The sequence below is a fragment of the Sphingobium sp. YR768 genome (assembly GCF_900111125.1).
Classification (GTDB): Bacteria; Pseudomonadota; Alphaproteobacteria; order Sphingomonadales; family Sphingomonadaceae; genus Sphingobium.
In genome coordinates this window covers 1-55,708 of sequence record NZ_FOGE01000007.1, presented here as the reverse complement: position 1 = coordinate 55,708, position 55,708 = coordinate 1, and the positions used below count along the sequence as shown (strand labels likewise).

Annotated in this window: 59 protein-coding genes and 2 pseudogenes (1 of these 61 cut by a window edge); 21 read left to right on the top strand and 40 right to left on the bottom strand. The window is 60.9% G+C overall.

Features of this window, described 5'->3' with window-relative positions:
• A protein-coding gene (locus BMX92_RS10620; RefSeq protein WP_093016197.1) for a conjugal transfer protein TraG crosses the window boundary here: on the bottom strand, window positions 1–1,158 show its 5' portion. It extends 888 nt beyond the left edge of the window; the window shows 1,158 of its 2,046 coding nt (coding positions 1–1,158); the start codon lies at window positions 1,156–1,158; its stop codon lies beyond the left edge, outside the window.
• 308 nt (window positions 1,159–1,466) lie between these two features.
• Between BMX92_RS10620 and BMX92_RS26920 the strand changes: the two genes are divergently transcribed.
• Complete coding sequence (locus tag BMX92_RS26920; protein WP_143066764.1) at window positions 1,467–1,601, top strand: benenodin family lasso peptide; 135 nt, start codon at window positions 1,467–1,469, stop codon at window positions 1,599–1,601.
• Between the two features lie 36 nt (window positions 1,602–1,637).
• Here the strand turns inward: BMX92_RS26920 and BMX92_RS27330 are convergent, their stop codons facing one another.
• Entirely contained in the window at window positions 1,638–1,991 is a 354-nt protein-coding gene (locus BMX92_RS27330) for a hypothetical protein (RefSeq protein WP_177184987.1), read from the bottom strand.
• Here BMX92_RS27330 and BMX92_RS10610 point away from each other — a divergent pair.
• Both BMX92_RS10610 and BMX92_RS10605 read left to right on the top strand, forming a co-directional pair.
• The gene (locus tag BMX92_RS10610) at window positions 1,950–2,309 is read left to right on the top strand and encodes a lasso peptide biosynthesis B2 protein (RefSeq protein WP_093016193.1); all 360 of its coding nucleotides are present in this window, start codon (window positions 1,950–1,952) and stop codon (window positions 2,307–2,309) included. The two genes, BMX92_RS27330 and BMX92_RS10610, sit on opposite strands and share 42 nt — an antisense overlap.
• 146 nt (window positions 2,310–2,455) lie before the next feature.
• Window positions 2,456–4,060: an asparagine synthase-related protein gene (locus tag BMX92_RS10605; RefSeq protein WP_177184998.1), complete on the top strand. Its 1,605-nt coding sequence runs from the start codon at window positions 2,456–2,458 to the stop codon at window positions 4,058–4,060.
• Between the two features lie 15 nt (window positions 4,061–4,075).
• Here BMX92_RS10605 and BMX92_RS10600 read toward each other — a convergent pair whose 3' ends face one another.
• The 4 genes from BMX92_RS10600 to BMX92_RS10585 all read right to left on the bottom strand — a co-directional run bounded on the left by BMX92_RS10600 (window position 4,076) and on the right by BMX92_RS10585 (window position 10,369).
• On the bottom strand, window positions 4,076–6,163 hold the full coding sequence (locus tag BMX92_RS10600; RefSeq protein WP_177184997.1) for an Atxe2 family lasso peptide isopeptidase: 2,088 nt from the start codon (window positions 6,161–6,163) through the stop codon (window positions 4,076–4,078).
• A 4-nt stretch (window positions 6,164–6,167) separates the two neighbouring features.
• Window positions 6,168–8,759 carry a TonB-dependent receptor plug domain-containing protein gene (locus tag BMX92_RS10595; protein ID WP_093016187.1) on the bottom strand — a complete coding sequence of 864 codons (2,592 nt, stop codon included), beginning with the start codon at window positions 8,757–8,759 and terminating at the stop codon, window positions 6,168–6,170.
• 84 nt (window positions 8,760–8,843) lie between these two features.
• On the bottom strand, window positions 8,844–9,842 hold the full coding sequence (locus BMX92_RS10590) for a FecR family protein (protein ID WP_143066767.1): 999 nt from the start codon (window positions 9,840–9,842) through the stop codon (window positions 8,844–8,846).
• Between the two features lie 38 nt (window positions 9,843–9,880).
• Window positions 9,881–10,369: an RNA polymerase sigma factor gene (locus BMX92_RS10585; RefSeq protein ID WP_177184996.1), complete on the bottom strand. Its 489-nt coding sequence runs from the start codon at window positions 10,367–10,369 to the stop codon at window positions 9,881–9,883.
• Between the two features lie 189 nt (window positions 10,370–10,558).
• On the opposite strand from BMX92_RS10585, the gene BMX92_RS27325 reads away from it, so the two are divergent.
• On the top strand, window positions 10,559–10,735 hold the full coding sequence (locus tag BMX92_RS27325; RefSeq protein ID WP_177184995.1) for a hypothetical protein: 177 nt from the start codon (window positions 10,559–10,561) through the stop codon (window positions 10,733–10,735).
• Here BMX92_RS27325 and BMX92_RS10580 read toward each other — a convergent pair.
• The 5 genes from BMX92_RS10580 to BMX92_RS10555 all read right to left on the bottom strand — a co-directional run bounded on the left by BMX92_RS10580 (window position 10,722) and on the right by BMX92_RS10555 (window position 14,655).
• Window positions 10,722–11,648, bottom strand: a complete 927-nt coding sequence (locus BMX92_RS10580) for a HEPN domain-containing protein (RefSeq protein WP_093016422.1) — start codon at window positions 11,646–11,648, stop codon at window positions 10,722–10,724. The two genes, BMX92_RS27325 and BMX92_RS10580, sit on opposite strands and share 14 nt — an antisense overlap.
• 7 nt (window positions 11,649–11,655) lie before the next feature.
• Window positions 11,656–12,633 (bottom strand): nucleotidyltransferase and HEPN domain-containing protein, encoded by a 978-nt coding sequence (locus BMX92_RS10575; RefSeq protein WP_093016181.1) that lies wholly within the window; start codon window positions 12,631–12,633, stop codon window positions 11,656–11,658.
• Window positions 12,634–12,706: 73 nt separating this feature from the next.
• A complete protein-coding gene (locus BMX92_RS10570; protein WP_093016179.1) occupies window positions 12,707–13,123 on the bottom strand; it encodes a PIN domain-containing protein in 417 nt (138 codons plus the stop codon).
• Entirely contained in the window at window positions 13,113–13,346 is a 234-nt protein-coding gene (locus BMX92_RS10565; RefSeq protein WP_256213369.1) for an AbrB/MazE/SpoVT family DNA-binding domain-containing protein, read from the bottom strand. Before BMX92_RS10565 ends, BMX92_RS10570 begins: the two co-directional genes overlap by 11 nt.
• 1,102 nt (window positions 13,347–14,448) lie before the next feature.
• Window positions 14,449–14,655: a TOBE domain-containing protein gene (locus BMX92_RS10555; protein ID WP_093016177.1), complete on the bottom strand. Its 207-nt coding sequence runs from the start codon at window positions 14,653–14,655 to the stop codon at window positions 14,449–14,451.
• A gap of 504 nt (window positions 14,656–15,159) precedes the next feature.
• On the opposite strand from BMX92_RS10555, the gene BMX92_RS10550 reads away from it, so the two are divergent.
• The 13 genes and pseudogenes from BMX92_RS10550 (at window position 15,160) to BMX92_RS28305 (ending at window position 27,722) form a co-directional block, all read left to right on the top strand.
• On the top strand, window positions 15,160–15,741 hold the full coding sequence (locus BMX92_RS10550) for a class I SAM-dependent methyltransferase (protein WP_093016418.1): 582 nt from the start codon (window positions 15,160–15,162) through the stop codon (window positions 15,739–15,741).
• 188 nt (window positions 15,742–15,929) lie between these two features.
• Window positions 15,930–17,120, top strand: coding sequence for an MFS transporter (locus tag BMX92_RS10545; protein ID WP_093016175.1), 1,191 nt, complete (start codon window positions 15,930–15,932; stop codon window positions 17,118–17,120).
• 69 nt (window positions 17,121–17,189) lie between these two features.
• Window positions 17,190–18,125, top strand: a pseudogene (locus BMX92_RS10540) (transposase); the annotation flags it as partial.
• Window positions 18,122–18,253: a hypothetical protein gene (locus BMX92_RS27965; protein WP_256213368.1), complete on the top strand. Its 132-nt coding sequence runs from the start codon at window positions 18,122–18,124 to the stop codon at window positions 18,251–18,253. The pseudogene BMX92_RS10540 and the gene BMX92_RS27965, both read left to right, overlap by 4 nt.
• A 476-nt stretch (window positions 18,254–18,729) precedes the next feature.
• Window positions 18,730–20,100, top strand: coding sequence for an AAA family ATPase (locus BMX92_RS10535; protein WP_093016173.1), 1,371 nt, complete (start codon window positions 18,730–18,732; stop codon window positions 20,098–20,100).
• On the top strand, window positions 20,097–20,873 hold the full coding sequence (locus BMX92_RS10530; RefSeq protein ID WP_093016171.1) for a hypothetical protein: 777 nt from the start codon (window positions 20,097–20,099) through the stop codon (window positions 20,871–20,873). Before BMX92_RS10535 ends, BMX92_RS10530 begins: the two co-directional genes overlap by 4 nt.
• A 90-nt stretch (window positions 20,874–20,963) precedes the next feature.
• Window positions 20,964–21,128 (top strand): YhhA family cyclophane-containing RiPP, encoded by a 165-nt coding sequence (gene yhhA / locus BMX92_RS27320; protein ID WP_177184994.1) that lies wholly within the window; start codon window positions 20,964–20,966, stop codon window positions 21,126–21,128.
• A 14-nt stretch (window positions 21,129–21,142) separates the two neighbouring features.
• Window positions 21,143–23,248, top strand: a complete 2,106-nt coding sequence (gene yhhB / locus BMX92_RS10525) for a cyclophane-forming radical SAM/SPASM peptide maturase YhhB (RefSeq protein WP_093016168.1) — start codon at window positions 21,143–21,145, stop codon at window positions 23,246–23,248.
• Window positions 23,245–24,237: a hypothetical protein gene (locus BMX92_RS10520; RefSeq protein WP_093016165.1), complete on the top strand. Its 993-nt coding sequence runs from the start codon at window positions 23,245–23,247 to the stop codon at window positions 24,235–24,237. The genes yhhB and BMX92_RS10520 overlap by 4 nt, the downstream gene beginning before the upstream one ends.
• Window positions 24,230–24,706: a GNAT family N-acetyltransferase gene (locus tag BMX92_RS10515; RefSeq protein ID WP_093016162.1), complete on the top strand. Its 477-nt coding sequence runs from the start codon at window positions 24,230–24,232 to the stop codon at window positions 24,704–24,706. Before BMX92_RS10520 ends, BMX92_RS10515 begins: the two co-directional genes overlap by 8 nt.
• A complete protein-coding gene (locus BMX92_RS10510; protein ID WP_093016159.1) occupies window positions 24,706–25,182 on the top strand; it encodes a hypothetical protein in 477 nt (158 codons plus the stop codon). The genes BMX92_RS10515 and BMX92_RS10510 overlap by 1 nt, the downstream gene beginning before the upstream one ends.
• Complete coding sequence (locus BMX92_RS10505; protein ID WP_093016156.1) at window positions 25,176–26,249, top strand: glycosyltransferase family 2 protein; 1,074 nt, start codon at window positions 25,176–25,178, stop codon at window positions 26,247–26,249. Before BMX92_RS10510 ends, BMX92_RS10505 begins: the two co-directional genes overlap by 7 nt.
• A gap of 597 nt (window positions 26,250–26,846) precedes the next feature.
• A complete protein-coding gene (locus BMX92_RS28305; protein ID WP_305728180.1) occupies window positions 26,847–27,722 on the top strand; it encodes an ATP-binding protein in 876 nt (291 codons plus the stop codon).
• Here BMX92_RS28305 and BMX92_RS10495 read toward each other — a convergent pair.
• The 11 genes from BMX92_RS10495 to BMX92_RS10450 all read right to left on the bottom strand — a co-directional run bounded on the left by BMX92_RS10495 (window position 27,635) and on the right by BMX92_RS10450 (window position 37,786).
• On the bottom strand, window positions 27,635–28,846 hold the full coding sequence (locus BMX92_RS10495) for an IS256 family transposase (protein ID WP_017183365.1): 1,212 nt from the start codon (window positions 28,844–28,846) through the stop codon (window positions 27,635–27,637). The genes BMX92_RS28305 and BMX92_RS10495 overlap by 88 nt on opposite strands.
• A 153-nt stretch (window positions 28,847–28,999) precedes the next feature.
• A complete protein-coding gene (locus BMX92_RS10490; protein ID WP_093016153.1) occupies window positions 29,000–29,554 on the bottom strand; it encodes an IS110 family transposase in 555 nt (184 codons plus the stop codon).
• A gap of 124 nt (window positions 29,555–29,678) precedes the next feature.
• Window positions 29,679–31,658 carry a relaxase/mobilization nuclease RlxS gene (rlxS, locus tag BMX92_RS10485; protein WP_093016150.1) on the bottom strand — a complete coding sequence of 660 codons (1,980 nt, stop codon included), beginning with the start codon at window positions 31,656–31,658 and terminating at the stop codon, window positions 29,679–29,681.
• 315 nt (window positions 31,659–31,973) lie between these two features.
• Window positions 31,974–32,102, bottom strand: coding sequence for a hypothetical protein (locus tag BMX92_RS27960; RefSeq protein ID WP_256213367.1), 129 nt, complete (start codon window positions 32,100–32,102; stop codon window positions 31,974–31,976).
• Between the two features lie 169 nt (window positions 32,103–32,271).
• Complete coding sequence (locus tag BMX92_RS10475) at window positions 32,272–32,958, bottom strand: lytic transglycosylase domain-containing protein (RefSeq protein ID WP_093016145.1); 687 nt, start codon at window positions 32,956–32,958, stop codon at window positions 32,272–32,274.
• On the bottom strand, window positions 32,946–33,545 hold the full coding sequence (locus BMX92_RS10470) for a S26 family signal peptidase (protein ID WP_093016142.1): 600 nt from the start codon (window positions 33,543–33,545) through the stop codon (window positions 32,946–32,948). The genes BMX92_RS10475 and BMX92_RS10470 overlap by 13 nt, the downstream gene beginning before the upstream one ends.
• Entirely contained in the window at window positions 33,538–33,768 is a 231-nt protein-coding gene (locus BMX92_RS10465; protein ID WP_093016139.1) for a helix-turn-helix domain-containing protein, read from the bottom strand. The genes BMX92_RS10470 and BMX92_RS10465 overlap by 8 nt, the downstream gene beginning before the upstream one ends.
• A gap of 510 nt (window positions 33,769–34,278) precedes the next feature.
• Window positions 34,279–34,986, bottom strand: coding sequence for a hypothetical protein (locus BMX92_RS27955; RefSeq protein ID WP_256213366.1), 708 nt, complete (start codon window positions 34,984–34,986; stop codon window positions 34,279–34,281).
• Between the two features lie 3 nt (window positions 34,987–34,989).
• Window positions 34,990–36,132, bottom strand: a complete 1,143-nt coding sequence (locus tag BMX92_RS27950) for a ParB/RepB/Spo0J family partition protein (RefSeq protein ID WP_256213365.1) — start codon at window positions 36,130–36,132, stop codon at window positions 34,990–34,992.
• 199 nt (window positions 36,133–36,331) lie between these two features.
• Entirely contained in the window at window positions 36,332–37,312 is a 981-nt protein-coding gene (locus BMX92_RS10455; protein WP_093016137.1) for an ArdC family protein, read from the bottom strand.
• Between the two features lie 63 nt (window positions 37,313–37,375).
• Window positions 37,376–37,786: a DUF736 family protein gene (locus BMX92_RS10450; protein ID WP_177184993.1), complete on the bottom strand. Its 411-nt coding sequence runs from the start codon at window positions 37,784–37,786 to the stop codon at window positions 37,376–37,378.
• A 907-nt stretch (window positions 37,787–38,693) separates the two neighbouring features.
• Between BMX92_RS10450 and BMX92_RS10445 the strand changes: the two genes are divergently transcribed.
• Window positions 38,694–39,188 carry a MucR family transcriptional regulator gene (locus BMX92_RS10445; protein ID WP_093016131.1) on the top strand — a complete coding sequence of 165 codons (495 nt, stop codon included), beginning with the start codon at window positions 38,694–38,696 and terminating at the stop codon, window positions 39,186–39,188.
• Window positions 39,189–39,736: 548 nt separating this feature from the next.
• Here BMX92_RS10445 and BMX92_RS27945 read toward each other — a convergent pair.
• Window positions 39,737–40,189, bottom strand: a pseudogene (locus BMX92_RS27945) (recombinase family protein); the annotation flags it as partial.
• A gap of 48 nt (window positions 40,190–40,237) precedes the next feature.
• On the opposite strand from BMX92_RS27945, the gene BMX92_RS27690 reads away from it, so the two are divergent.
• Both BMX92_RS27690 and BMX92_RS27685 read left to right on the top strand, forming a co-directional pair.
• On the top strand, window positions 40,238–40,813 hold the full coding sequence (locus BMX92_RS27690) for a transposase (protein ID WP_093016128.1): 576 nt from the start codon (window positions 40,238–40,240) through the stop codon (window positions 40,811–40,813).
• Window positions 40,695–41,171: a transposase gene (locus tag BMX92_RS27685; protein WP_093016125.1), complete on the top strand. Its 477-nt coding sequence runs from the start codon at window positions 40,695–40,697 to the stop codon at window positions 41,169–41,171. Before BMX92_RS27690 ends, BMX92_RS27685 begins: the two co-directional genes overlap by 119 nt.
• 300 nt (window positions 41,172–41,471) lie before the next feature.
• Here BMX92_RS27685 and BMX92_RS10425 read toward each other — a convergent pair whose 3' ends face one another.
• The 8 genes from BMX92_RS10425 to BMX92_RS10390 all read right to left on the bottom strand — a co-directional run bounded on the left by BMX92_RS10425 (window position 41,472) and on the right by BMX92_RS10390 (window position 48,612).
• Window positions 41,472–42,251 (bottom strand): sulfite exporter TauE/SafE family protein, encoded by a 780-nt coding sequence (locus BMX92_RS10425; RefSeq protein ID WP_218145757.1) that lies wholly within the window; start codon window positions 42,249–42,251, stop codon window positions 41,472–41,474.
• Window positions 42,248–42,688 carry a YeeE/YedE family protein gene (locus BMX92_RS10420; protein ID WP_093016122.1) on the bottom strand — a complete coding sequence of 147 codons (441 nt, stop codon included), beginning with the start codon at window positions 42,686–42,688 and terminating at the stop codon, window positions 42,248–42,250. The genes BMX92_RS10425 and BMX92_RS10420 overlap by 4 nt, the downstream gene beginning before the upstream one ends.
• Window positions 42,685–43,092, bottom strand: a complete 408-nt coding sequence (locus tag BMX92_RS10415) for a YeeE/YedE family protein (protein WP_093016119.1) — start codon at window positions 43,090–43,092, stop codon at window positions 42,685–42,687. Before BMX92_RS10415 ends, BMX92_RS10420 begins: the two co-directional genes overlap by 4 nt.
• Window positions 43,089–43,430, bottom strand: coding sequence for a sulfite-sensing transcriptional repressor BigR (gene bigR / locus BMX92_RS10410; protein ID WP_093016116.1), 342 nt, complete (start codon window positions 43,428–43,430; stop codon window positions 43,089–43,091). Before bigR ends, BMX92_RS10415 begins: the two co-directional genes overlap by 4 nt.
• The gene (blh, locus tag BMX92_RS10405) at window positions 43,424–44,719 is read right to left on the bottom strand and encodes a bifunctional sulfur transferase/dioxygenase Blh (RefSeq protein ID WP_093016414.1); all 1,296 of its coding nucleotides are present in this window, start codon (window positions 44,717–44,719) and stop codon (window positions 43,424–43,426) included. Before blh ends, bigR begins: the two co-directional genes overlap by 7 nt.
• A 461-nt stretch (window positions 44,720–45,180) precedes the next feature.
• Window positions 45,181–46,080, bottom strand: coding sequence for a LysR family transcriptional regulator (locus tag BMX92_RS10400; RefSeq protein ID WP_177184992.1), 900 nt, complete (start codon window positions 46,078–46,080; stop codon window positions 45,181–45,183).
• A 342-nt stretch (window positions 46,081–46,422) separates the two neighbouring features.
• Entirely contained in the window at window positions 46,423–47,484 is a 1,062-nt protein-coding gene (locus BMX92_RS10395; protein WP_093016109.1) for a lipocalin-like domain-containing protein, read from the bottom strand.
• Window positions 47,485–47,535: 51 nt separating this feature from the next.
• Window positions 47,536–48,612 carry a lipocalin-like domain-containing protein gene (locus BMX92_RS10390; RefSeq protein ID WP_177184991.1) on the bottom strand — a complete coding sequence of 359 codons (1,077 nt, stop codon included), beginning with the start codon at window positions 48,610–48,612 and terminating at the stop codon, window positions 47,536–47,538.
• 214 nt (window positions 48,613–48,826) lie between these two features.
• Between BMX92_RS10390 and BMX92_RS10385 the strand changes: the two genes are divergently transcribed.
• Window positions 48,827–49,474 carry a TetR/AcrR family transcriptional regulator gene (locus tag BMX92_RS10385; protein WP_177184990.1) on the top strand — a complete coding sequence of 216 codons (648 nt, stop codon included), beginning with the start codon at window positions 48,827–48,829 and terminating at the stop codon, window positions 49,472–49,474.
• 316 nt (window positions 49,475–49,790) lie between these two features.
• Here BMX92_RS10385 and BMX92_RS27940 read toward each other — a convergent pair whose 3' ends face one another.
• From BMX92_RS27940 to BMX92_RS10340, 9 genes are all read right to left on the bottom strand, one after another.
• Window positions 49,791–50,249 (bottom strand): hypothetical protein, encoded by a 459-nt coding sequence (locus BMX92_RS27940; RefSeq protein ID WP_256213364.1) that lies wholly within the window; start codon window positions 50,247–50,249, stop codon window positions 49,791–49,793.
• A 168-nt stretch (window positions 50,250–50,417) separates the two neighbouring features.
• Window positions 50,418–50,909 (bottom strand): AAA family ATPase, encoded by a 492-nt coding sequence (locus BMX92_RS27935; protein ID WP_256213363.1) that lies wholly within the window; start codon window positions 50,907–50,909, stop codon window positions 50,418–50,420.
• 425 nt (window positions 50,910–51,334) lie between these two features.
• Entirely contained in the window at window positions 51,335–51,568 is a 234-nt protein-coding gene (locus BMX92_RS10375) for a hypothetical protein (RefSeq protein ID WP_093016100.1), read from the bottom strand.
• A gap of 195 nt (window positions 51,569–51,763) precedes the next feature.
• The gene (locus tag BMX92_RS10370; RefSeq protein ID WP_093016097.1) at window positions 51,764–52,354 is read right to left on the bottom strand and encodes a DNA -binding domain-containing protein; all 591 of its coding nucleotides are present in this window, start codon (window positions 52,352–52,354) and stop codon (window positions 51,764–51,766) included.
• Between the two features lie 395 nt (window positions 52,355–52,749).
• The gene (locus BMX92_RS10365) at window positions 52,750–53,073 is read right to left on the bottom strand and encodes a MarR family transcriptional regulator (protein ID WP_143066761.1); all 324 of its coding nucleotides are present in this window, start codon (window positions 53,071–53,073) and stop codon (window positions 52,750–52,752) included.
• A 62-nt stretch (window positions 53,074–53,135) separates the two neighbouring features.
• Complete coding sequence (locus BMX92_RS10360; protein ID WP_177184989.1) at window positions 53,136–53,657, bottom strand: hypothetical protein; 522 nt, start codon at window positions 53,655–53,657, stop codon at window positions 53,136–53,138.
• Between the two features lie 37 nt (window positions 53,658–53,694).
• Window positions 53,695–54,030, bottom strand: a complete 336-nt coding sequence (locus BMX92_RS10355; protein WP_093016412.1) for a hypothetical protein — start codon at window positions 54,028–54,030, stop codon at window positions 53,695–53,697.
• A 26-nt stretch (window positions 54,031–54,056) separates the two neighbouring features.
• Entirely contained in the window at window positions 54,057–54,488 is a 432-nt protein-coding gene (locus BMX92_RS10350; RefSeq protein WP_177184988.1) for a helix-turn-helix domain-containing protein, read from the bottom strand.
• Between the two features lie 881 nt (window positions 54,489–55,369).
• On the bottom strand, window positions 55,370–55,708 hold a 339-nt coding region (locus BMX92_RS10340), incomplete at its 5' end, for a transposase (RefSeq protein WP_143066759.1).

Sequence of the window (55,708 nt, the reverse complement as noted above, 5' to 3'; positions counted from 1 at the left end):
GTTGAGGACGAGCCGGACAAGCGGCTTGGTGCGCGATATGTCGCTGGGCGGAATGACCAGATAGAGCGAGACGGGAACCGGCCCATCGACAAGATCGGCGATGCGCCAGTCGCATGCACTGGTCGTCATCGCCACCGTGGGATCGCGATACAGCCCAAGGAATGACATGGCCGTGGAGAGGACGCCGGACCTTTCGTTTTCCGATTTGTTCAGCACCTCGCGCGCCGCGCTGGCGACGACGGGATGGACCTGCGGATGCTCCTTGGTGCCGAGATGGTTGGTGGCCATCATCCGGCGCAGCGTGTGCGCGAACGACCGCTGCGGATCGGACAAGAAGGTAGCGACACGCGCCAGCGTCTTTTCTTCCTCGGCGTACAGGACATGGAGGATCGCACCGACGAGCAGCGAATGGCTGGTTTTCTCCCAGTGCGATCGGCGCTCCAGCGCGCCTTCGGGATCGACAAGGATATCGGCGATATTCTGAACGTCGCGCACCTCGTCGGGACCTTTGCGGACCTCCAGCAAGGGATTGTAGCGGGCCGAACGCGGATCGGCTGGGTTGAACAGCAAGCAATGGGAGAAGCGTGATCGCCATCCGGCCGTCAGCGTCCAGTTCTCGCCCTTGATGTCGTGAACGACGGCGCTGCCGGTCCATGACAGCAGCGTGGGGACGACAAGGCCGACACCTTTGCCCGAGCGGGTCGGCGCAAAGGCCATGACATGCTCGGGTCCGTCATGCCGGAGGTAGTCGGCGCCCAGGCGGCCAAGAAACACGCCTGCACCGCGAAACAGCCCCACCCGCTTGATCTCACGGCGCGAGGCCCAGCGGGAAGAACCATAGGTCGTGACGTGGCGGTTCTGCCGTGCGCGCCAGAGCGCACCGGCGATGGCCGAAGCGCAGCCGAGAAAGCCGCTGGCGCCAGCCAACGCCCCGGCCTTGTCGAACACATGGGGGGCATAGGCTTCGTAATGATACCACCAGCCAAATAGCTGCCAGGGTCGATAGATCGGCGTGCCGAAAAGCATCGCCCAGGGCGGCCCGAGTTGCGCCTGATAGCCGAGCATGGCGGCCGCCCATTGGGTCGCGGCCCATACGCCCAGGATGACGATGGCGAATATGACGAAAATCTGCCCGACAAGCAGCTTGGTAGGGGTCATGACAGTGGCTCCGACTCGCGGGCCGCAACAGGCGGCGCGAACGAATCGAAGCTGCGTCACATCTGCAACAAACTGTTATACCCGTTATGTTCCCACAAGAACCCGGCACATCCCTTGGGAAAGGTGAACGGTTTCCGATAATGATCGCCGAACATTTTTCACAGCCTTAGCTACGTATAACCCGTCAATGCTCTCTTCATGTTTGGAGCGGACCTAACACGGACCAAATCTTCCGTGACCATAGGATGCGCCATAGGTAATTTTTGTCCTGCGGACTTACCCGCATCTCCATTTGACAGGAGTTCACCATGGAACGCGACTATGAACGGAATGACGAGGAACTGATCGATCTCGGCAGCGCCAGCGTCGAGACGAAGGGTAATGTCGGGGGCCAGGGCGATACAATCGGCCTCATGCGTAATTCGGGCATATCGGACGATTGATGAAAGCTGTCGACGTGCCCTAGCACGTCGGCAGTGTCACATTGCCTTGGAGGTTTCGTGCCACTCCAGCTTCGCCCTGCCGTCCATCACGCCATCGCCGATGGACGGAATATCTTTCTCGACATCGAACGGGATCGCTATTTTTGCCTGCCGCCCTCTCTGGACCACGCATTCCGCGCTTTTCTTCACACGGATTGCCGTGATCCACATGGTCTGTCGAAACTCATCGAATTGGGTGTTCTCGTTGATGATCCCGATCGTCACGATCCACCAGTTACGTTGAGGCCACCCTTTCGCAGTCTGCCAGAGACCGCTGCCGCCCCGGCAGTCCCATATATCGCAATCGCGATGGCAGCGATCAGGATCGAGGCCGCGAAATGGCGCCAGCACCGGCACTCATTATGGGCAAGGCTCGACGAGCTGCTCAATATCACCGTGTCAGATACCGACCATGCCCCGGTCGGCCAATTATCCCGATATGTTCATATATTCCGGAGGGCGGGGCTTTTGACATCGACGAGAGACTTCTGTCTCCCATACTCGATCATGTTGACGAAATTCCTTCGGCGGCGGGGATTTGCGGCACAGTTGGTCATCGGGGTATCGGGACGCCCCTTTGCCGCCCATAGCTGGGTACAGATCGACGATATGGTCATCAACGATACGATCGACAACATATCCCGGTTTACCCCGATAGTTGTCGCGTGATGAGCTTCCAGCGTTTCCTGTGCATCGCGACCGACCGCCCTGGCGACCCACGATATGAAAGGCTAGCCGCCTCGCCGGTCCTGAAGGTCAAGGGATATAGCCTTCTGGCCAAGAGGCCAAACTATGCTGTCTACGGAAACGCACACATGCATTCCATGGTGGAGCAGTCGCGGAATGTCATCCTTTTGGGAACATATTACTCGCGAAACGGCGATCATTTATCCTCCCTTGAGGGCATAGCGCTTCCCAGGCCGCTGCTAAGCTTCAGTGCAATGCTCGACAATATCTGGGGTAGCTATATTGCCGTTCAAGAAGATGAGGACGGGCAGATTTTTCTGTTCAGGGATCCGTCTGCCACCCTCCCCTGCTACATGCTGAGATGCGGAGATGGGTTGACGCTTGCGGGCAGTGATGTCCGCGATCTCTATGCACTCAGCAGCGTCCACCCAACGCTGTGCTGGCCTCATATCGCAAGGCGTTTACGAACGATCCAGTATCGCGATCATCAGACGGCCCTGCACGAGGTCACGGAACTGCTGCCCGGCCATGTCACATCCTTATCGAAAAGGCAGGAGGCGGTGCCATTATGGTCGCCATGGGCATTTGTGGAAACGAACCAGCGGATATTCGATCCAGTTCAAGCCGCCGAGCGTCTGCGCGACATTGCATTATCCACCGTTCAGGCCAACGGAAAGCGCTTCTCGCACGCACTCATCAGCCTTTCGGGCGGGCTGGATTCATCAATCGTATCTGCTGGCCTTGCAGGCGCGGACATTCCATGTTCAGCGGTCACCTTCCTCTCCGGTACAGCGTCAGGAGACGAACAACGCTACGCCTCCGCAGTGGCCGAATTTCTCGGCATACCGCTATTTGTTCGTCATCTTGACGACTATCCTATCGACATCACCCAATCGGATGCCGCTCATATCCCTTCGCCCACGGGCCGCCTCTTCTGGCAAAGTGCAGACCAGATCGTCCGTGAGGTCGTCAATGAAACAAAGGCGGATTGCCATTTTCATGGCGGCGGTGGCGACAATGTTTTCTGCTATCTTCAGTCGGTCGCGCCAATCCTTGACGCGCTCTACGTGAATGGAGCGGGCGCCAAAGCCGTTTCGGTTATGGGCGATATGGGCCGACTGACCAATAGTGACCTGTGGGAGGTCTTCGGCCGCACATGGCGGCGGCGCCTCACGGGCCGTCGCCACTATCGCTGGCCTATTGACGATAGCTTGCTGACGAATGCTGCGGCCGAAATCGGGAAGGTGGACTTCCGTCATCCCTGGCTTGAGGCACCAAAGACCGCACTGCCGGGATCTACCGCCCATATCGCGTTACTCCTTGCGATCCAAAATTATCTGGAAGGCTACAGGCACGAGCAGCTCATGCCGGTGATCGCGCCATTACTGTCACAGCCGCTGGTCGAACTGTGCCTGCGCATACCAAGCTGGATGTGGGCCGAAAATGGCGTCAATCGCGCAGTTGTTCGCAAGGCCTTCGAGGGCAGGTTACCCCAAAGCATTTTGTCGCGCAGGTCCAAAGGGACGCCAGACGGCTATTCAATGGCCCTTTACGAGCGGCATAGGCCGCAAATTCGGGCCATGCTCCACGATGGCGCGCTGGCGCGAGAGGGACTCATCGACCTGGTGGCTGTTGACGGCATACTCGCCGAACGCATGCCCATCCGCGGAGAAGCCTATGCGCGCATCCTGTCCTTTTGCGATTTCGAGGCCTGGATTCAGGCATGGGCCTGAGATGGCAACCACTGATCAGTCAATCCGTTTGCTCTTTCCGGATACCAACCAACGCTCGAACCAGTCGAGGTTCCGGCGATACATCGCCAATCGATGCGCCGGCTGCCAGATGGCATGATGTTCCTGCGGGAACACATAGAAATCAACGGGACGGTTCATTTCCCGATAGGTAGCGACGGTTTCGAGCGCCATCGCATATTCATCATCGGGAACCTGAATAAGCAGCGGTATAGTTATTCGATCGACATTTTCGGCAAGAGATATGCCTTCCCAAAAATTGTCATGTCTGTCCCGATAAGCCGGATATCCGCTTTCCTGAAGAACCTTGGCCCAGGCTTCTCCGCCAACGGCCATCAAGCTCTTGGGATCCATACAGCAGGATCCCATCGACGCGGCGGCAAAGATGCCTTCCGTATTGGCGAGGGCGAACCATATCCCCATCGCGCCCTCACTGGTTCCGGTAATGCCAACGCGCCCTGGGTCTACAACGCCCAGCTTCTCGACGGTCTGGAGCCCGGTTATCAGCGATGACAACACGTTGCGCCGATCCATCCAGTCACGGTTGTTTTCGCGTTCAAATTGCTCCCAGGTTCGGCGGTCCCCAACTCGTGCCTTCGCCTCTGCCCACCGGGCCGGACGATCAAGACTGAGGACCGCGAAACCGCGCGCGGCAAAGGGAAAGATGGGATATTGATCGCCCGTGGCGCCGCGCAAGAATCCGCGTGTCGTATATTGGGTGACGATCAAGGGATGCCGTTCGCCTTCCCGATGATCCGGCGGCAATATCAGATCGCCAAAACTCTCCGAACCATAGGCCGTCTTCCAATGTAAACGCTGCACTTTTCCCAGCCGTAGGGTCGCAAATTCCGGGTTGGGATCAACAATGGTCCGGCTGATGCCTGTTACTGGGTCAATGGCCACGAGACGAATGGGTTCACGCGAACTCTCCCGGCCGCACACAAGCAGGCCGTTTGCATCCTGGCAATTGGAGAGAACGGCGTCGGTACGCAATGCTATGGTTGGAGCCTTGCCGGGTATCCATCGATACAGGGCAAGCTGACTGTTCGCCCAACCTTCCCGACGGAGATAACGCACTTCCCGTCCATCCGGCGAAAGCCACGCACCCTCCAGATGATCGCGACATTGAGCCGATGGGCATCGGACAGGCGCACGATCGTTTCGTTCCTGGAACAAAAGAACGTTGGGAGACTGATAAAGGTCGGGAAATCTAGACACGATCCAGACCTTGTTCCCCCGCACTATCGACAAAGCCTGCGTACCGTTCTGCACGCCGGACGCGGACATCGGGTCCAACCGGATTCGTTCGTCGGCGGACGCCTCCCGGATCACGCCCGTGGCAGGATCGATCGAGCGATATTCGAACGCCACCGGGGCGGGCGGAAATGGCTTGGGCCCGGCCACGGGGATGACCCGCTTGTCCTGTCGATAGCCACCACGCCCCTCCTCGTCGATCTTGCGGTGCAAATCAGCCAATGCCGGGCGAATGGAAAAGATAAGGTGGCTTCCATCGCTCGACCAGGCAACCGCCTCCGCATCGACGTCGAGTGTGGTGACGGCATTGGCGGACGAACCGTCAGCCCGGACACGCCAAATCTGCGACACATTATCCATCCGCTTGAGATAGGCGATCCATCGTCCGTCGGGTGACCATGCCGGGGTTATGATCGCCGGCGTGCCGGACGGATTCACCAAGCCTCGCAAATTATTGATCGTGTAATAAATGATCTCGCCGCCTGCATCGATCTGCCGCGCACTGCCCGGCTTCGTTAGGTCGGCGACATACAGCCCCTGACAATAGGAATTGGCGAGCGGATCGGCCTGTCGGATGGTGAAAGCAACCATCTTGTGGTCGGGTGATATCGTGAACGGCGACTGATCCGGCACGGAATAACCAGGCATGCCGATGTCCCGCAGTCGTGCCAGATCTTCTGCCGAATTATCCCGCAATGGACGCTCCGGGACGAGCGCGATTGGCGGTGTCAGAGTCGAGCAGGATGTCGAGGCGCGGACGGGACCGCCGACGAGGAGGCCAAGCGCAAGCCAAAGCACGCCGATCGTGGTCGCATTATGTCTGGAAAACATGGGATCACCAGCTTTTGCTGATGGTGAGACTGACAAAGCGACCAACCGGAGAATAGTTGGTCGAGTCATACGGCGGGAAATAGCTTGCAGATGTCCGGATCAGGTCCGGTTTTTTGTTGCCGATGTTCTGGAGGGAGACGAGTATCTCCATATCCCGCAGCACCCCCGCCCCCGCCTCGACCTTATAGGCTGCACTGAGATCCAGCGTAGTCATGCCGGAAACGCGCGTCGCGGCGGCAGCGCGTTCGTCGCTAAGGCCGCCGACATAGTTGACATAGGCAGCAAGCGACATCGGACCTTTGTCCCAAAGCAGGCTGGCCCGACCGCGGACATGGGGCGGGTAGAATATAACGCCGGCTATGTCTTGGGCCTCCTCTCCAGGGACGAGGCGCTGTTTACTGTCCAAATAGGTTATGTTCCCCTGAACGGTGAACGCCCCTGACCTTGCGATTTCCATCTTGTAGCGTAGCAACAGGTCTACGCCCTGTATAATCTGGCGTGCGATGTTCCGGCTACGGTTGTCGACGATGGCAACGACGGCCGAGGGATCGAAGGCCGATCCCGTATAGTCGCTGAAGATATAGGCGGGATTCGCAACAATTCCTGTAACCGCATCGAGCGTCGGCGCATATGTCACGAGTTGACGATAGGCCTGATTCACGAGCGCGGATTGAATGCCGCTGATGGGCGCTGCGACGCGATCCCTGTAGTCGATATGGTAATAGCTCAGTTCGGCATGGAAGCCTGACCATGATGCCGGGGTGATTTCAGCCGTCACCGTCCAACTCGTCGCCCGTTCCGACTTGAGATCGGTGTTCGCACCATCGAGCAGGAGGGCGCTGCTGTTGGATGGAAACGACGAACCGCCGAGCGAAGCTGCCGGATAAAGAGAAGCATATTGCACAGCATATTGCTGATAGAGGGTCGGCGCGCGGAACGACTTCCCCCATGTCGCCTTGAAGCGAATATCGGCCACGGGCGCATAGACCAGACCGACTTTGGGCGTGACGATCTGATCAATCCCTGCGTAATTTTCGTACCGCAGTGCCCCGCTCAACGAAAAACTCGATATGCCTTCCAGATTTTGATCCTTGGAAACGATCGGCAGATAGAGTTCGCCAAAGGCGTAGTATACATTTTGCTGTTCGTTGACGCTCTGCGCACTGCCCTGCGTACGGAAGGCATGGAAGCCGATTTCTCGATAACCGCCGCCCACAGCCAACCGCGCCGCACCCCCTGGCAGTTGTGCGATCGGCCCCTCGACGGAGAGGTCGGCATTGATGAGGGTGTTGCAATAGCAGCCCCGCGTCGGACTGATATTCGTCCCGGCGACAAACAGGTCCGATCCGTACCGGCTTTTGTCTTCACCATAAACGCCGAGCAATGTCAGGCGCCAGTCCGGGGTAAATCGATAATTGAGTGAAGGAGCAATGGAATAGGATGTCGAGTTTCCAAATCCCGACAATCCGAAGTCGGATAGTGGACCGACGGGATTGAGCGGCGTCTTATAGTGCGATCGTCGAGCATTGAACGTCGCATCGACGCTGAAGTCGAGGTCCGAAAAAACCTCCTGGTGCGCGCTGACGATGGCGCTATGGCGGCGCATGAACGGCACGAGGGTCTGATCCGGGTTCAAGTCTGACCCATAGGATCGGTGATCTGCCTTGATCGCCGTATCCCGCCCAAAATCATAGGTCGCGATCAGGCCGCCGCCATTCCATGTCTTGCCGCCAACCACGCTATACTGCTGCTGGAAGCCGCCGCCGTCGGTCGAAGTGCCGAGCCTCGCGCTGGTCCAGACACCCTCAAAGTCCCGCCGCAGGATGATATTGACGACCCCGCCGACCGCATCCGAGCCGTACAGGGCCGACGATCCGTCGCTTACCACCTCCATGCGCTCAATGGCGGCAACGGAAATGGCGGAAACATCGACGCCTTGATTGGCCGCATTATAGGCGACCCGATGGCCATTGAGCAAAGTCAGGGTCGCGTCCTGGCCGATCCCGCGCAGATTGAAGGTCGCGCCCGAACTCACATTGATGTTGTCGGTTGATCCTCCGGTGCCCATGCCAACCCCCGGATTCTGCCCTCCGTTGAAGTTCTGCGGCAGCGAGCGCATCGCTTCGCCAAGATTGGACTGACCCGCCCTGCGGATATCGTCCCGGGTCATGACGGTGGTAGGGGACGCCACAGCCGCCCCCCGGATGCGTGAACCGGTGACAATGATTCCGCCCGTTCCCGGCACATCCTGGCCGGAATTTTCGGCTGCCGGGCGGCCTCCCCCCCGAATCACGATCGCGCTGGCTGATTTCTCCGCGACAAGCCCGGTGGTCGCAATCACATGCTCGACAGCCTGTATGGCGGTCATTTCGCCAGTCAGTCGAGGAGCCAGCACGCCTGCAACCTGATTGGGTGTGAACATAATCTCAGCGCCCGTCTGGCGAGCAACTTGCCGCAACGCCCGATCAAGGGGCTGTGACGGCATATCGAAACGCAGAACGATATCCGATTGTGCAAGCAGGGTGGCGGGAGAAAGGACCGCTACGCTCGCATAGACTACGGCTTCAAGACTGTTGAACGGCAGACGACTTCCCATTCCGATCCCCTTTGATGCACCCACGTGTCAAAGAGATCGACGGCCAAAAGACCCTTTCTCCTTAGTCGGCATTTTTCGGCACCGTTAAATTTTTTTTCTCAGGCTGATCCGATTGGCTCGGCTGCGATCCACCGCCAAGTCAAACAGATCGGCCAGATTTTGCGTCAACAGGTCGGGGCGATCGACACGAAATCGCCCGGAAACCTTAAGCGATTCGAGTTCAGGCGCACCGATCACTATCGGCACCGTGGCGTATCTGTTGGCTTCGCGCAGCAGGATGGGCAGCGGAAGTGCGTCAACGTCCAGAAGACCATCAGGCCAATCTGCGACGACCCGCGATATCGGCCAAGGCTCTGCAACGAAGCCAGTCGGCCCGAATGCGGTCTTCTCATTCGGCCGCAATCGACGCACCGGCAACGCCCGTGCGCCATCACGCACATTCACGTCGATCGCGCCGCGCAAAAGAACAACTTCCACCCTGCCCGGCGCGTTGAGATCGACGTCAAATACCGTGCCCCGGGCGGTGATCGCGCCGTTACCGGCGGTGACAACAAATGGGCGCACGTCGTGCGCGACTTCGAAACGCGCGCGCCCTCGTGCCAGCGATATCCGCCGCTCATGCCCATCAAAGGCGACAAAAAGGCGGGCTGCGCTATCCAGCGTGACCTTTGAACCATCCGCCAGCTTTATTGTGCGTATCTCCCCGACGTGGGTATCAACGCGGTAGGAACTGGCATCCTCAACGCTAGCCGGCAAGGCAGCAGGCCGTGGACCAACTCTGTGGGCGGCATCCGGCCCGAGAAGCACGGTTATTGCGCTCGACAACGCGAGTAGCATGACGGCGGCGGCGGCCAGCCCTCCCCCAACGCCCACCAGCCCCCAGCCCGTCGGCGCGATCCAACGGCGCCAGGATGGGGCGATGCCGGCGCTCTTGCTACCCGATTGCGCCACAATGCCCGAGGCCTGATATCTTCGCTCGATACGCCGATAGGCTTCGCCATGCATCTCATCGGCGTCCAGCCATGCCTCGAACGCATCCCGGTGCTGCGTGGCGTCCGGGCGCATCATCCGCGCGAACCACATCGCAGCTTCCTGGCGGAGTCGCTGCCTCTCCTTGTGGGTCACAGTTCCTCCAAAGCCTGATCGATATGAACGAGCGCGCGCATCATATGATACTCTACTGTCGAGACGCTGATGCCCAACCTGTGGCTGATCTCCTTATACGTCAGACCATGCACACGCTGAAACAGGAATATGACCCGCGTCTTTTCGCTCAAGCCGTCGATAGCCTGCCGGTAGCGCGAAATCTCCTCCTGAAGCGGCGGGACAGCGACGTCGCATTCGTCCAAAGGGATGGCGTCATTTTCGAAACGGCGTCGCTTCCGAAAGCAATCCACGAGCAGGTTTCGAGCAATCCTTTGGAGATATGCTGCCGGATTGATAATGCCCGCCGGGGACCGCGCGGCCATGTTGACGAACGTGTCCTGCACCAGATCGGCTGCTGCGTCATTATCACCCGTCTTTCGATGAAAATAGCGATGAAGGCGCGGTGCCTCCGACCGGAACAGCCGACCAAGCTCATCCTGCTCGCAGGAAGACGAAAAGGCCACCGGTCTTCCATCATCGATGCGTGACGGCGGACTCACGACGCAACGTCCCGCCACCGACGCGACGAAACAGATAATCGGAAATCCAGCAGAGACATGAGCGCGGCCAAGGCAGCAACACCAAACGCCCCGGCGTTACCGGGCGGTCAGCTTCGCAAGGATAGTCGCCTGATCCTGTGAACGGCGCGCGTCATGCTTGGCAAGGAAAACCCTACGGCGTGGTTGCCAGCTATTCCAGACCGCATTTCTATTGTGCCGATTAAACATCGGGATGCAATGTTCTTTATTCGGCGTGAAAATCTTCGCCTTATCTTTGGCATCCCGCCAGAACTGGCGCCGGACGCAGGCGGGGAGTTCAGAGGGGATTGATCGCCCGCTCGAGTTCAGTGAGGCGTTCCATACATGACGCCTCGACCAGGCGCGTCAGGATTTCGGTGCGGGCGCCCAGCCATTCCAGTTGCTCACGTTTGATGTGGAAGTCCTTGATGTAGCGCGCCTTCACATAGGCTTCCTGAAGTTTCTCATAGGCATCGACGTCTTCCCTGCGCCGACGGGGCCATGCTTCACTCACCCGGACATCAATCTGTTCCGCTTGCCCTCGGAGTTTTACCAGATCATGGCTGTAAGGGGTGTAGAACGTACGCACCAATAGCAGCCCATGGTACAGCCTCTCGACACACTGGTGTAGTTGAAAGGCTGCATTATTGTAGCGCCCCTTGCTCATGGCAAACCCGAATATGTCGAAAAATTCGGCTGCACTCGGAATCCATCGTTCGTGGTACTCCCGCGCCATATCGAAGGCCTGTAAAGGCGTTTTCGGTTGCGGGTCTACGAGTTCGGTATCATCCGATTCGTAAAGAGCGATGCCTTCACGCGCGATATCCATGAAGAAATAGCGCCCGTGAGCCAGCATGTCGTTTACCTGATCCAGCGAATGAACGAAGAACTGTACCGGCGACATGAACTTACGGGTAATGAGATATTCGAGACGGAGGCGCTTGCTGAGATTTGCCCAATAGGTTTCCCAATCGGTCAGCCGCTCGTCGTTGACGATGATAAGGATATCATAGTCGGAATGTTTGCCGATTTTGGTATGAGGCTCGTAGACCCAGTCGCCCCGCGCGTGGCTACCGAACAGGATGACCTTGACGATTCCTGCCCGTTTCTTCCAGTCATTCTCGGCATTGGCGAGGGCATCCTCGAATTCCTCGAAGATCATCCGCAAAGCCCGCTCCAGTTCATTCTGCTTCCAGCCCGGAAGATGATCGATGCCGCTCTTCATGATGCCGTTATCCAACCCCGCGGGCTGCATGGCGTTCGCCCGAGGTCAGGTTATCGCGCTCGCCCGCTTCCGCAACAATCTGTTCCAACTCCGCGATATACTCCTGACAGACGGCCTGGACCACGCGCGCCAGTTCCTGCGCTTGCTCCCCTAGCCAATGCAACTGACCGACACTGATAGCGTAGCGCTTGGAATAACGCGCCTTCACATAAGCTTCTTTTAAAAGGTTGAAAGCGGCCCGCTGCCAGTGGCTATCTTCAGGCCACACATGAACAAGTCGCCGATCGAGTTTCGCCGCTTCATCGCGCAGATAGCGGATATTATGCACGTGGGGTGAATACAACGTCTTTACTAACAGAACTGTGTGATAAAGATGTTCTACACTTTGGTGAAGCTGAAACGCAGCATTGTTTATTTTTTCCTTAGAGAAGCTAAATTCGAACGTCTCGTAAAAATCTGAAGAAGTGGCGAGCCACTCGGAAAAATACTCCCGCGCAAACCTCAGCCTGGATTCCGGCGTTTGCGGCCGCGGCTTTGGAAGCGGCCTGTCATCATCCTGATAAAGGAATATACCTTCACGTTCCACGTCGACGAAAAAGTAGCGCGCTTCCGCCAGCGATCGGTGAACTTCCTGTCGCGTATGAACAATGATGCCGACAGGTGTCTTGAGCCGCCGTGCGCGACGCATGCGGTCGAACTCTGTGCGAAGACCATTCCAGAAATCGCCATGTTCGGCGACCTGCTTGTGGTTGACGACGATCAGTAGATCGAAGTCGGAGCAATAGCCTTTGGCGGTATGCGGCTCATACACCCAGTCTTCCCGAGCATGGCTGCCATAGAGGATAATCTGGTGGATGCGCCCCTTCTTCTTCCATTGCGTCGCCTGTCGCGTGTGAGCATCCTCGAACCGCTCAAGAATCATCCTCCCGTCATCGCGCAATTCGCGCTGTTTCCAGGCGGGCAGGTGATCGAGACCGGTACGCATCAGTACGCTCCGGCGCGGTGATCAAAAGCATGGTCAACGGCGCTGCTCGCGACGCATCGTGTCAGCGCGCGCGTCATTGCGGCCCCGCGCCGGTCGCGAAGGGATTGCGGATGGTCAGCCGATCCTCGACCACCAATCCGTCCTGCATATCTTCCGACCAGAGCGTGTCGCATTCCGCCAGCAGCGCCGCGCTGACGATCATGGCGTCATAAATGGAGAAGCGATAGCGCTCGCTCAGGCGCAGACCGTCGTTATGCGTTTCGATTCCGATCGGCACGATGACCGTCAGGGCGCGGACGATCGCAAGGAAATCTCGAACCTCGCCCCAGCCGAAACTCATCTTGCGCCTTGCCACGTTGGCAAACTCATTGAGCACCTGCACACTCAGCGTGCATTCCCCGGCAAGCAGGGCTTCGACCCGCCCGGATTTGCTCTCGTCGCCGGAGGCAAGATAGACCAGCACATTGGTATCGAGGAAACTACCTGGCATTCACCTCTTCCCGATCGAATTTGAAGTCGGCGGGCAGGCGTCCACGGAAAGATCGCAAGCGTTGCAGCATTTCATCCCGGCGAGGCGACCGGACAATCCCCATATTGTGAGGGTCGGAGACGTGAAACACGATGTCGTCGCCCTCCTGCAATCCGAGCGCCTCCACGATTGCGGCGGGCAGTCGCACAGCCAGACTATTGCCCCATTTGGCTACCTGCATCATTCACCTCTCAAGATATCCTAACCATAATGTATATCAAAACCTTCTCGTTGAGCAAATTGATTTCGCAATGGCGTTGACGAAAAATGGATCGTTTCCCGATTTTGGGCTCTTTGCGCCACCAATGACCTACCACAGCTATCGGATAGGTATCCGACACGTCCACCCGCTACGCCGCGTATGGCAGCAAATTCGCGGCTGCCGCATTCCGATGTCGACCCAGGCCGTCGTCTAATAGCGACTCAGAATGCAAGCCCCTAAAAGCGATATAGAGATGAACTTGCCTGGAGCACGGTCGTCTTCGCGGTCAACATTTGCTGCCGCATGATGGGGCTTCGCGGGAGAACCTTCCAATGTGTGAAACGCACGTTCCAAAAAGACGGAAGTGCAACAGCCTCGGCGGAATGGTTCAGCCACGTCCTGGCAAGGACGCCTCTACACACCTAAGGGGTGTGTGAGCTGGGGAATGTTTAGATCGTAACGACTGCTTTCCTTTCGAAGAACTCGCCGGATAGCGCTCTCTTCGGCATAGGCCGGTGACTATGCCCTGTTCCTGGCTGATATGGGCGGTCGGCCTGCCGATATGACGCTGGCGAGGATTGACAACGCCAAGCCGTTCGGCCCCGGTAACTGCCGATGGCTCACAGTGGCTACCCGTTTGGCTCGGGCGATGACGGGATGGACGAAGCGCCGCGACTATTCGCCCGGGCATTTGAGAGCGCCGATCAGCCAGTCAAAGTCCGCTCCGCCGACTGCGGAAACCATGCGTGCCTCAATGTTGCGGTAGCTGGCGAGCACCCGCACGCCGAACGCAGTAAGCTGGCGCCACCCGCTTTCCCACGCCAACACGAGTTTGAACAACCGGCTCGGCCCAGGCGTGATTGAGGCTATCGACGAGCAGCCAGATACGCCGGTAGCTCATCTCGAGATCGCGGCCGGCGGCCGAGATTGCCCCGGTACTGGCAATGGCGTCCAGAACGAGTGCCTTGCCCGGCCTGATTGCCGGCTTCGCACCCCGCAATCTGGACGTTGACCCTCAGCAGTCCTTCAATGGCCAAACGCATCTCCCATGCCGGGTTGCAGCGTCAAAGCACCGACGCGCACGTCACTTGCCGATCAGCACGTCGCTTGCTTTGATGAGGACGGTCACCTCGTCGCCCTCGGCGAGGGAAAGGTCGGCGATTGCCTCCTCGGTGATGTTAGCGGTGATGACAACGCCATTGCCTATATCCACCTTGACCGACCCATTCACCGCGCCCGGCTGAATGGATGCCACCCGGCCTGTTATCTGGTTACGTGCGCTGATCTTCATTAGGCTGACCTTCAAAGGGACGTGAAAGGCGCAAATAGCACCAATACGGGCTGGCGGCGATGACTGATCCCGACCGCTCGCATCCCGTTTCGTGCTGATGATGAGGTCTCGAGAAACCAGAAGCTTTCCGAAACTCGATCCTTGTCGGAACGCTCGCGAACGGCAGCTCTCGGTCGAACCCGCCGTTGTCGAAATCGTCGCGGACGGCAAATTTGTCTCACAAGTCGGCGGTCGCTTTCGACGGCAGGCGACCAGACCCGGTCGTTCCGGCTTGGCCACGCCTATGTCGGCTTACCCTGAAACCCGTCATTTGGGTCTAGCATGCCGGCCGGTCTGCAGTGCGCCACAAGTCGGTCGCTCCGCAGTCACTGGCGCGCACCCGAAACCGGCCATGCCGGAAAACACCTGTTTGCCGGTTACCTTGGAAGATATTAGCGAAATATACGCTTCTCCGCCAGTTGAGCGGTTGTTACGCTGACCCTCACAATGAGCTGGAGGCATTTGGTGACGACCGACCATTCCCTGGGCTGGGAAGCTGTTGCCGACAGATTCATAGCGATCCGATCCGAGATCGGGGCAACGCTGGTGCGGTCATGGGCAAAGGAATGTCTGGCGCCAACGTCGCCTATCGTTGATGTGGGATGTGGTTCCGGCGTTCCGATCGCGAAGGCGCTCAACGATGATGGGTTTGTCGTATTCGGCATCGATGCGTCGCGCTCGCTTGTCAGCGCGTTCCATGACAACCTTCCTGCCGTGCCTGTCGCATGCGAAACGGCGCAGGATAGCTCCTTCTTCGGGCGCACTTTCGAAGGAGCTATATCGATCGGCCTTATTTTCCTGCTTGATGCAAACGACCAGCAGAGGGTGCTTAGCAAGATAGCTGACGCCCTCGATCCCGGTGGCCGGTTACTTTTCAGCGCGCCAGAGCAGGCTTGTGAATGGAACGACACGCTGACCGGGCGGGCCTCGCTTTCGCTTGGGGCCGATGCCTATGCAACTTGCCTGAATAAGGTCGGCCTTGATCTGGTTTGTTGTCTTACTGATGACGGCGGCAACAACTACTATGACGCGGCGAAACGCCAATGAGCGACGTCCCGCACCAATTTTTGAGCCGCTCTGCGGCAAAACGGGCTGTGACGGCGGGTATCGCCTGTTTTTCGCGAACTGATCGGAAAGGTCCAGCGCCTGTCACCGTAATCCGCTATTCCCTTTGCCATGATCCGGTTGCAGCGCGCAATTCAGCACAGAGCAGGCCAATACGGAAGGGTTGATGAGTGGGGGTTGAATTTCGGCAAGGCTGGGGGTGGCTGGTCCTTGCAGCGCTGACGGCTTCGACCATCGGTGACGAAATCACTCTGGTGACGCTGATGTTCCGCACGGCCGACAATGCGCCCGCCTACGCCGTGCCGGTACTACTGATCGCGGAACTACTGCCCGGTTTAATCGCGGCACCCTATGTGGGTCGCCTGATCGATAGCCGGGATGCGGCGCGGGTGCTGGTCGTGGTGTCGGCGCTGCAAGCCGTAGTGATCGCGTTCATCGCACTCTATCCCCCGTCCACCCTCGCCGGGGCGGCGCTCTTGAGTGTGCTGTTCACGATCAGCAGCGCCGCCACCTTTGCGCTGATCCCGGTGCTGGCGGGCGCGCTGGGCATGACGCTTGCGCGCGCGAATTCGTTTTTGGAAATGGTTCGCAGCCTTGGAATGCTCGTCGGCCCTGTCGCGGGCGGAGTGCTGGTAGGCTGGGTGGGATCGCGCACTGCGCTCCTGGCCGACGCCGCCAGTTTCGGATTGCTGCTACTCGTCGTCGCGACAAGTGGCCTTCGCCGCAGGCCGCAACGAAGTGAGAATGAGGGGCGGACGCTCTTTGCCGACTATCGACCGCTGCTCCGCAATCGACGGGCGATGGTGGCCACCGGGGCGCTCAGTCTGGAAGTGTTCGCGACCGCGATTGCCGATGTTGCCTTTGTGTTCCTCGTCACTGTGACGCTGGGGAGAGGCTCAACGATATTCGGCGTGCTGACGGCACTCTGGGCCGGTGGGATGCTGATCGGCGCGGCACTGGCTGAACGGGTAATAGGCCGTCGGATCGGTTTGGCCGCATTCGGTGCGGCTGCCTTCATGGGGGCGACCATGCTGCTGGTGGGCCTTGGTCCGATCGGTGTTACGGTTGTTGCCATTGCCTTCATTGCCGGAGGCGGCGCGAACAGCATCCACAATGTGGCGGTACGGACCTTGCTTCAATCGGAATGCTCGCCCGCTGATCATGGCAAGGTTGCTGCGATCTATGGCGCGGTGACGCGCACCGCCGCGATCGGCGGTTATGTCGCTGGCGGTTTCTTCGTGCCGAACGACGCGCCGAGCGCCTATGTGGTAGGTGGCGTTCTTGGCGTCGGCGCGGGAATAATTGGCTGGCGGATATTCAATGGCACATGGTCCGCCTCACCGGTCAGCAGACGAAATTGACCTGTTTGCCGGTTACCTTGGAGGATATTAGCGAAATATACGCTTCTCCGCCAGTTGAGCGGTTGTTACGCTGACCTTTTGCCGGTCGGATACTTTCACGTCGTCTTCACGCTACCGGCGGAGATCGCCAGCGTCGCTTTCCAGAACAAGGCGGTGGTCTATGATCTGCTGTTCAAGGCAGCGTCGGAGACTATGCTGACGATCGCGGCCGATCCCAGGCATCTAGGCGCCAGGATCGGGATCACCGCCGTGCTCCACACATGGGGCTCGGCCCTTACGCACCATCCCCACGTCCATATGGTGGTGCCGGGTGGCGGCATCGCACTCGACGGGACGCGATGGATATCGACGCGCCCCGCCTTCCTTTTGCCGGTGCGTGTCCTAGGCAAGCGGTTTCGCCGTCTGTTCCTGACCCGGCTGATCCAGCTTTATGACGCCGGCAAGCTCGCCTTCTTCGGATCGCTCGCATCACTTGCCGAACGGCGCGCCTTCCTGCGTCATCTGGCGCCGATCCGGAAGACGCGATGGGTGGTCTATGCAAAGGCGCCCTTTGCGGGCCCTGAAGCGGTGCTCGCCTATCTGTCCCGCTATACTCACCGGATCGCCATCTCGAACCGCCGGTTGATCAGTTTCGACGAGAAGGGCGTCACGCTGTGCTACAAAGATTACCGTCGCGATGGACCCGAACGCCAAAGCGTTATGACACTCGCGACCGACGAGTTTATCCGGCGGTTCATGTCGCACGTCCTGCCTCGTGGCTTCCATCGTATCCGGCATTACGGTCTGCTGGCCAGCTCATCGCGCAAAGCCAACCTCGCGCGTGCTCGCGCGTTGCTCGAGGTTTCTGCGCCGCCTGACGAGGCGATCCTGGAAGAACCCGTCGATCTGCGACCACCATGCCCTTGCTGCGGCGGGCATATGATCATCATCGAGACCTTCGAACGGTGGCGACAGCCGCGAGCACCGCCGGACATCCTGATGCCGATCCCGGAGATTACGTCATGAACCGGCATGAACTGCTCCATATCCATCCTGTCAAAGCGTCGTGGCAGGAAATCACGGCGCTTGCGCTGGAAGCGATCCATGCCGCCGCTCACAACCAGAATGATGGCAGCACGCACCGATTATGCTGACCGCCCCGGACAAAATGCCTACCGCCTGGTTCCCGTCCATCGCACCCTACCGGCGATTGTGCCAGTCCGCGAAACGGCGCCGACCCGAAATGCCCATAGCCTATCGCCTGAGGCCCCCGCGGGTCGTACATGTGAGACTTTCGTACGCCTGCCGGCGCCCGAAACCCTTCGACTTTCCCGTCGTTCGCTGCGATTGAAGCCAATGTCCGCTGTCGTCAGACGCGGACCTTCGTTCAGCAAGTCTCCGACGAGCATAAATCCCACATGCGATCGTTTGTGGTTCCGAACGTGCGTCCCATCTTCGGGCTCTTGTTCATGTCGGCTGCGTGCAATATAGCTTTACCGGCGACGAAGCGCACACGCCGCTTGCTGAACCTTCACGTCGTATGGCAGCATCTTGCCCGGCGCCCACAATCTGGACCGAAACGGACGCAAAACTTTGCCAAAGCTCTCAGGGCTGCAGCTAGGATACATTGATGCCCACCAGCTTCGGCGATCACCTCTATTTCACCCGCCTCGAGCTCGAGAACGTCAAGTCGTTCGGCGAGCCGCAGCACCTTGACCTTACGACGGACGGCACGCGACCTGCTCGCTGGACGCTGATCCTGGGCGAGAACAACGTCGGCAAGACGACCCTTCTCGAATGCCTCACGCGGATGCGTCCCGACCTCGGCAACCGCTACGAAGGCGACCCAACCGGCGAGCGCGGCTTCCTGCCCGAGCTCGCGGCCGAGGGGGACAATAGCTACCTCGACGGCCTAGTCCGCAACGGCGTTGACATGGACACGCGGATCACCCTCAGCATGGTCGGCGGCCTGACGCTGGACGGCCGGGGTGGACGCCCCAATCCGATCAGTTGCGACGCGACCATCCAGCGGCGGGCCGGAAAGTTCCAGGCGGCCGACTGGAACGGCGGCATGAAGCGGACTTTCAACCAGCCTGTGGTGTTCGCGTACGGAGCAGGTCGTCACGTCCGCGCGACGGGAACCGACGAGACCATCCCGGACCCGGTCGCTTCACTTTTCGATCCGGCCGTCGAACTGATCGACGCCGAGAACGTTCTCCAGCGGCTGGACTACCACGTGGCGAAGTTCAGGCAGCGCGGACAGCGCATGCGCCTCAAGGCGCTCACGGACATGCTCGCCGAGATCTTGCCGGACGTCGAAAACGCATCGGACATTCACATCAACCCGCCCGCGACGGCCGGTCTCGGGGACATGCCCTATGGTGTCCGGGTTAAGACCACTCACGGCGAGGTGCCGTTGAGACAGCTGAGCCTGGGTTACCAGACCGTGACGGCCTGGACGGTCGACATAGCCTGGCGCCTGTTCAACCACTACGATAAGAGCGACCGCCCGATGCGCGAGCCGGCCGTCGTCATCGTCGACGAGATCGACCTCCACCTTCACCCACGCTGGCAGCGCGAGCTTCGCGCGAAGCTGACCACGCACTTCCCCAACGTCCAGTTCATCGCGACCGCCCACAGCCCGCTCATGGCGCAGGACTATCTTGATCAAAATCTGGTGCTGCTCCAGATGGACGAGACAGAGGGGCAGGTCGAGATCATCAACGAGCCTTCAGTCGTGAAGGACTGGAGCGTCGACCAACTCTTGACCAGCGAGTTATTCGGATTGCCCTCCGCGCGGAGCCGAGAAACCAGCGCGGCCGTTCAGCGGCGGCTGGAGCTCTTGGATAAGATCAATCTCACAGAGGAAGACGAGCGCGAGCTGACGGCGCTCGAGACACGTGTCTCCGCGCTCGCCCCGGGGTGGAACGAGGACGACGAAGTCGTGAAGCGCGTGGTCGAGCGCACACTGGCTGTGGTCCGGGGCGACCGGCGGAAATGATACGGATCGACCGACCGACCGACACGCCCCCACAACTCGGCGGCGGCGCGGGCTTGGTCCAGACCAAGATCGCCGCGCATGACGCGGACCCGGCACTATATACCACGCTGAAGGGGAAGTTCTCGTTCGACGTCGGCGTCTACGGCCACGAGGACGTCAGACAGATACTCAAGTCAGCGCAGCGATGGAAGTGCTGCTTCTGCGAAAGCAAGATCGAGGACGTTAGCTACGGCGAGGTCGAGCATTTCAGACCCAAAGCGGCGTGGCGGCAGTCAAAGGACGCTAAGTTGAAGCGTCCTGGCTATTACTGGCTGGCCTATACCTGGGACAACCTGCTTTGGAGCTGCAAGATGTGCAACGGCAGCTACAAGAAGAACCTGTTCCCGCTAGAGGATCCCGCCGTCAGGAACTGCGTCGGCAGGACGGTCGCGAACGAGACGCCGCTCTTGATCGATCCGTCCGCCTGCAATCCGCGCGATCACATCCGCTTCAAGCTCGACAAGGCGGTCGGAATCACCGGCGTCGGACGCGTTACGATCGACTCTCTGGGACTGAACCGCGAGAAGCTTGTCGAAAGCCGACGGGAGCGGCTTCAGTATCTGGTCGCTGTCTGGGAGAACATTGAAATGGCGCGGGATCTCGGGCGGGAGAACAACGTGACGAGCGGCCTACGCACGCTCGAGCGCGCGGTCCTGCCGCAAGCGCCGTACAGCTCGATGGCTATCGACCTGATCGCGGGACTGCGCGAGGCAGAAAATGCCGAAGCAGCGTAGCCGTCCGCATATTTCGCATCGAGATCGCATAGCGAAGTCGTTGCACCTCTGGGCCTATTCGATTATGACCGGCAAGTAAGGAGAACACTGATGCAGACTGTCGAAGACACTAACACCGTCCGTGAACGCGTTCTGAAATCATCGACGACGAACCCGGCTCTCCAGCGCCTGCAGGGGCGCGTGCTTGCCGGCGCCCAGGCAAGCGAGGTCATCACCAGCTATGACCGCATGCACCACCGCCATAGCCGCTCGTAAGGGGGGCGCATTCGATGTCCGCGGCGAGGATCACGTCGTTCCTCGTCAAGGTGGCCTCGAGGTGCAATCTCGACTGCGATTATTGTTACGTCTACCACCATGCCGATCAGAGCTGGCGCAGCATGCCGCGCCTGTTCAGCGATGCGCATCAGGATGCGTTCGCCGAACGGCTGACGGAATACGCCGCGGCAGTCGGCCTGCGCCGGGTCGCGGTCATATTCCATGGCGGCGAACCGCTGCTCGCGGGGGTCAGTCGCCTTGTCAACTTCGCTCGGAAGATTCGGTCTGCCGCGCCTGACGTTGATGTGGACTTCGGCCTTCAGACCAACGGCCTGCTGCTGACCGAAGCGGTCCTCGGCGAGCTCGAAGCCGAAGCCATCTCCGTCTCGCTCAGCATGGACGGGCCGCGCGAAGCCCATAACTTGCACCGGACCACCCGCAAGGGGCGATCAAGCTTCGACAAGGTTGAAGCTGCGCTGGAACGCCTGAAGCGGAGGCCGGCCGTCTTCGCGGGCGTGATAGCCGTCATCGACACCGCGGTGCGGCCGGAGCAACTGCTGTCCTTCTTCGCGAACCACGGCGTCCCCAAGCTCGACTTCCTCCTTCCGGACTCCCATCACGACAGGCAGCCGCCCGGACGCGACGCGGACCCCACTCTGTACGAACGCTGGCTCATAGAGGCGTTCGACACTTGGCTCGACCGCTACCCACAACTGCCCGTCCGCACGTTCGAAGCCCTGCTCGACGTGGCGGCAGGCCTGCCCTCCGGCACCGACGCCTTCGGCTTCGGCGACGTGAGCCTTCTCTCAGTCGAGACCGATGGCACCTGGCACGATCTGGACGTGCTCAAGGTCGCCGGCGAAGGCGCCACGCGGCTCGTCGGATCGGTCATGGACACGCCGGTCGAACAGCTGGCCTCCTCGACCGCGATCGCAACGCACCGTCGGCTCCTGACCAAGTCAGGACTGAGCGACGTTTGCAGGGCGTGCGAAGTGGTCGACGTGTGCGGCGGAGGCTCCGTTCCCCACCGGTATCGAGCCGGCAGCTTCGACAATCCGACGGTATATTGCGGAGAGATGAAGGCGCTCATCCAGCATGTCCGGACAAGGCTGACGGAGACTTTCGTCGCCATCGAGCCGCTCGCGGACGAGCTTCCGGACTTCGAACTCGAAGCCTTCGAGCTCGCCGAATCCAGCGCCGGCATCATGGCCGACCTTCATGCCGACGCCATCGACGAGGATGCGGCGGGCCTTGAGAAGGCTCTGGCCGAGCTCGACGAAGCAGGAGTAGCCTCGGCGCTCGAGCCTTCTGATCTCCGTGCGCTCGCACGCCACGCCGGCACCGTCGCCTGGCACCGCGCGCTGCTAGCATCTCGGGCTGGCCGCGCCGTCCACGACGTCGACGGACGACCGATCTTGATCGATACCGATTACGCACGCGTAGCACTTAGCCGGGTAGGGCGTAGCGACCTTGAGATAGGCGAGCACGACGATTGGCTGCGGAAGCCGTTCGGCGAGGCGATCGAATTCGAGGACGAGACGACAGCGGAAAAGGGTCGCGTCATCATCGCGGACGCCCTCGACATCGTAGAGGCGTGGAGGCCGGCGCTCGCGCGCGAACTGCGGATGATCTGCTCCGCCGTCCAGTTCGTCCGGGATCCCTCGGCGCATCCCGACAAGATCGTCTCGTTCAGCGACAACTCGGTTCCGGGCGCTCTATACGTGTCGATCAGCCAGAGCGGGGGCCTCATTGACGCATACGACCTGGCGGACTCTCTCATCCACGAATACCGGCACCAGAAGCTCTACCTTTTTGAACGCAGCCATCCGACGACCCATCCCGGCTCGCTCGTGGTCTCCCCCTGGCGGGAAGATTTGCGCCCGGCGTCAGGACTCCTGCACGCGATATTCGTGTTCGTCGAACTGAAGCGGTTCTGGGAGCACGTCCGGGACCACGGGCCTGCCCGCCTGCACAACCGCGCGCTGGCGCAGCTCGACGACACCGAGCGCAACCTCGCAAAGGCGTTCGAGACGATCCGCGGCTGCGAGCTGACGAAGGCGGGCCGCGCGCTCGCCGACCTGCTCGAGAGTCGAGCACAGCGCCTGCCGCTCGTTGCATGACGCTCCGCGTCGCCTCCCACCTGCTGCCGGACGAACCCCATGCCCGCCATGGGCGCCTCAGAACCTACTTCTGTGACATTGACGCGCAGGCCTCGCCAATCGAGGGAGGGTGGCAGCTCGACCTCGCGTGGCCTTCCGATCCCGAGCGCCATGTCGACTTCAGGATCCGCGACGCCCTTTCCGCATGGGGCGGCATCGGGCTCGACGCGATGGCAACGGCACGGCGCCGCTCGGGCCGCGTCCTCACCTCCCTATACGACACTTGGTCGCTTTTGACATGGTGCGAGTGGGCAGCGCGGGCCAAGCCATGTCCAACGGACCGGATCACGATCCTCCACCTCGACGACCATCGCGACCTGATGTCCCCGCGGCTGGCGATCGAAGGCGACAAGCTCGTCGACATGATCACCGACGAACCGTTCGACGTCATGGATCCGGCGTCGGTCCTCTCAGCCTGCAACAGTGGGGCCGTCGGCATGGGTAGCTTCCTGACCCCGTTCCTGCTCGCGTTCCCCAACTCTGACGTCCGGCAGCTCTGCCAGCCGCCCAAGGTCGAGGGGACGCAGGACTGGGCGTTCCGCGCGGCGGTGGAGCGCGACGACTTGCTGCGGCCCGGCGTCGCCCGGCCGGCGATCGCGCTTGAGACGGCGAAAGGAACTGGTCGCGGACACTACCGCGCCACCAGCGACCTAGACGCATGGCTCTCCGACATCGACGATGGTCCGATCCTCCTCCACGTGGACATGGACTACTTCAACAACCGATACGACGGCGACGGAGATTGGACGGATCGCATGCGCGCGCTGGACCCGCCGCTCGAGACAGTGCTACGTCGAATCGACGAGGTCTGCGCGGTAATGAGGGACAACGGGCTCGTCGAGCGTGTCGAGGACGCCGCCGTCGCCTTTTCGCCCGGTTTCTTCCCCGCCGAGATGTGGCAGCCGGCCGATGCGCGCCTCCGCGAGAACCTCGCGGGCCTCTATGAGTAAGCCCCCCGCCAAGAAGGCGCCGGCCAAGCGTCGAAAGCCCACGCGCCCTACGCCCAAGCCGAAGGTGGTGAAACCGCCTAAGGGAGGGCCGAAGATCGACCCGTCAAAGGTCGAGCTGGTCCAGCGTCCGGGACCGAAGGATAAGGGCGACGGCGCGGGCGGCGAATACTGGGAGGTGATAGTCGAGGGAGCCCGCGCGGGCGAGGTGTTCGTCAACTTGATCGACGAGCCGCCGCTGGGCAAGCACGCCTCGATGCAGATCTTCCTGAACGGCCCCGATCAAGGCAAGGGCGTCGGCCGCGCCGCCTACCTCAAGGCGGCGCAAGCTAGCGCACACAATCCGCTTTACCTGCACATGCGCAAATCCAACCACGCCTCGCGGCTGGCGGCGGAGGCGGCGGGCTTCAGGGACGCCGCGCTACCGGGCATCGCGCAGCTCATCCTCAAGCGGACGAAGGGATCGGACTAGTGATCCACCTTCCCGGCTGGCTGCCGCCGTCTGCGGCCACCGACGTCACGCTCGTCCTGCGGGGCCACAAGCCGGCCGCGCGCGTCAGTGTCGGCTCCCGCGGCGGCGACCTGCGCCGCTGGGCGAGGCGGTACGGCCTCTTCACGAGTATCGATGCTGACGGCTTCGCGGCGATCTCCAGAAATCCGGCGACCGCACGCAGGGTGATCGACCTCGACCGCCGGCCGGGCCGGCACACGCTCGCGCTCGGTACGATGCTCGGCTACCCTCCCTGCTGCAGCCGCGCCGCCGCGCGCGTCGGGGACGAGGGCATAGACCGGCGGCATGCAGCCATGGCGACGCGACGGTTCCACGGCCGCTTCCGCGCGATCAATCCCAGCGGATACGCCGACGGGAGCTCGCGGATCTCCCACGTCCCCTGTTCTACTCGCTGCCAGCCGTCGCTCAGGATGGCCATGCTTCCGCAAGGATGCTGACCTACGTCGTCATGCCGTGCCTCGACGAGGCCGACCTGATCAATGGCGCGATCGCCTCGCTGGGGTTCGGCGACGGCACCGCGACGCCGGACACCCACTTTGTCGCCGTGGACAACGGCTCGTCGGACGGCACACTCGACATCCTCACAAGGCTCCGCGACCGCAACCCTTCGCGGATCCACCTGTTCCATGAGCGCGAACGGGGCTTTGTGCCCCCTCGCCGCCGCGGCGTTGCTGCGGCGCGCGAGCTGGCGGGCGCGGCGGGAGTTGATCCTGCCACCGTGCTCATCCTCCAGGCCGATGCCGACACGATCTACAAGGCCGGCTACGTGGCGGCGATGCGCGCCGCGGTCAAGCGCGGCGTGATGCTCGAGGGCGCCACGCGCCGGCCGCCCGACTTCGAGGCGGCGCATCCGGGCTACGTGGCGGCAGAGCGCCTCGTCGACGCGGAGGTCGAGCCCCTGCAGGCCGCGGACGAGGACGAGGTCGTCGTCGACGACAAGGTTTGCGGCTTCCTGCTCGCAGACTATCTACTTTGGGGCGGGCTGTTCGAGGAGGTCGCGCTGTCGGGCGACCGGATCCACGCCGAGACGACGCGGATGTTCATACGCGCCAAACTGCGCCATTCGGCTCGGAAGATCCGCGTCAATCCAGCCGGCGCCGCTTCGTCGCGGCGGCGGGTCGCAGAAGATCCCTGGTTGCATTACGCCACGGTGGGGTTCCCGAGGGAGGCGTCGTGGCTGCGGAGCCGCGGTCATTGGGCGCAGACGACAGCCTCGGACATCGACGCCTTCGCCGAGCGCGTACTGCGCGGGGGTGAGCTCGAGGCGGTCCGTCTGCGACGCGCGCATCAGTTGACGCTTTTCAGATACCTGCCGGCGCTCGTGGACAGCTTAAGGCCGCAATCCAATGATTTGGAGGCGCCGGGCGACGTTATGGCCGTGCTCGCGGAGTTGCCGCCCAGATCCGCCGATGAAGTGGCGACGAGCCCATCCCTCGCGCTAATGGATGTTCTCTCCCTGATAGACGTGCAACCGAGCCTTTTAGCTGGCTCACCCCCGTGCTGAAGCCGGCCAAAAACCACGGACGGCCCTGCCCTGGCCATTCCGACAATCGCGCTCCGCAGGATGCCAGCCTTCTGAGCAAATGTCCTCTTATCAGGATCGCTCTCCAGAAGCGGGGAGTCCGCTTTCCGCCCAACAATGTCGAACTATAGTAATGAACATACGACAGCTTTCGAGCGCGTGCGCTGATCGAACAAACATCCGAAATGAGGCGAAGAAGCTGTCTGGCCGATCTCAAAACCCTGGACGGCGGCTCTTGGCAGAAGCCGAAGTTCGGGCGGGAATCACCGAATGTCCTGAGTTGTGAAGGGTTTCGGGCGCTTGCGTACGAAAGCCTCCAGTGCAGGAACCCGCGGGCCCCACGCGCTGCTCTATGGGTAAATAGGCTTTGGGGTGGTTCTGGCGGGTAAACGTTGCCGGGCCGGAGGTGCGACTATCGGGCGGAGCGGCGTGATTTCGAGCGGCGTTAGGCCGCTAGCAACGGTGGTTTTACGGATCAGCGTGTCCTGCCCCCGCTTTAATTCCGGGATGGGCATGCGCCCGGTCGTCGGCCAGGACGCCATGAGCGCGACCGTCATGTAGAGCGAGCCATGCCGGATCATGGCGCGTGTCTCCGGGCGTGTGAGGCTGGCGTTGGTGGTGCGCGCGGTTGGCACCAGCGGGCGACATCCCCTGCTCGAGGGGCGCCGACAGCGCTCACTGCTGGAAGGGCACCGACGCCAATATCGGCCCAAAGATGAGAACCCGGTCCCGCATGGCTTTACGCTTGCGGGCTTGATCGGTGCGCTTGCCAAGGCTGAACGGGAGGGCTCGCTGCGCGAGAGGATCCGCTTCTACTGCAGGCCATCTTTGCTGATCGTCGACGAGATCGGTTACCTCCCGGTCATACCCGGTGGTGGCAATCTGTTCTTCCAGCTGGTCAATGCGCGCTATGAAAAAGGGGCGATGATCCTCACCTCGAACCGAGGCTTTGCCGAATGGGGTGAAATCTTCGGCAGCCCCGTCGTCGCCACCGCGCTGCTCGACCGCCTGTTGCATCACGCCATCGTCATCCAGATCGATGGCTCGAGTTATCGCCTCAGGCGACATGCAGACCTACTACCCGAGCATGTGCGCTCGACCGCCCGGATCACCCCGCCGGCGCCAACAGAAGCTCGTCGCCGCAGACGACCGCCAAAAGACGGAGGTGTAATTCCGGGGAAAATTACTGTGCCGTTGACAACCGTCATTAGACGTGCGCAGACCGGATCTGTTGCAGCGCGCTGCTCCAATATGCGACTCGACGTCCGCAGTTGCGCCTCGATCGCTTCGATGGATGCCAGAAGTGGCGCGAACGGTCGCGTCCGTCAATGTGGTGTAAAATCGGGTGTGGCCACTGGGCTGCATTTTCAGGCGGCCTTGGGTGTAATCTGTAGCGGCTGTGCCTCCTCGATCATTGGTGTGGCAAGGGCGGCCATGCCCTCGATCTGCATGTAGCGGTGCTGGAGCTGGTATTCGTCATTCTGCTCGAGCAGGACGGCGCCGACGAGGCGGATAATGCTGTCCTCGTTCGGGAAGATGCCGACCACATCGGCGCGGCGCTTCACTTCCTTGTTCAGGCGTTCCAGCGGATTGGTGCTGTGGAGCTTGACCCGGTGCTGCTCGGGGAAGGTCATGTAGGCGAGCACGTCGTGCTCGGCATCGTCCATGCAAGCCCCGAGCTTTGGCCAGCGGGCGCGCAACTGATCAGCGACCTGCCGCCAGACCTGCGTCGCAGCGGCATGGTCGGGTTGAAGGAAGACCTGACGGATGGCAGCGGCAACGACGGTATTCTGGCCCTTGGGCACATAGGCCAGGGCGTTGCGCATGAAGTGGACGCGGCAGCGCTGCCAGGTCGCGCCCATGACGCGGGTAATCGCCGCCTTGAGCCCCTCGTGGGCATCGGAGATGACCAGCTTCACGCCGGTCAGGCCGCGCCGGGCGAGGTCCTTGAGGAAGCTCGACCAGAACGGCTCGGCTTCGGAAGGACCGATGTGCAGGCCGACGATCTCGCGCTTGCCCTCGGTGTTGACGGCCACAGCGATTATCGCGGCGACACTGACGATCCGCCCGCCCTCGCGCACCTTGAGATAGGTAGCATCGAGCCAGAGGTAGGGCCAGTCGCCGGCGAGCGGCCGCTTGAGGAAGGCGTGGACCCGCTCGTCGATGTCTTTGCACAGCTTGGATACCGAGGACTTGGAGATGCCAGTCATGCCCATCGCCTGCACCAGTTCATCGACGCGCCGGGTGCTGACGCCGGCGATCCATGCTTCCTGGATCACCGCGACGAGCGCCTTCTCGACGGTCTTCCTTGGCTCCAGAAAGCCGGGAAAGTAGGCGCCGGTCCGCAGTTTGGGGATCTTGAGATTGAGCGTGCCGAGCCGGGTGTCGAGACTGCGGTCGCGGTAGCCATTGCGCCAGGTCGTGCGATCGCCGGAGCGCTCGTGCCGGCCGGCGCCGACCAGGCCATCGACGTCGGCCTCCATGATGATCTGTAATACGTTCTCGGCGATCGTGCGCAGGAAATCTCCATCTCCGGTCTTCGCCATCAGCTCGGCAAGCGGTAATCTATCGTCGGTCATCGGGATCAACTCCTCGGTGGGCGTGTGAAGTGTGGTAACTCCACCTAACCGATGAGCCCGGTGGCCACCGAGATCGAATTCGCATGGGTGGGGCATGCCCCACCCATGCGATCGCCTCAATCTACACCGAAAATTACACCACGAGCGCGGACGCTAACGCGCGAACAACGCTTCCAGATCGGGTCGCTGAGCATACAGCGCATCCAGACGCTCTGTGCGTTTGCCTGGTGCCCTGGTCGAACCGAGCCGGAGACCGAACAGTTTCAACAGCCCTCGCAATTGGTTGAGCATGGCGGTGCGTGCCATGATCAACTGCGCGCGAATGCGCACAGCTGCGCGGTCGAAGTGCGTTGCCGAAGCCTTCATATGGATGCGCTTGAACCAGCCCGTCCGGGCCATCTGCGCAATCCCCTCAGCATCATGAACATCGCTCTTGTTGACCCGCGCCGACAGCACGCCCTTGGCATGGCGAGCACAGATGCACTCGATCGGCACGTCGCGAGCCACCATGCCATGATAGAGGAACGCCGACAGCGGTCCCGTCTCAAGCACCACTCGCACCAGATTTGGGCAATAGCGGCCAAGCCATTTGGCGATGACGTCGGGATCGCTGGCCAGCACCTCGCGCCGCAACACAGCGCCTTCGCCATCAACCACGCACACATGCGTGGTCTTGTCACTCACATCCAGTCCTGCGTAGATCGACATGGTCACCCTCCTGCATTGAAGCGTTCATGCGACTTCGTACCATACAGGAGGGTGGCTACATCAATTACGCGGTGTCCCAAAAGCGGCTCACGCCTTACCGGCGAGAAATCATGCGCCACCTGTTTCAGGATATGGATGGGCCGCTACGAACTCGTCCGATAGTCCAGTTGATGCCGTCGCCGCGCATGACGCCCGACACCTGTTTTTCAAGATTCGAGTCCAGCACCGGCCGCCACGGCACAAGCGTAAATTCACGGCTTTTCTCGATCAGGGCATAACGCCCGGATGCCAGTTCCACGGGGCGGCGATAAATGCCCTCGATACGCGCGTCCGGTTTCGCTTCGGCATAGGCCCACCCAAGTTCGTCGGAAATTTGACCGGCGACGCGGTTCAATTCGCGCTGCCGCAGGACAGCTAGCAGATTCGCCCGATAGTTGACTCGGCCCTGTTCTTCCTGCGCCAGTCCTTCCGCGATCAACCATTGCCGTCGCACCGCCAGGGCGGCCCGCGTCTCGCTGCCGAACCCGGCATCGCGCAGCGGTTCGGGATCGGGGGCTACAAGCTGCCGGTCCAGCCAGGTCGCGCCATCACTTCCGGCCTGCTGTTCCAAGAGAAGCGCGGACAACGTATCCACGATGACCGGCGCGGCCCTGGCGCGCTGCGACTCATAGGCGGCGGCCTTCTCGTCATGATCGGGCGCGATGATCCATGTCCCGTCCGGCTCGCGCTCCACGCTCGCCATGGCGCGGCGTATCGCTTCCAGTCGCCGGACATGGGTTTCGGCATAGGCCTGCGTGGCGCCCGGATCATGGCGTAAATGAATGTCGATGCTATAGCGCCCGCCATGGGCGGCAGCGATCTTCGCCACGGCCCGGTCAACGGCGCGAGCGTCGACCGATTTGGGTTCGATCCGTACCACCGCCCCGGTCGGGATCGGGCCGGTCGCTTCGCCCTTGCCTATATCGACATAATGGCTGCGGCCGTCCGTGCCGTCCACAATCAGATAATGACGGTCGTTCACCTCGTCCGACAGACCGCGTTCCACGACGCGCCCGACGATCGGCGTCATGACCCCCGGATCGGAAATTACATAATCGGCAGGAGCGCGTTCAAGCCCCTTGGCCGTGAACGTTCGTTGCATGGTGCGGATGACGTCGCCGCGCTCGCCCATGCGTTTCAGCGTGTCGTCCATGCCTTCGGCCAGTTGCCAGCGCCCCGGCGCGATCTGATCCGCAAGTCCAAGCCGACCCAGCTTCTGCAATCGCCCTGCTCGCAAGGACTGATAGAAGGGATCGCGGTCAGCGGCTTCCACTTGTCCTTCTGTGTCGATGTCGCGCAGCAAACGACGGTCGATATTGGTCAATCGTTCTTGCTCGATTTCGTGGGTCAGGCGATCCGTGATCTCAACGTCCGTGCGCGGCCCCAGGTCGAGCGCCACCAGTTCGGCCGCACGCTCTCGGATGCCCTGCGTCAGATACTCGCCACCTATGACCAGATCGCGTCCACGATCATCGACGCCGCGCACGATGATATGAGTGTGCGGGTGGCCGGTGTTGAAATGATCGACCGCCACCCAATCCAGCCTGGTTCCCAAATCCTGTTCCATCTGCGTCATCAGGCGGCGGGTCAGCGACGTGAGATTGTCATAATGCTGGCCGTCCTCCGGCGAGACGATGAACCGGAACTGGTGCCGGTCGCTTGTCTGCCGCTCAAGGAATGCCTTGCGGTCGGCCTTGTCCGGTTCGGCGGAATAGAGCCGTCCCGAATCGCCCTCACGGGTCACGCCGTCCCGCTGGATATAGCGCAGATGCGCGCGGGCCGCGTCCATGCCCTTCCCCCTGTTCAACCGGATGATCCGCGATTTCACCACGACGCGACGCTGGCGGTAGGCAGCGAAGCGGTCGCGCGAAGCCAGCACGCGACCGACGCCAACACCGACCCCCGAACGGTTGCCATGGAACCTGCCGCGCCCTCCCCTAGCCAAGGCGATGCCGCCGGCGAGATTGGCGGCACGCAAGACCTGGCTCATATAGCTTTTGCCTCGCCGGATCGGCGTGCTTCGCGGCTTGCCCAGCCGGGGTTCAAAATCATCGTCATCCCGCATGGCGGCGGCTCCTGGCTCCAGTTACGCCCGGTCGGTCCCCACAACGCGATAGCGCCATGAAAAATCCCGGATTTCCGCGCCTTTCGGGGATGGGTGGCGCCATCACCCGAAGGATAGCGCCATCGGCCGAAAGCCTGAAAAGGATGTGCAGACAAGGACTTATGGCGACGGGGCCAGAGGGCATGGCGCCATTTCTTTGATCTTGCCTTACGCCCCCTCCCCCTGAAAATGCCCCCGATCTCTTTCCCCCGCCGCCCTGAGCGAACATGAAAAAGGCCGGTGGCGACGCGCTGTCCGCGCCGCCACCGCCACCCGTCAGCCGGGTCGTTCCAGCATCGCCAGAGCGGCTTTCAACTCGGCCCTGATCTGCCGCGATTCCGTCGCGTCCTTGATGCTCGCAAGTTCGGCGCGCAGTTCTTCGATATGCTGTTCGTATGTCATCATCGCCTCCTGATCCTGAAAGACAGTAGGGCGGCCCCGGCATGGAGCGGGCCGGGTCAAGGACCGCGAAGCGGTCGCGGCAGCGGCGATGTCGGGCATGAGGCGGCCCGATCCATGCTGGATACTGGGATGGCTTGAGCGGATTTCCTCCTCTCCCCACGCGCGAAGCCCTTCATCGCTCGCCTCCCGGCGCTCCGCCGAGATGCGCGAAAAGACCGCCCGACATGGACTTTTCCGGCACGGAAGTCGCCTCCCCCGACGATGGCGAAGCGGGGTTCATGTCGCTGCCCAAGGCGAAGAACAGCCGTGTTCCCGACAGCATGACGGGCGGCATCGAGGGTGTTGCCGGGGTCCGTGCAAGCTGCGCGAGATAGTCCCGCGTCTCGTGGGCAAGCGGTCTGCCCGTCCGTAAATGCTCGGCATAGCGGGCCGGTCCCGCATTATAGGCGGCGAACAGGCCGGGATATCCGAACCGGTCGTGCATCTCGCGGAGATAGGCCGCGCCCGCCAAGATATTGTCGCGCGGATCGTGCGGATGGGAACCAAGATCATGCTTGCGGCGCATGGCGTCCCATGTGCCGGGCATAAGCTGCATAAGGCCCATCGCGCCCGCATGGCTGGTGATGAGACGGCCAGTGCGGTGCGTCTGCCCCCGGCTTTCGGTGTGCATGACGGTGGCGATCCATGCTTGCGGCACCCCGAACCGCCGCGACGCTTCGACAATATAGGGCCGCCAGCGTTCGACGGCCGGGGCGATCTCGACCGGGCTTTCCGCTGCGGAAGCGGATGCGGCGACCGGCACAGCGAGCATCAGCGCGACCACCAGCATCAGCGCAGTGATGGGGGTCAGCGTAGCCATAGCGGCACCGCCTTGCCGATCACCGCATCCTCGCTGATCGGCCCGAAATAGCGCCCGTCGAAGGAATCGGCGGCGTCCATCAGCAACAGCAGATGATTGTCGCGCAAGGCGATGCAGCCGCTCCACCAAGGCAATGGGCGGCCATGGCGATCCACCGCGCGGCGGACGGCAAGCGGCTGGCCGTTGACGTAGAGGTTGCGCCCCAGTGCGCAAATCTCGTCGCCGTCCCGTGCCGCAACGCGCTTCAACAGCGGCACATTGACGGGCAGATAGCGGCGCTGCGCGGCGAGCCCACGAACGCCATCGGGCATCCATGCCAGCACCATGTCGCCGGTGCGGACGCGCGCGCCGGGATGGACCCGCCAAAGGCCAATGGGCGCACTGGCCGAGGCATTCCAGATCAAGCGCGGCGCGGGCCGGATCGCAAAATCAAGCGTGGCGGTGAGGCCGAGCAAGGCGAGGCCGATGCCGCCCACGATCAGAATTGGTCGGCGACGGATATGGGTCTGGCGGGCCAGCGGCGGCTGCCATTCCAGCAGCGGGACGGGCTTGCCCTTTGCGGCGCGTCTTGTCGAGCCGTTACGCATCGCCCGGCCCCCCGACGCGACGGCGCGAAGACCAATGGTCCAAGTCGGCGATATGATAGCGCACGAACCGGCCATGTTTGCGGAAGGCCGGGCCGATGCCGCGCCAGCGCATATTGGCTAGCGTCTTGGGCCGAAAACCGAGATAATGGGCTGCCTGTTTGGTGTCGAGGAACGGGCTCGCCCGGCGCGCCTGTTGGGCGCGCAGGCTGTCGTCGCCATCCATGGTGGTGGCTCCTTTGCGAGTCCGGGAGCGAACAAAGCGTCCCGGGAACTGGTAGAACCATGAAGGGAAAGGACGCCGCCCGGAACGGACGGAAGGGCCAGCCCGGCCGAAACGGGCATGAATTTCATGCTTGCCGGTACATAGCTTTCACCTAGCCAGGAACCACGTAACGCGTGATGCCGTGTATCGAGCGTCATCCCGATCGATGACGAAATATGCCGCCCGCGTTCCTGAAAAGGGACGCGGGCGGCATATTTTTTTCATAGATTGACGGTCATTCCGGGATGCCGGTCATGGTCCTGCTGCATCCGTCGAGAGAATCATGCCATTTTGCATAGGCGGTGCCGCGCGCCCCGACCGAACCAGATCGCGCAATGCCAGCCGCATTGGCAGCGGGCTGATGCACCATAAGTAATGGGATCGAAGCAATGGCCTTTGAGGGGTTTGCGTCGCGTCATGATGCTTCCAGATGAGGATGGGACCGGCGGCTGCGCTGCCGGTCCCGGGAGGTCATTCCGCCGCTATGGCGTAGCCCGGTTCTGCGATATCCGGGGCGGGAGCCGCTTGGCTTTCAGGCTGCCGGGCATTGGCTGCGAGTGGCTGTGCCGGACGCGGACAGGCGGGCAGCCGCTTCCCCAGCGCCGCGACCGACTTGTGCCGATCGAGTGTCGGCAAGGGCCGTCCGGCATAGGTGGCGGGCGGAAAGGCGAGCCATTTGGGCACCCAGCCCTCCACTTTTGTCCGGTCGTTGGTGCCGCCAAGATGATCGCGGATGATCGCCTTTTGCGTCTTCACCTTCTCGGTGAGATTGGCGTCAGCGACCTTCTTGCCCGCAACTTCACGCAGCATGGCATTCACGATCTTGCGGTCGCGCAGCGGCTCGAAAAAGGCGTCATCCGCCTGCCAGAGCGCCGCCATATCGACCTTGAGCCAGAGGCCGAGCAGATCGACCAACACGCTGTCGATGGCCAGCGTCTCACCCATGACGACAGCGAGAATGGAGAAGACGGCGTCCTCGTCCAGCTTCGCCAGCCGGGCGAAGATAGTGGCGATACCCTCCTCCCTGTCATTGCCGCCTGCGACGGTCAGCGCCTCCGGCGAGAAGTCGAGCAGGCAAAGCGCCTCGCGTCGGCGGGCGTCGAAGAGGGTTTCGGCGCTGCTGGTTTCGAGGCTTTCGTCAGTCTCGGTCCTGCCGCTGCGCTGGTCTGCGGTCCGCACCGTCTAGAGCGTCGATCCGGCGATGGCATGGGCCACCATCAGGCGTAGCGCGACACCGGGAAAGTCAAGGAGGACGGCACGCACGGCAGCATGGCGATGCAGATCGACATAGCGTTGCAGGACGCTCGTCGTCTCGGGACGACCGGTCCTAGCGGCCTCGCTATCGCCTTCGGTCCCGGCAGCTTGGGCCGTCTGCGCACGCGCCTTGCGCGCTTCCTTGCCTGACAGCCAGCCTTCGTGAAACTCGACCTCGCCATTATGCCGAAGGCTCACGAATATCTTGCCACCCTTGGTCTTGGGGGTCTTTTCATATTCATAGCTATGGAAATGATCGCCGGGTTCGAGCAGTTCCACGTCACACCAACCCTCTGCCCGGTAGGCGTCGATCTTCGCGGCGATGGCCTCATTTTGCATCGCCCAGAACGCGTCCGCGTCGGCGAAATAGCCATTCTCACCGAACAGGTCGGTGACGATCCGCCCCTTATAGTCGTCGAGCGGGAACAGCGCGGCCCTGGTGGAAATCGCCGCGCCGCCCAGCAGCCATGCCCGCAAATGACTTCCCGTGGGCGCGTAGCTGTCCGCATCATCGAGTAGCGCAAGCCAGTCCTTTTGCTGCGTCTTGCTGGCAAGCGTCAGATGGCGGGCCGCTCGCGCATCGATTTCGCCTGCGCGATACACTTCGCGGATGCGGGGATGGAGATTGCCCAAGGCGAGGATGCGGCGGACATAAAGATCGGTAAGACCGAAGGTCTGCCCGATCTGTTCGATGGTGCGTCCCTCCTTGGTGAGACGCACGAACGTGCCCCATTGCGCAACCTCATCGGGGTCCAGCCGCGCGATATTTTCGAGCAATGACGCCTCGATCGCGGCGGCGTCATCACCCGGTTCAAGAATGGCGCAAGGCAGCGGGCCGTGGTCGATTCCCTCGCTCCGGGCGAGGGCATCGGCGGTCCAGCGGCGATAGCCTGCGACGATCTCCGCCACGTCCTCGGCCCCGCCAAGAATGGGGCGCACGATGAGCGGGACGAGGACGCCACGCGCCTTGATGGAGGGCAGGATGTCGGAGACATCGGGCCGCTTGCGGCTGTGCCGCATGTTGGTTTTAGACAGGCTGAGCTTGTGCGAATCATAATGTGCGAGTTTCATGACATTTCACTCCTTGAGGGTGAACCGGCCCGCTTATCATCTGGCGTAGGAGGGTGAGCGGGTCGGATACATGCGCCGAATAGAGCAGCGCGCTCATCCGTCCGATGTGGGCGGAATTTCGGTAGGCCGGGGTTACGAGATGCCCGCGCCCGCGCGGCGGTCGCGACCAAGCCTATGCGGATTTCGGGGGTGAGAAGCATCATGCCGCCACCCCTCGCCGCGTCTCGGCGGTCAGCGTCCCATCCAGTGCATCGCTATTCGCCTCGCGGGGATCGAAGGCGAGGATATAGTCAGCGGCCTTGCTGGCATGGCTTGCGGCCCGGAAGATCGCGCGATGATCCTCCTTTAAAAGCGCGATCCACGCTGCTATATAATCCTCGTGACGAACAGTCGGGACGATGCCGAGCGCCGCGCAGATGAAGGCGCTGGACATTTCGGCAACGAGTTCTTCGCGGGCGTAGGCGTTGCTGCCAAAGCCGCCCGACAAATCACGGTCCAGCCTCTTCTTTGCTCCGCTCCAATGCCCGAGTTCGTGGAAGCAGGTCCGGTAATAGTTGACCTGTTCACGGAAGGCAGGCTGCGGCGGCACCTGAATATAGTCCGGTCCCGGCGCATAATAGGCCTTGTCGCCGCTGATACGAAAATCCGCGCCCGTCGCCACGATCAGCGCCTCGGCATGGGGGATGATCTCGCGTGTTGGCATCGGCACCGGCCCCTCGGTCAGGCCGGAGCGCAAGCCCTCGCACTGCGCGAGATTGAACAAAGTATAGGTTTTGAGGAAGGGAATCGCGCGGGCGTCCTCACCGGTTTGCGCGGCGCGCGCCTTCTCCGCTTCGGGAATGAAACGGTCGGCAAAGACAACGGTCGTGCCCTTTTCGCCCTTGCGGACATGACCGCCCGCCTCGATCGCCTGCTTGAACGTGAGCCAGCTTTGGGACGCAAAGCCGCCCGCGATCGCCGCGCCCCATAAGAAGAGAATGTTCATGCCGGAGTAGCGACGGCGGGTCAGCGCATTGACCGGAAGGCCCGGTCCCGCGCAAACGCTTGAATCCCATGGTTGCACCCAAGGCGCAAAACCTTGCTCAAGCCCGGCGATGATCTTAGCGGTCGTTTCGGCGTAGATGTCGCGAGGACGCGGCGGATCGCCACCGCGCGCGCGACGCGCAGCTTCCTTCGTCATGGCAAAGGCTCCTTCTTGCGATGTGGAGAAAGGCGGGGGAGCATGGCGCTCCCCCGGAGCGTATCAGTTGCTATCGTCGGCGAAGTGATAGCCGCTTGCGCCCGGTTCCCCCTGTTCGGGCAGGCGGATATCCTCTGCCTCCCTGCGCCGCCGCCGAGGTGTCTGGCGTACGACATTCCATACGCCCTCATTCTGGCGCGAGCGGAAGAGGCGGATCGGTACGAAGCCGGACTTGGCGGTATCGATATAACCGCGGAAATAGACTTCGCCGGTCTCCTTGGCGGCGCGTTCCCAGATCGATCCCAGACGCACGTCGCGCCCACGCGGGCTCTTGGTCATCATGTTGAAAAGCGGGGCGCGGGGATTGTCCGATGCGACCTCTTCAAGAAAGATGGCGTCGAAGTCAAAGTCGGCCTCGGCGATATAACCGGTGACGATGCCTGCATCGTTGCGAAAAAGTTCTCCAATATTCATGATAATGGCTCCAATATTGCAATTTGACTGTCTTATCATGGGAATTTCACCATTCCCTCTGATCGTTATACTTATACAGTATTGTAGGACCTCGCGATAATGCATTGTTTTCTTGACAGAAAACCCATCGTACCCGGTGAGTCCGAGCGTCCATCAGGGGCCGCGACCAGCGGCCCAGCAAAGAACGAAAACGCATCGGCCGCGAGACGCGGCCGATCCTGCCTCGACAGGAATCGGGAGCGGAGCCGTCCTCCGATCCCATCGCACCCGGAGCCGTCCTCGCAGGGTCCCAAGGGCCGTGCCGATGTCTTGGCGGCAAGAAGCACGGGAGGAAGGCCTATGCGCAGCTTGGTGAAATCGGGCCGGCGCAGCCGCTGGCGACCGACAGTAAGTCGGCCTGATTTCGCCTAGCGAAGCTTCCTTCCGACGCAATTCTTGCCGCTGAAAATCGGTGCGGCACGCCAGGGACACTGGGAGACGGCGCAGGGCGCGATGGGATCACCGGCTCCAAGATACCGCATCGCGCGTTGGCGCGATTCTTTAGCGTAGCTGTCAATCCGGTCCTATCGGCCAGCGCGCCGCCTGCCCGAACACGCCGTCCAACCTGCCAAGTCCTGCGCCAGCGATCGTCGTCCGCCAGGATCGAGACGGCGCAACCGGCTCGACGGCGCCGCCCACAGGCGGCGGAGCAGAGCGCGATCCGGCCAACGGCCGGAGGCGCCCAAAGGCCAACATCGCCACGGCCCTGCCTCACGCCAGCAATAGCGGCCCAGCATGGAAACAGAGAGCAGCATGACAGCCCCTCCCCGGAGACCATTTCCCCTATGCGTGCCGACCTGTTCGGAGGAAAAGACAAATACAATAGGGATGGCACCTTGCCTGCACCGCTCATATGAGGGACTTCAACATGGAGACACTCGTGGCCGCTGAAACCGAATTGCTGATCACCCTTACCGCCGATATCGTATCCGCGCATGTCAGCCACAACAGTGTATCGACCGCCGATGTCGCTGGCCTGATTGAGAATGTCTATGGAGCATTGAACGCCTTAAGCGCACCTGCAGCGCAAGAGGAAGAAAAGCCCAAGGGCGCCGTATCCATCCGGGCGTCGATCAAGCCCGACCACCTCATCAGCATGATTGACGGCAAAGCCTACAAGATGCTCAAGCGGCATCTGTCGCTCAACGGCTATACCCCCGAAACCTACCGGGAGGCGTTCGACCTGCCGAAGGATTATCCGATGGTAGCCGCCGCCTATGCCCAGCAGCGGCGTACGCTCGCCAAGGCTATCGGCCTTGGGCGCCGGCCGAGACCTGCCGCCGCGAACGAAGCGGCAGCACAAGCGCCGACACCGACGCGCAAACCCCGGAACAAGAAGGCGACATCTGACCAGCCAGGATAGTCGGGCGCATTGCCCCGCCATTTCAGTCCCAAGCTGGGCACGCCGATTGCCGCCGATTTCCCTCCGGAAACGGCGGTGAGCGTGCGGAGTAGCTCTCCTTTAGATCCCATGATGCGAACTTCAGCTTCGCCGACCTCGACCCGCTGCGCGAACGCGCGCAGGTGATCCCGCCGATAACCGCCCCCGTCGAGCCTGATGCGCTGGCGCGCCACCTCGGCGAAACGGCGCACAGTGGCGGGCGTCACCGCCTGATTGCCGGAGCTTTCGAGCGTAGCTTGCGCCCGCTCGGCATCGACCTGCGCCTGGTCGCGGAGCGACTTCAGCCCGGCGATACGGTCTTTCAGTGCCGGGTCGGTAATATCGGCAACGCCTGATTCGATCGCGTCATAGAGGCGCTTGAGCCGCAGGTCGGTCTCGGCCGCCCGGCGATTCAACTCGGCGATATGGTCCTGCCGACGCTCGGCGCGTTCGTGTCGACGGTCGAGGACCGAGGCCAGCACCTCCTCCAGCCGATCGGGCTGAAGCAACCGATCCTCGATATGGCCGGCGACGATGGTGTCGAGCTTCTCCATCGGGATGGAGCGGCCCGAGCAGCCGGTCTCGCCCTGCCGCGCCTTGATCGAGCAGGTATAGTAGCGATAGCGCCCGCCCTTGCCGGTGCGGATGGTCATGGCTCCCCCGCACTTCTCGCAGAAGCAGATACCCGTCAGCAAGGTCGGGCCGCTGACTACCCGCGGCGGCGTAACCTTGGGATTGCGGGCCTTAAGATGCGCCTGCACCGCGTCGAAGGTCTCAAGATCGATCAGCGGCGGCACGGGCACCGTGACGACCTCGCTGATCGGCTTCAGTTCCTTTGTCTTAGACCGTTTGTTGAACTCGTGCTCGCCGATATAGGTGCGGCGTGTCAGGATGCGGTGAAGCTGCCCGATGCCCCAGCGCCCGCCGTCGCGGGTGAAGATGCGACGGGCATTGGAGACCTGTGCGCGGGTGGACGTAGACATTGGCTTTAATTGCTGATTCTATGGGCTTTCTAAAGAGGAGGGCCTAACGTGGCGCATCGTTCGATTGGTCAGGAGCGGTTCGGTATCGCTGGGCGGGCGCGGCCAGCATCGTCGCTCGACGAGCTTGGCAAGCTGATCGATTGGGGCCCCGTCGCTTCGCTACTTGAACCGCTTTATTCGGCCGCCAAGGGTGAGCCCGCCTGGCCGCCGCTCGCAATGTTCAAGGCGCTACTTCTTTCGATCTGGTACGACCTGTCTGACGTGAAGCTGGCCGAAGCGCTCGACGATCGAGCCTCCTTCCGTCGCTTCTGTGGGTTTTCGGGAACAGAAGCGACACCCGAACGGACAGCATTCGTGCGCTTTCGCAAGGAACTGGTCACCCATAAGCTGGATCCACTGCTGTTCACGACTGTGACAGCGCAGCTCACATCCAAGGCAGTAACGGTCAAGGCAGGCACGCTGGTCGATGCGACCATCATTACCTCCGCCAGCGAGGGCGATGGAGATGCGCTGGGTCAAGCACAAGGGAAAGCGAGCCGTTCACGGCTTCAAGGCCCATGTTGGGGCAGATGCCGATACGGCGCTGGTCGAGGAAGTGTCGATCACATCTGCCAATGTCAATGACGGCAGAGCAGGCCCCGAAGCGCTGCCCGACAATCCCGGCGAGGTGTTTGCCGACAGTGCCTATCGCGGCACTCACTTTCGTGATGCCGTGCGCGCAAAGGGTGGAGTACCGCGGATCGTGGCCACCGGCATGTGGGGCCGCGACGAACAGGAAACGCTGCGCAGACTCAAAGAATGGAACCAACCGATCCATAGGGTGAGGGGCCGGATCGAGAAGATCTTTGGGACATGGAAGCGCTGCTCCGGCTTGCGGCGAATGCGATGGCGAGGTCTCGCCAAAGCCGCCGTCCAGGTCCACCTCACCGCCATCGCCTACAACCTCAAGCGCTCCATGAACATTCTCGCGGCCCAAGCATGAAGGGCGCCACCGCTCTGATCAAACCGACGGCGATCTGGCCCAATCGTGACCCGAAATTGATAGAAACAAAATGTTTCAGTGACCTACGCCCACCCGCGCACAGGTCTCATAATATCATTGCCCAGCAAAGCTTCTGCAAACAGGCTATTACTCAATTTTCTCTGAACGTTCGCATGGCGCCACACCGCTTTCCAGCAGTCCGAAGCTGATAGTCACTTTAAACGTGTTGCAACCCTCCGAACCGCCAACTCGTGAGCCACTTTTCGGATAGCCGATTGGCATGGTTAAAGGCCCCTTCCACTACGAAAGACTCGGCACGTTTCTAAGGATGATGTAAATTGCGACGACCAGCACCAGCGCAGCGAAAATCCGGTTCAAGGCCGTTTTGCTCGTCGAAAGCCGGGTTGCCGTGAGCATGCCAAACACGCCACCGATGACGCCGCCCAGGATGAACTCGCCTGCCAGCGGCCAGTCGACCATGCCGGTTCTCGCATAGGTGAGTGCTGTCGCCAGGCCGAAGGTTCCAACGGCCAGCAAGGAGGACCCGACGGCGCTGATCGTCGGCATCCCGGTGGCGAAGATCAATGCCGGTACGATCAGAACCCCGCCGCCGATGCCGAAGAAACCGGATGCCGCGCCCGCAGCGATGGCGGTCGCGGCGGTGACGACGCACATGCGTACGTCGACGCGACGCGGCTCTGCCCGCATGTCGCGGCGTGGGCGCAGCGTCAGCAATCCCACCGCAGCCATCACCAGCCCGAACAGGAACAGCAGGTTCTGACCATCGACGAGAAGCCCAAGGCTGGAGCCCAGCATCGCGCCCACTGTCCCGACCAGTGAGAAGACGATGGCGCAACGCCACCATACATGCCCTTTGCGGGCATGCAGGGCGAGATTGGCATAGGCATTGATCGAGACGGCAAGCGCGCCCGTTCCGATCGCGATATGCGGATTAGCGACGCCGACCACATAGAGAAGCAGCGGCGTGGCGAGGATCGATCCGCCACCGCCGATCAGTCCAAGCGTGAAGCCGACGAGACCACCAGAGCCGATCGCCGCAAGGATGGAGGCGGCCATCATCGCCGGCGCCTTGCCGGCAATCGGTCGTGCAGGACCATGCCGGCCGCCATCGCGGCGACGAACAGGATGACGGGAAGCAATCCCGTTGCAAGTGCCGAGACGGCCGGACCGGGGCAGAAACCGGTGAGCCCCCAGCCGATGCCAAAGACGGCCGATCCGAACAGGAGCGGAGCGTCGATGGCGGTCTTCTCGGTCAAATGGAACCGCCGGTCGAGCGCCGGCTTTGCCATCCGTCGTTGAATCATCACGCCCGGCACGGCAACGAGGACCGCGCCACCGAGCACGAATATCAGGCTCGGGTCCCAATGCCCGCTCGCGATATCGAGGAAGCCGAGGACGCGCGCGGGATCGACCATTCCCGATAGCGACAGGCCGAATCCAAAGATTGCGCCCGCGACAAGAGCGACGGCAAGTCGCGCTGCGGCAGTGAGGTTCATCTGAATGCTCCCACGATAGTCGCAGCTATCATTCCGGAGATCAGAAAGGTGACCGTCCCCGCGAGCGAGCGCTTTGAGAAGCGGGCAAGGCCGAGGATGCCGTGGCCGGACGTGCAACCGGAGCCCATGCGCGTGCCGATACCCACCAGCAGGCCGGCAGGAAGGACAGCCGGCCAGGAGGTGGAGACCGCTATGGCCGGGAGATGTCCGAAGGCTTTGGCATAAAGGAGCGGACCGGTGAGAAGGCCGATGACGAAAGCCGCGCTGGCCGCCGTATTGCGGCCCGCGAGAAGACCGCCGACGATACCGCTAATTCCGGCGATCCGGCCGTTGACGATAAGAAGCAGGACCGCCGACAGGCCGAGCAGCATACCGCCGAGAAGTGGGAGCACATAGACGGTCATGCCTGATCCTCGGGCTGGCAGAAGATGGCATAGAGCGCCTGAATAAGTTGAGCCGCCTTTTCTTCCGTCAGACGATAGAAGATCTTCTTGGCCTCGCGCCGCGTCTCGACGACGGCCGCCTCACGCAGGATGCCGAGTTGCTGGGAAAGCGTGGGCTGATGGATACCGAGCTTTTCCTCCAGCGCACCGACCGAATATTCACCCTCGGCCAGCGCGCAGGCGAGCATCAGCCGGACCGGATGCGCCAGCACCTTCAGCAGCAACGCGACCTCGCCAGCCCTGATTGCCATCTCTTCCGGCGGCACCGCCGCACGTATTGACCGCGCCTCCGTCACCATGCCGCCCCCTCCAGCGCATCGAGCGGAAATTTGAGGTATCGGCAGCCGTTATCCTGCAGTTCCGGCAGGCGTCCGCCGCACATGTTCACCTGCAAAGCGTGGAGGATCAGCTTGGGCATCGGTAGTGTCTTGTCCCGTGCCTCACGGACCCGGACGAAATCCGCCTCGCTCCTGCGGGTGATATGCGGGTTGGCGCGCTTCTGGTCGCCGACCGTGCTTTCCCATTTCGCGTTTCGCCCTTCCGGCGGGTAGTCGTGGCCGGTGAACAAACGCGTCTCGTCCGGCAAGGCGAGGATGCGCTGGATCGAGGTCCACAGCGCCCGCGCGCTGCCGCCGGGAAAATCGGCGCGGGCGGTGCCGGAATCCGGCATGAACAGGGTGTCATGCACGAAGGCGGCATCACCTACGACAAAGGTTATGGAGGCGAGCGTGTGGCCGGGCGAGAACATCACGCGACCTTCGAGCCCGCCGATTTTGAACGTGTCGCCGTCTTCGAACAGTTGGTCCCATTGAGAGCCGTCGGCTACGAATTCCGGCAGGTTGTAGATACCTTTCCATAGCCGCTGCACGTCGACCACATGGGCGCCGATGGCCGTCGGCGCGCCGGTCCTCTGCTTGAGATAGAAGGCGGCCGAGAAATGGTCGGCATGGGGATGGGTGTCGAGTATCCATTCAACCCTCAGCCCGTTGGCGTTTACATGGTCGAGGATTGCGTCGGCATTGGCTGTTGCAGTCGCGCCAGACTTCTCGTCGAAATCGAGAACGGGGTCGATGATGGCGCAGGCCTTGGTCGCAGGATCGCTGACGACATACTGGATGCTGCCGGTGCGGGCGTCGTAGAAACCTTTCACATCGGGCTTGCGCGCATCCTCGCGCTCCAGCCAGCGAACCGCGCCGGAAAGATCGAAGCCGAAGCGTTTGCCGAAGCTCTCCACGTCTTCGCGCCTCATCCGCCCGTCGAGGACTTCGCCGAGCGCGTGGAGCGTCAAGGCGCGCATCCCGCTCTTGCAGTGGGCAAGCACCGGCCCGCCTGCGTCCGACAGGGCTTTCTGGAATGCGCGGATATCCGCCTCGGCGATGCCTGGACCGGTGACCGGGATGAAGGCATAGCCAAGGCCGGCCGTACGCGCGGCGGCGGCCTCGGCCATATTGCCGGGCTGGCCGGGGTCTTCGCCGTCCGGTCTGGCATTCACGACAACAGAAAAGCCTTCTTCGGCGAAGTCGCGGAAGGCGGCGGGTTCAGGCTGTCCGGACACCGAGAGAGTGTCCGTGATCTTTACAACAGGCATCATGATCGCTCCTGAAAACATCATTATATATTTATATATAATGTATATTTAGGATTGATCAAGAGGTGTTAAAGTGGGCAAAGAGACGCCTGCTTCCTTCGTCCCCGGCGGCGGCTGCAACGGGCCGAAGGAAGTGCGGCCGACCTCATGCATATGTCGTAATCGCGAGCGTCCGCCATACAGGAGGCTCTCAGGAGGCGCTGATGCTCTGCGTCGGCGACCTTTCTCTACCGACCGGCAGAGCAATGCGTTCTGTCCGCTCAACAGATCACCGATCTCCAGGATCAACACATGGCGTCAATTTGGCGAACTATGTCAGCTACTACGAGACATGCGCAGGATCAGAGAATGGGAAATTCACAGTGGAGTACAGTAAATTTGCGGCTGTAGGACTGCCGGACACTATCGGCGGAGTGTAGGATGGGTGGCCGCGGCACTATTCCAACACCGTCCGCAGTGAACTACTGCGAATCAGATTTAGGGTATGGGTCGCTTATGTTAGCCGCCAGGTCGAGCAGCTTCAAACCTGCGGGATCGCGATTTCGTGGCGACCAGACGGCTGAAAAGGCGATGGCTTTAGGCTCGTCACAGATCGGTAGGAAGGTGATATTCGCGGTATCTACCGTAGCGCCTTCCTCGACGAAAAGCGAGATGCCGTGACCGGCTGCAATTATTGACAAGAGCGCGGTGCGCCCGACATCGACACGCAGGATCGTCGGCACAGGCCATTTCCCGGCGGAGCGCGCCACGATCAGATCATGAACCTGCGGGCCGGTGCCACCGTGACGGACAAGGAAGGTCTCTGTCGAAAGCTGCCGCCATTCGACATCCTGCCTGACTGCCAATGAATGCCGGGCTGGTAAGGCCACCATCAGACGGTCGCGCCAAGTAGCGCGGGAATAGAGGTCGGGGATTTCGTGGGTGCAAGCCATGAAGGCGACATCGAGCTTTCCTTCCCGCACCATGAACTGCGCATCGCGCGCTGCTCCTTCGGTGATATGCAGGCGGACGTTCGGGTGCTTGCCGTGGAACTGATCCAGCAGGCGGTCGAGGAAGCTGCCTGACGTAAGGGCATGGACGTCGATCCGAAGCTCGCCCTCTTCGACGCGCGCCTGCATGCCAACCGTTTTTATTGCACGGTCCAGGATATCCATGGCGTCACGAACCTGATCGACAAAACACCGCCCGGCTTCCGTCACCCGGACGCCGCGCGTGTTGCGGTCGAAGAGGGTGACTCCAAGGTCAATTTCCAGCACCTTGATCCGTGTGCTAACACTTGACTGGCTGGTGCCAAGCGCGAGAGCGGCCCGTTGGAAGCTAAGATATTCGGCAACGGCTAAAGACTGAATCAATGAAGTCATTGGTATTCGACTACAAAGAAGCGAATCACGCTTTTTTGTTTCTTGCGTGTTTTTGGTTTGTCGTCGCATATCTACCGATATCTTAAATGGAAATTGTTGGCTTATCTCGATTCAAAGGATTGCATTTGCCTTGCCAATGATGGGGTCATGCAAGACTGAAGTTCGGATAATCAGATGAATATACAGAGATGCAAGATTGGGTGTCGGCGCATGGATATATCTGATATCCCATAGGATGAGGAGCGACCAACAGGAGAAACCCCGAGAACCTCTTTGAACGAGTCGAGATGTAAACAATATCTAACGACGATCTGCTGCCCGCAGAGGTTCTCCTCAACGTACTCAAGCCAGCCTGCGGCCGAAGAAGTCCATATTTTCCAGCGGGCCGGAATCGGCGGCGAGGATGCGGGTCCCGTCCCGGTCCTGGATGTCGATCGTCACCTTTGCCGGGAAGCGCGTATACCAGGTCTCCCACTCGGGAGAACTGTTGGCCCACTGGAAGGACGCGATGACCGTGCGCTGGCCGTCGAAACGGACGGACGCCTTGAGCCTGTCGGTCTGCGCAATGAAAATGCAGTCGCTGCTCGTCCTCTTGCCGGTGACGGGCTGCGGCACCTTCACACCCTCAAGGCACACGACCGCGTCGTTGAAGGCATCGATCAGAACCTCTTGACCGCGCGCCGCATAAAGCAGTGGGGCCTCATCTCCGCCCACTTCAGGGCGGAAACGGACGGATGCGGAGACAACAGTAATGTCACCGACCTCGGCGCGGCCCCACAGCCAGTCGCTGAGGATCTCGTCCATGGGAACATTGCCCCAGTTATGGTCGTGATAGCCGTCGCCCTCGACCTCAATACTGTCGCCCTTTATCGAGAGTTGCCCCACGACGCTCGCACCCGGCACCGCGCAGAACCACGAGAAATGCCGTCCGCCCGCGTCCCAGCGGCCAGTACCCGGCCGGTAGGCCGGGACGGTGCTGTCGAAGCACAGGTCCAGCCCGAAGCCGCCCGTGGAATCCGGGTGAACAAACACATGATAGCGCTTCAGCCCATCGAGGCTGCGGAACAGGTTCTTCCCGAACGTGACGTCGCAACCGCCTTCTGACGCCGAGTATTCATCAATCTGCACACCCTTCAGGTCGCAGATCACCGCATTGTCCTTGGTGATATTTACGTTGAGGAACGGCGTAACCCTGCCGTGCGCATCTGTCTCCAAATGGAAGGACGTAACACAAAAATAGCCGTTGGTGAAATGAGCGTCGCAGTACCACCATTCCCATTCGCCAGGCTTAAACGGTTTAGTCAGGCGCAGTCCGTCTTCCCAGGGTTCGCGAACCGCAGAATCGATACCAAGCTTGACGTAGCTTTCCTTGTCGCCGAGCAGGCGTCCTTTTTCGTTGCTCATATCATCTTCCTTTCAGGCAGTTATATTGGATGAACTGTGACGTATGCCGCGTCACCGCTGACGCGCGCCATACGGGCCGTTTTCCATCTTGCGGATGTCGGCGGATTCATTGACCGAGACACCGACCAGTTCGCGGGTGCGCTCGTCGATCAAGCGACCGGCACCTTCATAGAGCGCGTAATCGATCTCTGGGACCTCGAGGAATTCCTTCGCGCTGTACGGTTCGACCGTAAAGAAGCGCGAGCCTTCGATCTCGATAGGGAACTCATAGCTCCAGCCCCACGACACCCAGGTTCTGATCTTTGGGGCCTTGGCATAGCCGTTCTGCCGAACGATGGCGGTATCGAAGCGGCGGACCTCCCCGTCGGCAGTCAGGTAAACGCCTTCCTGATGGCCGTTGTAAAAGTTATAGAGGTGCAGACGAGCGCCATTGTCGAACCGGAATGACGTCCATTCCCAGGTGAGAGAATAGAAATCACCCCATTGGCGATCGATCCAGGACGAGCCGCTGATCTGCAGATGGCGCCATGACCCGTTAGCATCCTTGAGTGACAACCGGCCGGATGTCGGCGCGCGCATCAGCGAATAATAAAAGCTGAAATCATCCTCCGCGCCCTGCTGAATCATGCCCTCAACGCCCAGTTTGTCCTGATGCCAGACGACTTCATTGGTGTTGTCGAAGCGCAGGCGCAGATGGACATCGTTGAACTCGGCGCGGAGATCCATGTGTTGCTCACCGTAGGACCAGTGGGCTTTGGCCTTGCCTACGTCTGCTTTGACGGCATGCTCTTCTTCAGACCATAGACTGGTATCGGGCAGATAGCCGAATTCATAGAGCTGGCGAAAATCCTGCCGTTCGTAGTCGCTGACCATCCCGACGATATGCACAAAGCGATGGCCGTCGACGGGCTCGTGGCCGAACCGCTTTTGCCAGCCGTCGCCCGGATAGTTTACGAGATCGAAGAACAGGAAGTAGCTACGACCAGAGCTGTCGTAGGCATAGACGGTGACATACCACCATTCGTACGATTTTTCGGACATGCGGGCATGGGGTTTCCACTCCTCGCGAGCCGATCGAACCACGGGACTGCGGACATCGAACGTCAGGGGACTGAATGCTTTTGACAATGACGCGCTCCTTCTTTCGAGCCGGAAATCATACGGGCGCGGCATTGATCGAAATGGCGACACAAAACCTCATAACTCAACGCGATCGTTGCATTAATGGGATTTCGCGTCAACCCCTTTATGCAACGGCAAAGGTGCGTTAAAGCATTTCCTTTCTCTGCCTCCAGCCTTGGAAGAGGCAGTTCACATGGCTTTGAGAGCGCGGAGCAAAGATATGACAAAAGAAAAAGACAAAATGAAACGGGGCGGACGCCCCACAGCCGCCGGCTCCCTTGAACTCACCAGCCGTATTGTTCACGCGGCGACGCGCTCGTTCCTAGATAAGGGATACAGCGATACGGCTATGGAGGAAATCTCGGTCGACTCCGGCGTGGCGAAACGAAGCCTCTACAGTCGATTTCCCTCGAAGGCCGATCTTTTCCGGCAAGTTGTTTTGACCTATTCAGACAATACGCTCGGTCGCCTGAAACTTAGCAAAGCCGACAAACGCCCTGTGAACGAACAGCTTTACGACGGATGTATCCGCATCCTGGAGATCGTGCTTAAACCAGATGTCATCGCGATGGAAAGGCTGGTGCTATCAGAAGCGATCCGCTTTCCCGAGTTGACGCAAGGCGTCCAAATGGCACGCCATCAGGGCGAACTCTATTTACTATCCATCCTGGAGGAGACGCTCGCGGTGCCAGAGGGTGGGCGTGACCTGGCGAGCCGTGGCGCAAAGCAACTTTGGGATCTGGTGATTGCGCCTTATGTGCGAGATAGCGTTCTGGTCTTGATGCCGGGTAGATTGACTGAAGACACAGAGGGCCGCGTTCGCGAGGGCATTAGTCTCTTATTGCATGGCCTCTTGGGAGATAGTTAGCATTTTTCTGTGTGGGACGGACGGTTGATTATCAGGCCGACATGTCCTTGATGAAGCGCTTACCGAACATGACGCCGCCGACGAAATAATCCAGAAATTTATCGATTATCCCGAGCAGATGATTCCGCTGACGGTGCTGGCGATGGTGTTTGGTTTCATTCAGTACATCTATTGCTTTGTGATTACGCGGCGGGAAAAACGCTCACCGTTTCCGGTGTACATGCATACTTTCTACTTGGCTTACGACTTTCTATTCGTTGACCTGTTCCATGAGTGGTTCGTCGAGTGAAAATAATGGCCGTTTCAAGTGGTATGTCTAGGCATTGCGGGATTCAACCTCTTTGAAGTTCACGCACTTTACGACGCAATCAAATACGAGCGGCAAGAGACGTTCGCAAAATATCATGTTGCGCCCGTTACGGTCGCCCAGGCGACGATCTGGGTGGTCGATGCCACGGTCGTGAACTTTGTCATGCTGTGTATCCTCAGCGATCTGCGATAGCATTGCTAGGACCAACATATTGATCGTGCCGGTGCCCTGGCGATAGAAGGGCGCGGCGTGATCGCCATCGCCGGTGGCGATGAAGGCGGTCACGACCTTGCGCAGATGCTCACGCGTGAGGTTCGACACCTTTAGGTGCGGCTTCACACCCCATTCGCGCGGAACACATTTTTTCAGCGACTTGTCGATGCTGTCGAGTACGCCGGAAATCTCAATCGCGGGGTCGCTTGCCACGTCGAAGGCGGCGAGCGTGCCGATCGTGCCTTCCCACATCTGCGGCCGAATTTCTTTCAGCCGCAGGATGATGTCGAGAAGGCTGCCGTGCTCAAGGCTCAGCGCCCGAGAGCCGGTGCGCAGGGAGCGAAGGAACAGGAAGCCGCAATGCTGTTTATCCTTCTTGGAGAACGGCTCGGGCTTGTCCGCCTCCGTCAGGCTGCGCGACTAGAAGGTGTTGCCGACGAAATCGTCCTCATCGGAATCGTAGGCGCCGATGAAGGTCACGCGCAGCGCCGCCTTGATGTTTGCGGCATCGACACCCGCCGGGTTGGCTTCGGTGAAGAAAACGCCGGTTTCGACATTGAGCCACTCGATATTGCCGCCGAACCTGGCCTCCTGCTCTTCCGACAGGCCGATGATTATGACTTCGACGGTGATCTTGGGGGCTTCGGCGAGGTTTGCCTCTTCAGCCTCATCGGGTACGGCTCCCTCCTGGGCGGCAGCGGCCACGGGAAGATACTTGCCCTCGAAAAAATCATGCTCATCGACCGGAGGGCGGCGGCTCAGTCTATCCGGCCCAAGTGCAAGATCTATCGCTTCCAGAACAGAGGATTTGCCCGTGTTGTTGTCACCGATGAGGACAGCATGGTCAGGTAGCACGAGCTTCGCAGATCGGATGCCCCGGAAATTCTCGATCGATACGGCGTAAATCTTCAAAGCAGCCCCCCTGACGCCAAGCGTTTTTATTTTTTTTGCCTGCTTCACGATTACCGCGAAATCAACGGCACGTCACACGCCGTGTCGAGGCGCGCGCGACGTAACTCTCCCAACGGCCGCCATTTTGTTCGTAGTCGACGGAATGCGGCTTTAGAGGGCTATAGCGTAGACGTAGTGCTCATCATCGTCGGGCGCGGCCCGGCGCGCATCGAGTTCTGCGCCGACTATATTGCCCCAACCAAACCCGCAAATGGCGACCGCCCCCTCGTCGACCTGTGCCGCGCTTCCCGGCATTGTCCGAGAGAGCCGCGTTCACGGGCTGGAGCGGCGCAGCGGGGCCTAAAGCCTTGCCACCTCATCTGCGCCCGGACGAGATCAGCGCTCCACCGATTGAGGCCGATCCAGGATGCAAAGATGGACCAAGGTCAGTTGAGAGACGGTTCGCTCGGCCGGTTACGCACGGTATCAAGGAGCGTATAGGCCCAGATCGCCAGATAACGGCTCTGGTCCTCCCCGCTCTCCTGGGAGTTCACGGCCATGGCGGTGAATTTTTCCGAATAGGTCTCCAGCGGCATGACGCCCGCCTGCTCCAGCATTTCGCCCAGTTCCTTGAATACCGTCGCCAGAGCCGTCGTCATCGCAAAAAGTTCGTCTCGCATCTGCCGTCCTTTCGTCATTGGCTTGGAAAGAGGTTTCAGTCACCGCCGTCACACCATATGCGGATCGTCTAACGGCGCCGCAATCCGCTCGGTTTGGCAGCTATGGCCGTTTTGTGTCCGGCAATCGATATATCACGCCGACGCAGACACCGTGACAGCAACAGCCAAAAAGCTTCGTCCCATGCTATCCAAACGTTACATCACGGCAATCTGCCCACCATAGGCGACGTTCATCCGTCTCTTTGCAAGTGCGATCAACCGTGCCACACGCTTGCGCATCCGATCCATGCTGTCCTCATCAATCTGTGCCGCACCGAACAGGGCGATGGCGATCTCGATCTGGGAGGCGCCAGCCTGCTTCATCTCCCAGGCCGCAAGCGCCTGTAGCCATCGAGCGGCCAGGGTATCGCGACCGTAGAGCCCGGCCGGCAAGCGTCGCAGGCGGACCAGCGCCTCCAGTCGACTGAGCGTATGAAGCCTCGCGCGGAGCTTTCGGAAATCGGCAAGATCATAGGTCAATCGCACCGGCCCGTCGAGAAGGCTGACACCGCGCGCTTCGAGACGGATATGGCGCGGACCGTCGGCAATGACCACATGTTCGCGATGTCGCGCATCGCGCAGCACGGAGGCGGCGATTGGTAAATCGAGCAGATCCAACGCATCGGAATCGGTCTGATGAGCCGATGCCGCGCGGACGGGCAAGACCGATGGATCGCTGGATGCCGGCCAGAAGATGGTGAGCAAGGGATCGGCCGCAGACGGTCTGCCCACAAAATCGCGAGACATCGGTTTGAGCCGGCGGCGGACGGGCCTCGCCCCGAACCAGCAGCATGACCGGCGGTTCGGTCCGGAGAATATGGCGCTCGACGATCGAGGCCTCCTGCCTCAAAGCTTGGCCGTGCCGGATTGCGAACAGGGCATCGATTTCCGCGCGATCGATCCATGATCGCGCGTTGCCGGCGTCGCCATAACGGTCAAGCGGCCAAGGTCGCCGGGCAATAGATCGCGTCATCGCTCTTCGTCGCCCGAACTCGGGGCATGCATCGCGCCAATATCCAAATGAAGTGCCGCTATGGGGCTGCGAACGCCGGTCCTACACGGTAAAGAAAGTATGGGCAGGACGGCCTTGCGCGCCGGTTTATCCGCAAAGGGCTCATCTGTGCGCTCCGCCATAGCCATCGTCAGGAAGACTCGATATCGAGGGACAGACTTGCCGCATCGAGCCATTGTTCCGTTTGTTCCAACAGCGTCTTGCTCGGTTGCACGAATATCCGTCGCCCGTCCGCGCTATCGTCCAGCCGCTCGACCAGTTGCTGCGCTGCAAGCCGGTCGAGATGGCGCAGCGCGGTGGTCTTCGACACGCCGGTGCAGCCGCACAGCCCGGAGACGTCTATGACCTCTCCCGCGCAATAGGCGACATAGAGTTGGAGGATCATGTCCCAGCCGGGTTCTCCGAAGGTGACCGAAGGAAAGCTGTGCTTCCGGCGCTCACGACTCCTCAGCATGATGCGCGCCAGCCGCTCCCGGTCCCTGGGCCTGTCCCGCGCCTCCCGGCTGGAGGCGAGGATCACGGCTTCGACGAAGCGTCTGGGAAGGTCAATTCTGACGCTGATCCGGTCATGTTCGTCCGCGCCTGACATGGCGGCCTTACTCCCGATCGTGTGATATCGTCGGCATTAGCGGGCAGCCGGGCGGTGCCAATAGCAAGGACGAAAAGGGCACCATAGGCATAGAGGCCCTGTCCGCTTGCATAGGCGAGCAACGTGCTGTCCGGTAGGAACGTGCCGGCAATGCTAGCGAACAGGTTGGCGAGCGCGAAGCCCGCCGCCCAGATCGGCCAAAACCGGCTTGTCGTAGCAGCGAGATGATAGAAGCCCATGGCCACGCCCAGATCGATAATAAGCACGGCTATCTCAGCGGGCGCCCAGCTCGCAAGACCCAGCAGGCGGATCACGCTTGACAAGGCGGAACCGGTGAAATTGATCGCGGCGCCCCACCGTTCCGGGCGGCCGCCTCTTATGATGGTATAGAGGCAGACCGCCACCAGAGTGACGTCATAGGCGATGGCGAGGAGAAGGTAGATCGTCATGAGACAGACGATAGCCCTTCTTCCAAGACATGCATCCTCAAGCCGCAGATCGCTCCCGGTCGATCACAACCGCGGGTTTAGGATCCCCTACGCCCCAGTCGGTGACGGTGAGGCCGAGCGCGCGTCCGGCCTTCTCGATGGCGACATGCGCGCGAAAACCCAATTGATGTTGGCTTTCGGCGAGGGCGGACAAGGCGCCGATGGTAGCCCTGACCGTTGCCTGCGCGAATGTCGGCGACAATCCATGCGTCTCATTGAGTTCAAGCGTGGTGACCAGAAACTGCGCGGCGTCGCGCGTCGCCTTCTGGATCGAATGTTCGGCACAGCGCAGATCGCTTGCTGCCAGGCGACTCGACTTTGACAGATCGTTCATATCATCTCCTCGGGCATCATAGCCCATCATGGATAAGCGCCGAGAAGAAGACCGATCGTGACGATGACCATCGCCCCAACCGTGATGCCTGCCGGGGTGATGATCGCGACGATCGCCATCCACGCCAGTATCTGCTGCCGCGTCAACATATTCAACGGCCTTGCCTTGCTCGGCAGGGGCCAAGAGAAAGCCGAACCATCTGATTGGGAAGGAGAATTAATTTTACCCCCGGGGTCGAAAAATTGTACCCGCTCTTCATAATCATGGAACCGGCGCGCCGCATCAATCCGGCTGGCGACACCGATCTTTTTGCAGGCGAGGTTGAGCTGTTTATCGATCGTCGCCGTCGAACCACCTGTTCTGTAAGCGATTTCAGCGGACGTGCAAAGGTCGAAGACAAGCCTGAGATAGACCCTTTGGCGGTCGCTCAGTCTCTCAAATAGGGTGTCGTCCTCCATGCACGCCTCCGCGATCGCGCTCCGTCCCCTCCTGAACATGCCGCACTTGAACCTATATATATCCAAGACTTGCAGCGAGGCGAGTCGGAGATGGCGTTCGCGAACCTGACGGGAGGTTTTCGCGCCTTGTGCATAAGAAGACGCCGGCTCTATCAAGCCCTTGGTCGGAGCGATCCTGCCCGATTTGCGGCAGGTGGGTAAAATGGACCTTGGCCGCTCGTTTTTTCCTTAAAACTGAGCCATAACGGGGATGCCGAGTGATCTAAGGCCTTGGGCAAATGTGGACGAGCATAGACAACACTAGCCTGTGGCGAGCGGATTTGAAGCGTTGGTGGTTGTTCTGCGGGCGGTGTTGCGCTTGGTAGCTGTACGATCGGTGGAACCCATCGCCGCCGACGTCCCCCTCACCCTTTCAGGGCCAACGGTGAGTGGATGTGAGATTGAGATTTGAGCGCCGCAAACATCTATTATCAGCATGCCGCCGATGAAAGGGCTGCCGCCTGCAAGGAAAATCTCCCCCGCCGCCGCCAGCAGCGCGAACGATCAGCCGAACGGTGGGAAAAGATGGCGCGCGCCGCTGAAGAACGACGCACAATAATCAACGAGGCGGAAAAGCATAGGCGGCTTTAAAAGGCGTTCTCTCGGCTTTCGATATGTCCATATCGGCGCGACGGTATGCGACACAGGGAAGCCGCGAAAACATGCGAAAGGATTAAGCAGAAGCTGATCGGAAGATAGCCAACATCGCATTGATATTTGTCGACTGGTGGTTTTCTTCATCCAAATTAATCAGCCGGACTTTGCCTTTCAGGCTAGGTCTTGCATAGAAGGGTGCCAAGGCCGAAAGTGTTGATAGCCTCTGAGAGTCCGTTTGAGAATGGTCAGGGATGGACAATCCTGCGCAGCATGAGGCTTCCGAGGGCGACGTGTATCATGGCCTCGGCGACGTCGATCCGCTTCTCATAGTCTCGGACGAGGCGCTTCCATCTCGTCATCCAGCCGAAGGTGCGCTCGACCACCCAGCTTCTAGGCAGAACCTTGAATCCAGGCTCCTGGTCGGTCCGGCGGACGATCTCGAGAACGAAGTCGCGATAGGCTGCGGCGTCCATGAGGCGGGTGCGATCATAGGCGCCGTCGGCAAAGAGGTGCTTGAGCCACGGCCAGCGTTTGCGGATCGCAGTGACGATGGTCTGGGCGCCGGCGCTATCGGAGATGTCGGC

What these genes read in the sequence shown, in the direction of transcription:
- BMX92_RS26920 (WP_143066764.1), top strand. Translation starts at nt 1,467, where the DNA reads ATGGAACGCGACTATGAACGGAATGACGAGGAACTGATCGATCTCGGC.
- BMX92_RS10610 (WP_093016193.1), top strand. Translation starts at nt 1,950, where the DNA reads ATGGCAGCGATCAGGATCGAGGCCGCGAAATGGCGCCAGCACCGGCAC.
- BMX92_RS10605 (WP_177184998.1), top strand. Translation starts at nt 2,456, where the DNA reads ATGCATTCCATGGTGGAGCAGTCGCGGAATGTCATCCTTTTGGGAACA.
- BMX92_RS10600 (WP_177184997.1), bottom strand. Translation starts at nt 6,163, where the DNA reads ATGTTTTCCAGACATAATGCGACCACGATCGGCGTGCTTTGGCTTGCG.
- BMX92_RS10595 (WP_093016187.1), bottom strand. Translation starts at nt 8,759, where the DNA reads ATGGGAAGTCGTCTGCCGTTCAACAGTCTTGAAGCCGTAGTCTATGCG.
- BMX92_RS10590 (WP_143066767.1), bottom strand. Translation starts at nt 9,842, where the DNA reads ATGTGGTTCGCGCGGATGATGCGCCCGGACGCCACGCAGCACCGGGAT.
- BMX92_RS27325 (WP_177184995.1), top strand. Translation starts at nt 10,559, where the DNA reads ATGCTTGGCAAGGAAAACCCTACGGCGTGGTTGCCAGCTATTCCAGAC.
- BMX92_RS10580 (WP_093016422.1), bottom strand. Translation starts at nt 11,648, where the DNA reads ATGAAGAGCGGCATCGATCATCTTCCGGGCTGGAAGCAGAATGAACTG.
- BMX92_RS10575 (WP_093016181.1), bottom strand. Translation starts at nt 12,633, where the DNA reads ATGCGTACCGGTCTCGATCACCTGCCCGCCTGGAAACAGCGCGAATTG.
- BMX92_RS10570 (WP_093016179.1), bottom strand. Translation starts at nt 13,123, where the DNA reads ATGCCAGGTAGTTTCCTCGATACCAATGTGCTGGTCTATCTTGCCTCC.
- BMX92_RS10565 (WP_256213369.1), bottom strand. Translation starts at nt 13,346, where the DNA reads ATGATGCAGGTAGCCAAATGGGGCAATAGTCTGGCTGTGCGACTGCCC.
- BMX92_RS10555 (WP_093016177.1), bottom strand. Translation starts at nt 14,655, where the DNA reads ATGAAGATCAGCGCACGTAACCAGATAACAGGCCGGGTGGCATCCATT.
- BMX92_RS27965 (WP_256213368.1), top strand. Translation starts at nt 18,122, where the DNA reads ATGAACCGGCATGAACTGCTCCATATCCATCCTGTCAAAGCGTCGTGG.
- BMX92_RS10535 (WP_093016173.1), top strand. Translation starts at nt 18,730, where the DNA reads ATGCCCACCAGCTTCGGCGATCACCTCTATTTCACCCGCCTCGAGCTC.
- BMX92_RS10530 (WP_093016171.1), top strand. Translation starts at nt 20,097, where the DNA reads ATGATACGGATCGACCGACCGACCGACACGCCCCCACAACTCGGCGGC.
- yhhA (WP_177184994.1), top strand. Translation starts at nt 20,964, where the DNA reads ATGCAGACTGTCGAAGACACTAACACCGTCCGTGAACGCGTTCTGAAA.
- yhhB (WP_093016168.1), top strand. Translation starts at nt 21,143, where the DNA reads ATGTCCGCGGCGAGGATCACGTCGTTCCTCGTCAAGGTGGCCTCGAGG.
- BMX92_RS10520 (WP_093016165.1), top strand. Translation starts at nt 23,245, where the DNA reads ATGACGCTCCGCGTCGCCTCCCACCTGCTGCCGGACGAACCCCATGCC.
- BMX92_RS10515 (WP_093016162.1), top strand. Translation starts at nt 24,230, where the DNA reads ATGAGTAAGCCCCCCGCCAAGAAGGCGCCGGCCAAGCGTCGAAAGCCC.
- BMX92_RS10505 (WP_093016156.1), top strand. Translation starts at nt 25,176, where the DNA reads ATGCTGACCTACGTCGTCATGCCGTGCCTCGACGAGGCCGACCTGATC.
- BMX92_RS28305 (WP_305728180.1), top strand. Translation starts at nt 26,847, where the DNA reads ATGGCGCGTGTCTCCGGGCGTGTGAGGCTGGCGTTGGTGGTGCGCGCG.
- BMX92_RS10495 (WP_017183365.1), bottom strand. Translation starts at nt 28,846, where the DNA reads ATGACCGACGATAGATTACCGCTTGCCGAGCTGATGGCGAAGACCGGA.
- BMX92_RS10490 (WP_093016153.1), bottom strand. Translation starts at nt 29,554, where the DNA reads ATGTCGATCTACGCAGGACTGGATGTGAGTGACAAGACCACGCATGTG.
- rlxS (WP_093016150.1), bottom strand. Translation starts at nt 31,658, where the DNA reads ATGCGGGATGACGATGATTTTGAACCCCGGCTGGGCAAGCCGCGAAGC.
- BMX92_RS27960 (WP_256213367.1), bottom strand. Translation starts at nt 32,102, where the DNA reads ATGATGACATACGAACAGCATATCGAAGAACTGCGCGCCGAACTTGCG.
- BMX92_RS10475 (WP_093016145.1), bottom strand. Translation starts at nt 32,958, where the DNA reads ATGGCTACGCTGACCCCCATCACTGCGCTGATGCTGGTGGTCGCGCTG.
- BMX92_RS10470 (WP_093016142.1), bottom strand. Translation starts at nt 33,545, where the DNA reads ATGCGTAACGGCTCGACAAGACGCGCCGCAAAGGGCAAGCCCGTCCCG.
- BMX92_RS10465 (WP_093016139.1), bottom strand. Translation starts at nt 33,768, where the DNA reads ATGGATGGCGACGACAGCCTGCGCGCCCAACAGGCGCGCCGGGCGAGC.
- BMX92_RS27950 (WP_256213365.1), bottom strand. Translation starts at nt 36,132, where the DNA reads ATGAAACTCGCACATTATGATTCGCACAAGCTCAGCCTGTCTAAAACC.
- BMX92_RS10455 (WP_093016137.1), bottom strand. Translation starts at nt 37,312, where the DNA reads ATGACGAAGGAAGCTGCGCGTCGCGCGCGCGGTGGCGATCCGCCGCGT.
- BMX92_RS10450 (WP_177184993.1), bottom strand. Translation starts at nt 37,786, where the DNA reads ATGAATATTGGAGAACTTTTTCGCAACGATGCAGGCATCGTCACCGGT.
- BMX92_RS10445 (WP_093016131.1), top strand. Translation starts at nt 38,694, where the DNA reads ATGGAGACACTCGTGGCCGCTGAAACCGAATTGCTGATCACCCTTACC.
- BMX92_RS27685 (WP_093016125.1), top strand. Translation starts at nt 40,695, where the DNA reads ATGCGCTGGGTCAAGCACAAGGGAAAGCGAGCCGTTCACGGCTTCAAG.
- BMX92_RS10425 (WP_218145757.1), bottom strand. Translation starts at nt 42,251, where the DNA reads ATGATGGCCGCCTCCATCCTTGCGGCGATCGGCTCTGGTGGTCTCGTC.
- BMX92_RS10420 (WP_093016122.1), bottom strand. Translation starts at nt 42,688, where the DNA reads ATGAACCTCACTGCCGCAGCGCGACTTGCCGTCGCTCTTGTCGCGGGC.
- BMX92_RS10415 (WP_093016119.1), bottom strand. Translation starts at nt 43,092, where the DNA reads ATGACCGTCTATGTGCTCCCACTTCTCGGCGGTATGCTGCTCGGCCTG.
- bigR (WP_093016116.1), bottom strand. Translation starts at nt 43,430, where the DNA reads ATGGTGACGGAGGCGCGGTCAATACGTGCGGCGGTGCCGCCGGAAGAG.
- blh (WP_093016414.1), bottom strand. Translation starts at nt 44,719, where the DNA reads ATGCCTGTTGTAAAGATCACGGACACTCTCTCGGTGTCCGGACAGCCT.
- BMX92_RS10400 (WP_177184992.1), bottom strand. Translation starts at nt 46,080, where the DNA reads ATGACTTCATTGATTCAGTCTTTAGCCGTTGCCGAATATCTTAGCTTC.
- BMX92_RS10395 (WP_093016109.1), bottom strand. Translation starts at nt 47,484, where the DNA reads ATGAGCAACGAAAAAGGACGCCTGCTCGGCGACAAGGAAAGCTACGTC.
- BMX92_RS10385 (WP_177184990.1), top strand. Translation starts at nt 48,827, where the DNA reads ATGACAAAAGAAAAAGACAAAATGAAACGGGGCGGACGCCCCACAGCC.
- BMX92_RS27940 (WP_256213364.1), bottom strand. Translation starts at nt 50,249, where the DNA reads ATGTGGGAAGGCACGATCGGCACGCTCGCCGCCTTCGACGTGGCAAGC.
- BMX92_RS10375 (WP_093016100.1), bottom strand. Translation starts at nt 51,568, where the DNA reads ATGCGAGACGAACTTTTTGCGATGACGACGGCTCTGGCGACGGTATTC.
- BMX92_RS10370 (WP_093016097.1), bottom strand. Translation starts at nt 52,354, where the DNA reads ATGTCTCGCGATTTTGTGGGCAGACCGTCTGCGGCCGATCCCTTGCTC.
- BMX92_RS10365 (WP_143066761.1), bottom strand. Translation starts at nt 53,073, where the DNA reads ATGCTGAGGAGTCGTGAGCGCCGGAAGCACAGCTTTCCTTCGGTCACC.
- BMX92_RS10360 (WP_177184989.1), bottom strand. Translation starts at nt 53,657, where the DNA reads ATGACGATCTACCTTCTCCTCGCCATCGCCTATGACGTCACTCTGGTG.
- BMX92_RS10355 (WP_093016412.1), bottom strand. Translation starts at nt 54,030, where the DNA reads ATGAACGATCTGTCAAAGTCGAGTCGCCTGGCAGCAAGCGATCTGCGC.
- BMX92_RS10350 (WP_177184988.1), bottom strand. Translation starts at nt 54,488, where the DNA reads ATGGAGGACGACACCCTATTTGAGAGACTGAGCGACCGCCAAAGGGTC.